Source organism: Cryobacterium sp. TMB3-10, from assembly GCF_004402305.1.
Lineage (GTDB): Bacteria > Actinomycetota > Actinomycetes > Actinomycetales > Microbacteriaceae > Cryobacterium > Cryobacterium zongtaii.
Genome location: NZ_SOGH01000007.1, coordinates 111,552 through 169,222 on the forward strand (window position 1 = coordinate 111,552; position 57,671 = coordinate 169,222).

Below are 57,671 nucleotides of genomic sequence, written 5' to 3' on the forward strand. Positions count from 1 at the left end.
CGCGGTCGCCATCGCCTTCTGGCCGGTGCTTGTTCTCGGCTTGGGGCTCCAGGCGATCGGCGACGCCAACGGCTGGTGGCCGGGCGATCCCAATTCGAACGATGGTGAAGAGGTCTTCGCCACTATCGTCGGAGCGGTCGGTCTGCTGATCGTGCTGGTGGCGGCGGCGGTTCCAGTGGCACTTCTCGCGCGGCGGCAGCGGCAACCGGTGTTCCGCTCAACCGCGCGCAACACGCTCTACCTTCTGGGCGTCTGCCTCGTGGTCGGCATCCTGCTCGTCATTTTCTGACGGGGGCCGCTGAGACCGAGGGACGAACGATTAAGAGGAGATAGGTCGCAAATTAGGATGCTGCGCCCGATTCCGTCTTAATAAAGTCACTGTTTCCTCTTTTCGAGGTGCCGGCCGGCTCAGGATGCGTTGACGTTGATCAGCACCTCGTTGCGCCGCAGGAACGCGGGCTTGAACGGTGGATCGTAGCGGGCGAATCGCGGCGGCCCGACCGGGGTGAGCCCGGCGGCCGAGATGGCCTGCCGCAGTTCGTCGAGGTGCCGCGTGTAGCTGTCCTGCGTCCAGCGCCCGCGGTAACGGATGACGGCCACGAGTGCCTCAGGCACGGCACGCAGGTGCACCTCGCTGTTGGTCGGGCGCGGGGCGCTGTCGATGGTGAGGCTCGCCGGCAGAACGAACGCCACCCGGTAGCCGCCGTCCGCGGCATCCCCGGCATCGACAGGCTCCTGCACCACCGGGGCGGTCATAGCAATCCGCGATCCGGCGGCATCCTGCACCACCGGCGCCGTCATCGCCACCTTGGTGCGGGAGACGTTCTCTCCGCTGATGTAGGCGAACAGAGAACGGAAGGCCCGGTTGCCGGCCTCGTCGAACGGCCCACCGACCACGATTTCGGCCAGCACATGGCCGGGATAGCGGCGCACCTCGAAGTCGTCGTACCTCTGCACACTGTCGTACGGCTGCTTTTCGGTCACACCCCCACGCTACAACGCACCCCGCCCGCGACCATGATCGGTCGGGGCGGGGTACGAACGAAAGCAGTGCCGAGAACTAGACGGCGGCCGGAGCAGCTTCCGGCTTCGTGTAATTGTGGTGGGCCTGCGCCACGGCTTCGTCGAACTCCGCCTCAATCTCCATCGACGGCTTGTAGGTGGCCAGCGAGACCACCACGGTCACCAGCAGGCTCGCGAGGAAGCCCGGCACGATCTCATACATCGTGGCACTCAGCTCGGAGTTGCCCCAGACGAACACAACCACGGCACCGGTGACCATGCCCGCCAGGGCACCCCAGGTGGAGAGCTTCTTCCAGTACAGCGAGAGCAGCACCACAGGGCCGAACGCCGCACCGAAACCGGCCCAGGCAAAGCCGACCAGTTCCAGGATGGTCGAATCCCGGTTCAGTGCGATCAGCCCGGCGACGAGGGCCACCAGCAGCACACCCAGACGGCCGAGCATGACCAGCTGCTTGGGCGTCGCATCCTTCTTGCCCACGATCTTGTACAGGTCCTCGACCAGGGCCGACGAGCAGACGATCAGCTGCGACGAGATGGTGCTCATGATCGCGGCCAGCACCGCCGCCAGCACCAGACCGGCGACGAACGGGTGGAACAGGATCTGCGAGAGGAGCAGGAACACGGTTTCCGGGTTGTCCAGGGTGACGTCGGGGTTCTGCTGGAAGTAGGCGATGCCGATCAGCGCCGTGGCCAGGGCGCCGAGGGCGGTGAGGATCATCCAGCCGATGCCAATCCGGCGGCCGGCTTTGGCGTCCTGCGGGCTTCGCAGCGCCATGAACCGCACGAGGATGTGCGGCTGGCCGACGTAGCCCAGGCCCCACGCGGCGGCGGAGATGACGCCGAGCACGGATCCGCCGGCGGTGAGCGAGAGCAGGTCGGGGTTGACCTCGCGGATGGAGTCGATGGTGGCGCCGATGCCGCCGGTGGCGGAGAGGGCCACCACGGGCACCACGATCAGGGCGGCGAGCATCAGCAGGCCCTGCGCGACGTCGGTGAGGGTGGCGCCGAGGAAGCCGCCGAAGAGGGTGTAGAGCAGGGTGACGCCGGCGACGATGAGCATCCCGGCCAGGAAGGTGGAGCCGAACGAGTTCTCGAAGAACACCCCGCCGGCGACCATGCCGGAGGACACGTAGAACGTGAAGAACACCAGGATGATCACACCGGAGACCACGCGCAGCAGACGCGAGGTGTCCTTGAGCCGATTCTCGAAGAAGCTCGGGATGGTGATGGAGTTGTTGGACACGTGGGTGTACGAGCGCAGCCGCGGGGCCACGAACTTCCAGTTCAGCCAGGCGCCGATGGTGAGGCCGATCGCGATCCACGCCTCCACCAGACCGGACACGTAGATGGCGCCGGGCAGGCCGAGCAGCAGCCAACCGGACATGTCGGATGCGCCGGCGCTGAGCGCCGCGGTGCCGGGCTTCAGGCCGCGGCCGGCGAGCATGTAGTCGTCCAGATCCTTCGTTTGCCGAAAGGCAAACCAGCCGATCGCGAGCATCCCGGCGAAGTACAGCACAATCGCCGCCAACTGAAAAGTTTGATCCGTCATTGGAGTTCCTTTTGTTCGGATGCCCGGCCTGCGGGCACTCGGATGCCGCAAGCGGGCACGAGAAGTCGTCAAGTTTCACACACAAACGAGTTTCTGTGAAGTCGCACAGCCCGAACGGCGTCGCCACGGGGTCGTTCACCGGCTCGGTTACGGCGTGGACGGATTGGTCCGTCCGGTCGCCGGGATCAGGGTCTCGAGCTCGTCGAGCAGGGCAGTGCCGGCGGCGTCGTGTCGGATCGCCTGGCCCAGCGCTTCGGCGGCCTGTCGGTAGTCGTCGGTGCCCAGCACCGTGCTCACGCCCCGGGCGATTCGCGGTGCTGGTGCGCGCCGCGACACCGCCACGCCGGCGCCGCGGGCCGTGACCCGGGCGGCGTTGTCGGCCTGGTCGCGGCCGTGGTGCAGGATCACCAGGGGCAGTCCCGCCGCGAGCGCCTTGATGACGGTGCCGTGGCCACCGTGGGTGACGACGAGGCTGGCCTGGCGCATCACCTCGCGGTGCGGCGCCGAATCCACCACCGTGACATTCGCCGGTGCCCGGAGCGCGTCGGCGGGAACCGTGGGCCCCGTGGTCACCAGGCCCCGCACGGGCAGGCTGCCGAGCGCGTCGACGACCCGTTGCAGGCAGTCCACCTGGTTCTGGAATGTGGAGGACATCGCGACCAGGACCAGCGGGTTGTCACCGGCCGGCGCGGCCCATTTCTCCTCGGCCGCCCAGGCCGGATCGTCCAGGATCGGCCCCACATAGCGGGCGTTGTGCGGCAGCGTCGCCGGAAAGTCGAACGCCCGGGAGGTGAGCACGAGCTGACGTCGGGCGTGATGGATCTGGTCCCACATGTGCGCGACCGGGCCGAGACCGTAGTCGGACCGCACCGCGTTGATCTTCTCCAGCGCGTACCGGTCGATCATCCGGGCGCCCAGGGCGGTCATGGTCTCATCCCGCAGTCGCCCGAGCGGTCCGTGCACGGGTGACAGCCCGGACCCGAACGGCGGCATGCCCGCGGCCGGCAACGGGTAGGAGTTGGGGAGCAGCACGTCGAACGGGCATCCGTGGGCCTCGGCGGCGATCATGGCGCCGAGCGCAAAGGAGGAGGTGACCAGCAGATCCGGCCGCACGGCGTCCAAAGCGACCGTCGTGTCCCTGGCCTGGGCCGGCGCCGGACCGGTGAACATGTAGTCGGCGATCACCCGCGCGAGGCTCGTCGGGGTGCGCAGCTCATAGTCGCGGAACGCCTCGGCCGGGCTCCACCGGCAGGGCACGAACATCGCGCCGGTGCTGCGCACCTGGTCCGCCAGCGACTTGTCCGCGAGCACGGTGACTCGGTGCCCCCGGTCGACCAGCCGGCGGGCGACACCGAGCTCCGGAGGAACGGTGCCACCGCCGTCGGTGAGGACGAACAGGTAGGTGCGCGGTGTGACGGTGCTCTCGGAGGTCGACGCGTCGCCGGTCATGCCGGTGATAGTACGCCGATTGCCGGTTCCGGCGACGACCGCGCCGGTTTCTAGACGACCGCCAGCTCGGCGCCGAGCACGGCGTGGGTGATGAGGCGGTCCAGCGCTCGCACGTCGACGGCCTTGCCCACCTTGATCTTGATGTGACCGGCGCGCGTCCACAACTCGATTTCCCCGTTCATGTCGAGCGAGCCGGCGTTCTCCGACGACCACATGTTCACGCTGGAGTACGGCAGCGAGTACATCTCGACCTTCTTGCCGGTGATCCCCTGAGCATCCCGCACGATAAGACGCTTGGTCGTGAACACCGCGCTGTCCCGGAACGTCTTGTACGCCGCGACCGCCTTCTCCCCCGGAACAAGCATGGGTTCAACGTCGGCCGGGATCGGAACCTCGGAGACGAATGTCCAGGCGGTGATTGCAGCGGTATCCATGGGAGTCCTTTGGGTCAGGTTCACCGCGTCTGAACGGATGCGGCACGGCCAATCTATTGCTCGTCGGCCACGCGCTCGGGCAGCGGCAGACCCCCATAGCGGGGCTTCCGATGCGCCCTACCGCGGTCGCCGCAACCGGATCGGCCCCTTCGCGGTCGACGGATCCACCACGGAACCACCCTGCGTGATCTGCAGTTCTCCGCGGGCGACCATCCGCCGGGCGGCTCGTCGGGCCGGCTCCATGAGGTCGCGCCACTCCTCGCCGCCGATTGCCCGCGCCGCGTCGGACGGACAGATCGTGGCTTCCTGCGCCCGCGCATTCAGCAGGGTCACGATGGTCTCCTCCAGCCGGAGGTCGGTCGAGTTGACGCCGTGTGAGCGGCACGCGGCGGAGCAGTATTTCACCGCATCCCAGTTGTCAGCCCACTTGGCGCGCCACTCGATGCGCCGTCCACACGAGGCGCAGGTCTTGTCTGCCCGATCATCGGGAGAGGCGGGGGTGCGTTGACGGTGGGCCATGCCTTCTATCCTGCGGGATTCCTGCCCTGAGCGCTCGCCTACTGGCCGGCCGCCACGTCGATCAGCACCTTCCCCACCACGTCGCTCTCCACCAGCGCGTGAGCATCCGCCGTGTGCGCGAGATCGGTGCGGTGCAGCGGGAGCCCGGCCTCCTCCCCCACGGCGAGCGCGCCGTCGACGAGGGCGGCGGTGATGTCCTCGGCCGCGGCCCGAATCGCGTCCATCCCCACCGTGTAGAGCAGCACGAACTGGTAGCGCACGTTGAGGCTGAAGTGCTGGCGCACGTCGAGGGTCATCTGGTCGCCGCCGTTGTTGGCGTAGACCGCGATCGACCCACGATTGCGGATGACCGCCAGGTCGAGCCGCGCATTCTGGGCGGGTGCGACCTCCACGATCAGGTCCACCCCCTCCGGTGCGATCGCTCGGATCTGGGCGACGATGTCCGGGTCGGTGTAGGTGAGCACGTGCTGAGCGCCGGCGGCGGTGGCCAGTGCCGCCTTCTCCGGTGAGCTCACGGTGGTGATGACGGATGCTCCGGCCCACCGGGCCAACTGGATTGCGGCATGCCCGACCGCCCCGGCGCCGCCCGCCACGAGCACCACCTCGCCGGCCAGCGCCCCCGGCTGCAGCCGGCGCGGACCGTCTTCGGCCACCGTCAACGCGCGATGCGCCGTGATCGCCGGCACCCCGAGGCTGGCGCCCTGGTCGAAGCTCGCGTTCGCCGGCAGCCCGAAGACGCGTTCCGCGGGGAGCACGGCGTATTCCTGGGCCGAGCCGCTGTTCGCCCGCTGGTACGCGGCGAGCGCCAGCCAGACCCGGTCGCCCACCGCGACATGCTGCACGCCGGCGCCGACCGCGTCCACGATGCCGGCACCGTCCTGGCCGGGCACGACATCGTCGAATGCCAGCTTCTCGCCTGCTGCCGAGCCGCGACGCGATTTCCAGTCGGTGGGGTTCACCCCGCTGACCACCATTCGCACCCGCACCTCGCCCGCGCCGGGTTCGGTCACCGGCCGATCCACAAGCTGAAGCACGGACGGGTCACCGGTCTGGCTGTACACAATGGCTTTCATATCAGGGGCAACGCTGTCGGGAGCGGAAAGGTTCCCTCGCGCCGGGTCGAGGTCGCCGCCGGAACGTCTGTCTCGCCCTCGCGGCCACCAGTCGTCGATAGAAGGGGACTACCGGTCGCGAGGGTCAAGCCGGCTCCAGTGCATCCGCGCGTACCGTACCCGGCCGATGTTCACCGCGTTGGGCTGCACGTCTAGCCAAAGCGCGGCGAGCAGGCGCGCCTCCGGGCGCACGTCTTGCCGATGGGGCATCTGCCCGAGAATGCCGAGTTCCTCAATGAGAAACAACCACCATGTTCCATCAAAGGTTGTCGTGACGGTGAAGTTGCGCATGCGGCCTGGTTTCGGGACTTCGGTCCTGCCGAAGAGATCGACCCTACCCTGTGCGCGCGCTGCACGGTATCGACCGGCTCGCCTGGCCCCAGCCTGAGGCGGCCATCACGGATGCAACGCCAGAGGGCGACCCCGCACCGCGGAGCCGCCCTCTGGCGATACTACAAACTCAAGCAGCTAAACGGCCTCGGCCGCCGCCTCCTTCTCCGCCTTGCGACGAGCCTTCTCGGCGTCGAGCACGGCCTTCTCGGCCGCCTTCTCCTCCGCAATCCAGACGTCACGCTTGGCCCCGGGCACCCAGCCCTTGTCCACAACGCGGATCTGGTAGACGATCGCGACGCTGACCAGCACCACGGCGATGAGGATCGCGAGAATCACTGCGAGGCCGCCGCCCACGCCGACGCTGACGCCCACGAGGGTGCCGAACCAGCCGAAGTCGGCGTCACCGAAGGTGCTGTTGGCGAAGCCGAAGTCGCCGAGCACCAGCAGCAGAATGGCGGGCAGGATGGTGATGATCACGCCGTTGACGAAACCACCGATCATCGCGCCGAGGCGTCCACCGGTCGCGTTGCCGTAGACACCGGCTCCACCACCGGTGAAGAAGTGCGGCACCATGCCGGGCAGGATCAGCGCGAGGCCGAAGACCGGGTTCAGCCAGACCGCCAGCACGCCGAGTGCGAGGAGGCCACCGGCGAAGGAGCTCAGGAAGCCGATCAGCACGGCGTTGGCGCCGAACGGGAACACGATCGGGATGTCGAGCGCCGGACGTGCGCCGGGGACGACCTTCTCAGCGATGCCCTGGAACGCGGGAACCAGTTCACCCAAGACGGTGCGCACACCATAGAGGATGATCGCGACGCCGACACCGAACTGCAGGGCCTGCGCGAAGGCGGCCATGATGAACGCACCCGCGTCAGCGGAGCCGAAGATGTCCAGGGCTTCCTGCAGCGGCAGGGCGATGAGGCCCCAGATGGCGAAGACCATGTAGATGAGCACCATCGACAGCGAGGTGGCGACCATCGAGTCGCGCAGGAACTTGAGGCCCTGCGGGAACTTGATGTCTTCGGTGGACTTGCTGCGGCGGCCCACGGCCTGACCGGCGGCACCGGCGGCGATGTAGCCGAGGGTGCCGAAGTGGCCGATGGCGATGGTGTCGTTGCCGGTGATCTTCTTGGTCCACGGGTGCACGAACGCGGGCATGACCACCATGATCACGCCGAGCAGCAGCGCACCGATGAGAACGACGAGCCAGCTGGCCCCGTTGCCGAAGCCGACGGAGAGCACCACGGTGAGCATGGTGGCCATGAAGACCATGTGGTGCCCGGTGAGGAACACGTACTTAAGAGGAGTGAACCGGGCCAGGACCAGCATCACCAGGAACCCGAGGGTGAGCACGTAGGCGCTCTGCGCACCGAACTCGTCCTGCGCGATCGCGGTGATGACCTCGTTGGTGGGGATGACGCCCTGGGCGCCGGTCACCGCGAGGATCAGTGTGCCCAGCGGGTCGAGGGAGCCCACCACGACGTTGGCGCCGGCACCGAGGATCAGGAAGCCGAGGGCCGCCTTGAGTGCGCCGCCGATCACCTGCCCGGAGTTGCGCTTGAGCGCCATGAGCCCGATGGCGGTGATGATGCCGATCAGGTACGCAGGCACGTTGAGGATCTGCTGTCCGATGAAGTTCAGTACGACGACGAGCCACTCCATTGTGGGAGCTCCATATTCTGTGAGAAGGGAAGGTGAAAGGGACTACTCGACGGCGGCGGTGAGCTTCTCGGTGATCTCCTCGAGATCGAAGAAGTTCTTGATGATGATGACCTCGGCGGGCACATCGCCGAGCTCCTCGGCCAGCTCCTCCGAGGTGAGCACGATCTCGGCCGTCTGCGCGGCGCCGCGAGCCACACCCATGTCGGCGGCCTCAACATCCGCATCGATACCGAGCTTGGCGAGAACCTTCTCGGCATTCATTTTCAGGAGCACTGACGTTCCAATGCCCATTCCACAGACGGCGACGATCTTCATGGGGTGCCTTTCGATTGGGTGAGACGAGAGAGTGAAAAGGGGATGCGTGGGGGCCGCGTTACGCAGCAGCGGCGGCGAGTTCGCCGAGCACGGCGCGCACCTCGTCGGAGGAGGTGGCGGTGCGCAGTCGTTCCATGGCCAGGCCGTCGGAGAGCACCCCAGCCAGGGCCCGCATCACCTGGAGGTGAGCGTCGTGGTCCACGGCGGCCAGGCCGATCACGACGGTGACCGGGTCGTTGGCCTTGTTGCCGAATTCCACCGGGGTGGCCAGGCTCACCCAGCTGAGTCCGCCGGTGAGCACCGCGGGCGACGGACGGGAGTGCGCCAGGGCGATGCCCGGGGCGATCACGATGTAGGGGCCGTGCTTCTCGACGGCGTCGATCATTTCGTCGGTGTAGGCAGCCGTGGTGGCACCGCCGGAGACCAGGCCCGCGCCCGCCAGCCGAATCGCGTCGCGCCAGTCGGAGGCATCCGCCTGGGTCTGAATCGACGACAGCGCTTCGGCGAGGTTGAATGCCACGGGTGAACTCCTTTGTTGGGTGCCAGCCGTCTCAACCTGCGAGAGCGACTGGGATGACTGTATAAGCCTAGGCGACCTTTTGTCTACAAGTGCACCAAAGTTTTTTGAGAGGCGTCATCGGCCGTCGGGAGTTGGAACCTATGCGCGGAGCGACACGCCGCTGCCTCCGGCGCGGGTGAGCCGGCTGATGCGGTCGGCTTCGAACAGGGCGTCCTGCGCGATGAGGGAGGCCCCGGTGACCCCGGCGATGTGGCCGAGCCGGGTTTTCTCCACCACCAGGCCCTGCAGCGCGAAGTCCCTGGCGCCGGCGAAGATCGCCTCCCGGATGGGCCCGAGGAACGGCTCACCGGCCTGGGCCAGGTTGCCGCCGATCACCACGGCCTGCGGGTTGAGCAGCCCCACCACGTGGGCCAGGCTCCGCCCGATTGCGGTGCCGGTCTCGCCGAGCAGCCGCAGCACCTCGGCGTCGCCGGCCAGCGCGAGGCCCACGATGTCATTGCTGGTGCGCACGCTCCGGCCCCGGGCCAGCAGCTCCTGGCGCATCACCGCGCCGCTGGCGATCGTCTCGAGGCGCTGCATCCGCGCGCCGCCGGCGCCCACCGCGCTCAGATCGCCGGCACCCCCGCGCGAGCCGTGGTAAATCGAGCCGTCGAGCACAAACGCGAGCCCCACGCCGATGCCGGCCTTGAGCACCGCCACGTCGCGGTAGGAGCTCCACGCACGCCGCACCTCGGCGAGCGCCATGATGTTCACGTCGCGGTCCACCGCGAACACGGCGTGTTCGTACCGGCCGGCGAAGTAGTCCTTCACCAGCACGCCCTCCCACTGGGCGTAGACCTGCGGGGTGGCGAGCTTGCCGGTGACGAAGTCGACAGGGCCGGGCACGCCCACGCCGATGCCCACCACGTCGGCGCGGGTCTTGCCGAGCCTGTCGAGCATGTGGTCGAAGACCTGGCCGGCCCACTCGAAGATCTCCGCCGGGCCCTCGCTCAGCCCAATGTCGGCTTCGTCCTCGCTGAGGATGGTGGAGACCAGGTCGGTGATAGCCAGGCGGGTGTGCGAGCCGCCGATGTCCACGGCCAGCAGCAGCCCGGCGTTCGGGTTCACCGCGAACTCCTCCGGCGGGCGGCCGCCGCGGGAATCGAGCTGCCCCACGCTCACCACGATCTCGGCGAGCAACAACTCGTCGAGCCGCCGGGCCAGGGTGATGCGCGACCAGCCGAGCTGATCGATCAGGTCGCTGCGGGTGGTGGCCCGGCCGGAGCGAATCAAGCCCAGCACCACACCCGAACCGGTGGAGAGAGTGTGCGCCATCGAATTCCCGTTCCTTCCGAAGAACCGGACTGCGCGCTGACACGGCAGCCAAACCCCTTATTGACTTAAGTACATTTGTATACCAAAGTGTCTCGCATGGCTACCGAAACGAAGAAATCCCCGTCAACGACGACGCACACCGAGCTCGACGCCCGAGCCGTGGCGAGCGCCCAAGCCCTGGCCGCCCACGTGGTGCAGGCCAAAGGTCACGGACACGGCGGCACCGCCATGGCATTGGCACCAGTGTCCCACGTGTTGTTCTCCCGGGTCCTGCGCCACTCCCCCGCCCAGCCCGACTGGCCCGCCCGAGACCGGTTCGTTCTTTCCGCCGGTCACGCCAGTCTTTTGCTCTACACCCAGCTGTTCCTCACCGGCTACGGCCTCACCCTCGACGACCTCGCCAAGAGCCGCACGCTGGGCTCGAGAACCCCCGGCCACCCCGAGGTGCACCACACCGTAGGCGTGGAGATGAGCACCGGACCGCTCGGCCAGGGCGTCGCCTCCGCCGTGGGCATGGCCATGGCTGCCCGGCACGAGAGCGCCGTTTTCACCCCCGGCTCCGCCCTGCTCGACCACACCACCTGGGTGCTCGCCGGCGACGGCTGCCTGCAGGAGGGCGTCTCCGGTGAGGCCTCCAGCCTGGCCGGCACCCTCGGCCTCGACAACCTGGTGCTGATCTGGGACGACAACGGCATCACCATCGACTCCGGCACCGACGCGACCTTCACCGAAGACGTGCGCGCCCGGTACCGGGCCTACGGATGGCGGGTGCTCGAGATCGACACCCCCAACGACCTCGACGCCCTCGAGGCCACCCTGCGCGAGGCCGCCGAGCGAACCGGCAAGCCAACCCTGGTGGCCCTCCGCACCGTGATCGGCGCTCCGTCGGCCAAGTTCGGCGGAACCTCCGCCGCGCACTCCGGCGGCTTCGGCGCCGACGAGCTCGCCCTAGTGAAGACCACGCTGGGCTTCGCCCCCGACGCGCCCCTCGGCGACCTCGTGGCCCCCGAGACCCTCGCGCACACCCGCGGCGCCGTCGCCCGCGGCGAGCGGATGCACACCGCCTGGGAGGCCGACCTCGCCGCCTGGGCCACCCGCGAGCCCGAGGCCGCAGCCCGCTGGCGCGCCTTCCGCGGCGGCGAATTCTCCACCGCCGCCCTCGACACCGTGACGCTCGGCGAGCCCGGCGACAAGATCGCCACCCGCAAGACCAACGGCGCCGTGCTCCGCGCCCTGCAGGGCCAGGCCCCACTCTGGGGCGGCTCGGCCGATCTCGCCGGCTCCACCACCGTGGAGGTCGACGGCGACAGGTTCTCCGCCGCCAACCCGGCCGGCGAGTTCATCAGGTTCGGCATCCGCGAGCACGCCATGGCCGCCATCCTCAGCGGCATCGCCCTGCAGGGTCCGTGGCGCCCGTTCGCCTCCACCTACCTGGTGTTCAGCGACTACATGCGCCCGAGCATCCGCCTGGCCGCCCTGATGGGCCTCGGCGCGGTCTACGTGTACACCCACGACTCCGTCGCCGTCGGCGAAGACGGCCCCACCCACCAGCCAGTCGAACAGATCGCGTCACTCCGCACCGTGCCGGGCCTGGACGTCGTGCGCCCCGCCGACTCCGTGGAGGTCGTCGCCGCCTGGCGCCGCATCCTCGCCTCCCCCGACCGCCCGGTCGCGCTCATCCTCAGCCGGCAAGACCTGCCCGTGCTGGCGAGCACCGACACGACGGTGGCCGGGGTGACCGCCGGCGGTTACGTGCGCTGGCAGCACGGCGACGGCCACGACCTGGCGATTATTGCCACCGGCAGCGAGGTGCACCTCGCCATCGACGCCGCCACCCAACTCGCCTCGGTCGGCGTCAACGCCCGGGTGGTCTCGATGCCCTGCGTCGAGTGGCTCGCCGAGCAGAGCGCCGACTACCGCGAGTCGGTGCTGCCAACAGCGCTCCGCGCCCGGGTGGCCGTGGAGGCCGGCCGCGGCGACGCCTGGTACCGCTGGGTGGGTCTGGACGGCCAGGTGGTCTCGGTCGAGGAGTTCGGCGAATCCGGCAGCGGTCCCGAAGTGCTCCGCCTCCGCGGGATCCATCTCGATAACGTCATCTCCGCCGCCTACGAGGCCCTTGGTTCAAGCGTGCTCTACACAGAGTGAGCTTCCACGACCAACATCCCACCAACCGCCAACCGCCAACGCCGCGATCATTTCCGTTGTCATCCAACCCGCGGAATCTCAGAGAAGGCTGAACCGCGATGTAACGCGAGCAAGGGGTGCAGTCCCGAACGAGGCGCCTGAAAGGAGGGAGAGCGCAGACCAAAACGCCATGACCCGAGAGCGAGGACGGCATGTGTCCGTGCTCGCCTCCTCGCACGACACCACGAACATGGGAGCCTCCGATCGGGACATCTTACCGATGGAGTCCGTATTTACGTTTGAGGCATTTCAACAACCGCCACAAGCGAACATGGCCAGCTTCCCGGTACCGCCTTCCTCGACACGCAGACGGAGAACATCAACGCGGGCGGCACCTAGCCGATCGCAATCGCTTACAGACTCGAAGATACGACTACGCACGTCGGGCTCGTAGGCAAAAGCATTGTTGGTGACGAAATCGGTCGAACGTCTGCAGCCCAAAACTGAGGGTCGATCGAGTAACTTCTTCTTGGCTCGCCATGATTCGACCTCGACATTAGACGCATCGAGGCTTCGTCCTGGCGGATATAAAACCTTGATGAAGCGATGTTTCGGAGCGAGAACGACCAGCGTCTAGTCTGATAGACAAGCGCCTCGAAGGCGAACCCGACGACGCACACGAGGCCCAATATGAATACAGCTCCTGTCGACAGCGCTTTTATCGACCGACTCGGTGACCAGAGCTTCGAGTACCTGTGCGTCATGCTTTCACCTGTGATCGCGCAGTTCGCTTTGAATATCACCGGTGCGAGGCTAATCAAGGCGATGGCGCGGTCACACGATGGTGGCGTTGAGGCTAAGGCTGGAGTGCCAGCCGGGCGTGTAGCGGGGATCCAGGCCAAGGCCTACAACAGCAGCGTTTCGTCGGAGCAAACCAGCGTCGAACAATCCCTCAAACGAGTTCTTTCATCCACGGAACACTCGGACATTACGGACTTCGTCTGGTGTTCGCGCCGACCGGGCCGATCTGCCGATACAAAGGTCTCTGCTTTGCACGACGCTTTTATGCTTACGCTGCAATCGATAGTCCCCCCCTCGCGGAATCTCACAGTCCATTTTCTATCTAGCGCCGACCTCGCAGCCTTGCTCGCCAATAACCCGCCGCTGCTCTCATTCCTATCAGCAGGTGTCGTACTCGACAGCGACGACATTAACCGGTGGTCGACGAAGTACATCAGCGCCGCCCTGCAACGCGTCGGAGGCCCCGATGCACCGACGATCGAGTTCGAATCGCCCCTCACGGGAGTTCTCGAGGAGTTCAGCGGCCTGCGCGCCTTCGGGCATCGCCAGGAACAGATCTCCCGGATGGCCACGCGACTCAGGAACCGCGCGGCCGGGATCAACAACGCGACTGACGCATTGGAGTTTCGACAGCTAACAACTAGCGTGAGCGCGATTGTCGATGCCTGGGTATCCGGTTCCCCCCTAGACAATGCAACCCGCGACTTCGACGCGGTCTCCGAGCTGATCGATTTCGCCCGTAAGGTGGTCAACTCCCCTGAATTCGGCCCCGCCAGACCCGAGTCGATTGGGCACCAGTGCTTGGCACTCGCGAGAGAGTTGCTGGAGGCCGGCCCGCTGGACGAAGCGATCCGTAGCAGATTCCTGATACTCAGCGGCGCATGGGGCACAGGGAAGACCTACCATCTCGCAAAGCTCGGCGAAAAGATAATCCGTGAGGGAGGAACCGTGCTATTCGTCCGCGCACGGGATCTCCCGAAGGTCGCTTCAACGGTGTTCTCCGGTCCAGTCGCTACGATTGCGGGACCTCAGATGGAAGAAAAGCAACTTCTGTTGACTTTGGATGCAGCTGGGCGCACCACCACGGACACATTGGTCATCGTCGACGGCGTGAACGAGTGGCAGGCGGATCTCGCAGGACAGCACACATCAGAGCTTCGCCTCCTTGCGAAGGATTACCCGCATATGCGATTCGTTGTGTCGATTCGTAACGACCATGACTCCTCGCAATCGCGAGATGTGACCTACTTCCACCGTTCCCCCGACGTCGCGTCAATGAGCAAAGCCTTCGAGTCGGCGACGGGGGCATTCCCTGGCACCGCGTGGCGCGCCGCTTTGATGAACCCACTACTCGCGAGGGTCGCCGCGCTTGTGGCCGTGATGAACCCCACAGCTCAGCGTTCGGGAGCCCAACGCTTCGGCATCCTAAGCTTGCTTGAACGTTGGACTGATGTCGTAGCTGACGAGACCAGCGCGCGGTGGCCGGAGATCAGTGCGTTCTCCGTTCGCGGCATTGTGGCGTGGGTGGGACAAGCGGAGGGCAACACTCCGCTATTGCGGGCGGAGGCTCGAGCGCAATTCGGCGGCGCTCCGACGGATCGCATCCTCGACGCCCTGGTCGACTCTGGGCTACTTCTCGACAGGGACGATGAAGTGATCCAGTTCCGTTTCCAAGGCTTCGCGCAGGCAGCACAGGTGCGGGCGTCACTGACTCGAGGATCAAATGACGTAAAAGAACTGCTCAAGTTCGCGCGGCCAGAAGACTATGATTTCCTACTCGATGTTCTCGGAGAGGCGCTCATAACCAGCGATGTCGAGATCTGTGATTATCCCGGGGTTCGCGAAATGCCAGCGGGCGAGGTCCTCGCCGCATTCGCGCGGGCGCTTGCTCATCGGCATAAGTCGACTGTCACCACCAAAACGATTGAGCACATGGATACGGCCCTGCGCTCACGTGACACGGCGTGGATGGTGTTATTGGCGGCCCTCGTGTCCGCTGGAGAGGGTTTCGACGGTGTCGTGAGCCCACAATGGTTCGTCTCGCGGCTCAATGGAATCGGCGTTGGGCGGCGATCACGGGTCTGGCCGCTGGCAATCACCGATCTGCTCTCCAAAGACGACAATATTGATGTGGTGAGGCAGCTACTAGCTAGCGTCCTGGGGCGGATCACAAGCACCTCGCCCTTGAGGGAACCGCTCGCTTTCGCGCTCTTCCTGACGTGGCTGGGTTGCGACCAGGGTACAGACGGGATGCGCGATACTGCTGCGCAGCTACTCACCGAGCTCCTGCATCGCCACGCGCACATCACGCCATCGCTCTTGCAAGGTGTCTCGGCGACGCCAGGCGAGGATCACCGTCTGGAGATGGTGTTGGCCGCATGCCTGGGCGTACGAGCGAGATGGCCGCAGCCCGAGTCCACGACACAAATCGTTCGCGATGTCCGTGAATCCGCCAAATCGCTACGCCCTCGTTCTTGGACAGTCCTTATACAGCTCTACTTACTAGGTTCTGACTCAGATACCTATGGCGGAATCGACCTTCAAACTTACCTCGTGTCACAAGGGGCGGCCATCCGACGCCGCAACTGGCGAGCAGCTTTAATGGGCCATGTAAGTCCGTGGGCTATTAGCCCGTACGCTGCGGACACATTCGTGGACGGCCGTTCCCGTCGCGAAACTGCGGGAGTGGAAGACAGGATAGCTCGGGAGCTCGGATTAACGTACGCTCAACGACGACAATTACGCCGTCAACATCGCGCCGAGGAAACCGGTCGTTCTCTACGCCCGTCTGACGAGCGACAAGAACTCGACCTGGATCACGCGTCGTCGCTGGTCGAACGGCGTTGGTTGGCTGAGCAGTATGCCCGGTTCCCTCGTGGGGACCTTTTCGTAGCCAACATGGGAGTGATGAAATCGGGTGGTATTCGCAATCCAGGGGCGATGATTACGTCCGTCCGGCGAGATCCCTCTGGATTCATAGACACCTCCATCCCCGCGGCGCTTGGAATGAAGCGATCCGATACGGTTCGCCAAAAGAACCTCGCACCGAGACTTTCTAATGATCCGTCTCTAGATGACTTCCGCATTTATCTCGACGGCGAATCGTGGATTGTCTTGGGTGGCCGGTTCCGCTACCTGAACCCCGCACCTGAGCCGAGCGATCCGATGTTCGCCGTAGGAAGAAAGATCACCAGAAGCGCCCTTCGCCACGTGGATGGGCTGCCAACAGCTGGCGAGCAGCTTCATCAAGTTCTGTCAGTGGAAAGCATCTTCTACGGTTCTCCTTCCCCGAAGATCCGCACCGAGCCCATGTTGATGTGGGCTGAGCGGATACGAAGCACGCAATTCGGACCGGCTATCGACGTCCCTCACGACGCGCCGCCGACACCAACGGGCGCAATGCTGCGTCTACTTAACGCAACTTGGACCGGCGAAGGCGTCGACTGCGTTGCAGACGAGGGGAAACTCGTCATCACCGATCCTGACCAGTCGGGACCGCCGTGCGTAGCCGTCCACGAAATGACGCTGCTCGACGCTCTACGCGAGGGTGGCAGAAGCATCGTATTGCGAGTGCGACTCGTGAATCTCCGTCAACACTGGGATTCTCCCCTGGAGGTGGAGTTGGAGTTCCCGGAGCGCAGCTGAACGCATGTACTCGTCCGAGCACCGGAACGTGCCGACACTTGCGCGCAGACCTAAACCGGACAAAGCATTCGTCGAACATGCGTCTTTCGAAAACGCTCCACCCGGTCTGCTGGGAATTGAACCTGCTGTCTCGAAGGTTCGGGTGTTTTGAGACGGCGACCCACCTCGTAGGACCCGCGATCGATAGAAGATTGACTTGCCGTAGCGAGGAAATCCTGGCCAGCATCGCCGCGGCCGCGTCTCGTCTGGTGCCTCGCTTTGAAAAGTCGCCCCAGCAGACAGCGCCAGCTCCGCCACGCCCAACGAACTCGTTCGCACGATCCGCAGATCCTGCGACTTTGACCCACGGCTCGTGCTGGTCAGCACCGACCTCACCCCCGCCGGGGTCACGGCCGGCGGCTACGTGCGCTGGCAACACGGCGGCGGAAACGACCTGGCGTTCCTCGGCACCGGCAGCGAGGTGCACCTTGCGATCGAGACTGCCACCCGGCTCGCCGACGAGGGCATCAAGGCCCGCGTGATCTCGATGCCCTGCGTCGAGTGGTTCTCCGAGCAGACCGCCGACTACCGCGAGTCCGTTCTGCCGGCCGCCCTACGCGCCCGGGTGGCCGTCGAGGCCGGCCGCGGCGACGCCTGATACCGCTGGGTGGACCTGGACGGCCAAGTCGTCTCGGTCGAGGAATTCGGCGAGTCCGGCAGCGGCCCCGAAGTGCTGCGTCTCCGCGGGACCCACCTCGACGCGGTCGTCGCCGCCTCACACGCCACCCTCGCCGCCGCGGCCGGCGAGACCGCCGCGACGCACGGCACCCCCGAACTCGTCACCAACTAAGGACGCACCTCATGACTTCTCTCTCCCCCCTCCACCGGCTTCCATCCCGCCGGCGGCGCGACCGTGCACGCCGTGCGCCTGATGAAGCAGACCGTGGGCGACCGCGCCCAGGTGAAGGCCTCGGGCGGGGTGCGCGGCTTCGAGGATGCCGTTGCCATGATTGACGCGGGTGCGATCCGACTAGGCGTCTCGGGCAGCGCGGCACTACTCTCCGGCGCCACCTCGTAGGCGAGTCAAGCAGCTACTAGACAGACCACCCGCCGGCCGAACCGTGTCCTCGCTCGACTGACTTTAGGTGCGTTCGTTGCAGTCTCGCCGTGGTGCGAGCCAAATCCTTCAGCCTGCTTTTCGGTCGAGGGTTGCCTGTAACTGCTCCACCTGTCGAGCCAAGGATCGGATCTCGCCGCGGGTGGCGACTTGTGCGTCCTCTTCTTGCTTCGCGACTTGTTCGATGATCCACGAAGCAAGGGTCGCTGTCACCACACCCAGGAGCGCTACTCCCCCAAGCATCAGGCCTCCCGCGATCAGCCGCCCCAACGCGGTGACGGGAGCGAAGTCGCCGTACCCGACCGTGGTGATGGTGACAAAGGCCCACCACAGCGCATCCGCGAAGTTGGTAATCGTGCCTCCTTCAGCCGACCGCTCGGCGTCCAAGACCGCGAGCGAAGCCACAAACACGAGCAGCGCCGCTGCCCCGGCGACGTACATCACGACGCGCTCGCGAAATGCCGCTCCTGCGGTGCGCTGCAACACACTCAGCAGGGTGACTAGGCGAAGCAGTCGAAGCGGTCGAAGAAGTGGAAGGACAACAACAAGAAGGTCGAAGATGTGAGCGCGGAACCATTTCCAGCGCTGCGGTGCAAGGGCCAGGTTGACTGCGTAGTCCAGCACAAAGACCGCCCACGTCGCAGTGATCACGGCCTCCGCGACCGCGTCTTCCGGCCCGGACAAGTCACCGATGACTTGCCAGGCGTAAGCGATGAGGAAAAGGACAGCGGCGATTGTGAGTGGAATCCCGGTGATCTTCTGCCAGCGCTCTTGAGTCATACGTGCACTCTAGGGGTTCCATCTCGCCCACGGCATGACCGACTAATTCCTCGAACCAGGCTTGGGCGAACCGTCCGACCGGGGTGAAAACCGCCGGGGCAGATTGCCCAGGCGGCTCGCAGCCAATCAGGCTCTAGCGGAGGCGCCGAGACCTGGTGCCACCTCAGCAGCGCTACACGCGCTTCTTCGACTTGAAGAGCCCCGCGATGCTGCCGCCCACCGAGTCCGCCGCACCGGCAATGGCGCCGCCGACGCCCTTCACTGCAGTGAGCGCCTGCGCCTCGTCCGGAATCCCGTCCCCGTCGATGTCCACGCTTCGGAACACGCGTGTCGCCGTGCTTGCTGCGGCGGCTACGCCGGTACCCACCACGACGGCGCTCGTCGCGACGCCGCCTCCTACAGTGTTGGCAGCGTCGGCGATCCAGGTTCCCGTTGCCTTCGCCGCATCATCCAGTGCAGCGAGAGCCCGGTTGGGCTCGGCCTCGCCGACGTCGGCGTCAGGCGTCGCCGGAATACTCAGATGCGTAGGGAACTCGGCGGGGGCAGCGGCAAACGCAGACCGGGACGCTTCGACAACCTCACGCCCGAACAGGAAGCGCGTGACGCCGCCCGCCAAGGCTCCGACACCGTATTCGACGGTGGCCTGCTGCTTCCCGCTCAAGGTGTCTCGCACGGTGTCGAGCTGACCAGTTTGAATGGTCCGAACAAGACTTTGTGCCGCGCCCTCCGGGAGCGTGTCCGCGAGGGTGTTGGCCCAGTGCGACCAGTCCGTGCGGCCAGCTGCGATCTTGTGGCCGACACCGGCGACGCCCTCTGACGAAACGTCTGCAAGGTCCGCCGCCATCGTCGCGATCTGCTGCGGGCTGACCCGACCGTTCGACAAACCGTAGACCAGTGCATGAGCCTGGTCCTGGTCGAGGTCCATGCCGTGAATGTCCGCTACAGCTAGTGCGAAGATCGCGGTGATCTCAAACTGCAGCTGTTCATCGCCCGCCGGGAGGAGCGCTGCTGCTCGCTGAGCACCGGTCTTCGCCACGCCCAGCGCCATGCTCTTGGCGGCCATCTTCGCAGCCGACTTGGCCGCTACCTTTGTGACTTCTTTGGTGGCCTTCTTGGCGGCCTGTTGGCCCGCACTCTTGGCGCCGGCTGCTGCGGCCCCGACGACGGGGATCAGAGCAATGCCGACATCGGCAGCGATCGCTCCGGCGGCGATGACGGCACCCGCGGTGCTAATCGAGGTGCCATAGTGTCGCTCGAGCATCTGGATCACCTCGGCGGGCGTCGCCTCAGGATGCCGGCGCCGAAGCCGCATCACGTACTTGCGAGCGATTGAATGCCGGGCGCTCACCGCTTTCGCGATGTCACGCGCGGCATCTTCCTCAACGATCTCCGCCTCCAGTGTGAAGGGCACGATGTCGGTCATTCGGGGTTCCTCTCTAACAACCGGCTCGATCAACCCCACTTAGGCGAGGACCGGATCCCGACGTGCTCCAGTGCGCGAGGCAGGAGAGTCAATTGCCGCGTTGAACGCGATCTGCACGAACAACGCCCCGAGGGGTCCGAGCAGAAAGAGGATCCAGAACGCGGCGTGCCGGCTGAGTCCGCCGTTGGTGGCTTCTTCGACTCCGACTGCGTACTTCCATTCCCACCAGATGCTGACGATCGGCAGGATGATCAGCCAAGCGGTGGGGATTTTGCTGTGCGCCACGCGATTGATCTCGTTCTTGGTCTTCACGAACCAGACCAACGTATAAATGCCGAAGGTTATGAATGGGAGAAGCAGCGGCGCTGCCGGACTACGACGTTTCATGAACTTCCCCCGGATTTGGCGATCAATAGTCAGCGTGACATCCCGGTCACGTGAGCCATGGCCAATTCGCACCCCCAGTACGGGTTGCAACGCCCGCCACAGCTCCCCGAGCACGCTCCAGTGCCCGCGCCCGAATTTCAGTGCATTACCCAAGTTGCGCCGCCGTACCCCAACCGTGAGACTGACCAGCGGGGGCGCATGCGCGTCACCGGTACCGACTCACAAGGAGCACCGGATGGCCGAGCAGTCCGAGGATCGGGTCGGGGTCTACTTGGACTTCGACAACATCGTCATCTCTCGCTACAACCAGCTGCACGGCCCCAATCAGTTCGCCAAGGACAAAGCACGCCACCACACCAGCAGTCACGCGAAGGCCGATCCCGCCGTTACCGCCCGCATCCAACTCGCGATGATCGACATCGGTGCAGTGCTGGACTACGCGTCATCCTTCGGCTCCATCGTCATCAGCCGCGCCTACGCCGACTGGTCGGCCGCGGTCAACGCCCGGTACCAGCGTCAGCTCACCGACCGTGCCGTTGACCTCATCCAGCTGTTCCCGACGGTGGCGTCACTCAAAAACGGGGCGGACATCCGCCTGGCCATCGATGTCATGGAAGATTCGTTCCGTCTCGCCGATCTCTCCCACATCGTCATCGTCGCCGGCGACTCGGACTACATCCCGCTCGCCCAACGCTGCAAGCGACTCGGCCGGTATGTCATCGGCATCGGGGTGTCGGGCGCAACGAGCACCTCGCTCGCCGCGGCCTGCCACGAGTTCGCCGACTACGACTCCCTCCCGGGGATAGTGAGTGCGGCACAGCTCTCCGATCCGGCTATCGAGTCAGCGGATGCACCGGAAACCGCACCTGCGGTGTCAGACCTCGCGCCACCCGCAGCTGGAGCACCGGCCGATCCGGCAAAAATGATGTCGGAAAGCACGGCCAACAGCCCGGCCGCTCGCAAGGCTGCGACAGCCCTGCTCGTTCGGGCGATGGACCTGCTGGCGAACAACGATCAGGAGTGGCAACACGCCTCGGCCCTCAAGCTGCAGATGCGGCGCATGGATCCGTCGTTTCAGGAGCGGACCCTGGGATTCCGCCAGTTCTCGGATTTTCTAAAGTCCCGCCACACGGTAGTCGAGCTCGACAAGAAGAGCCCGACCGGTCCTGTTCTACTCCGCCTGCGGGCCTGATCACGGGTGCTGACGCGCGCCCGAGCGGTCGCCGCCACCCCGACGACCGCTCGACCGAACCCCGCTAGCGCGTCTTCTTGCCGTTCCCGCGGGCCGTCGGCGCTACCGGCGGCGTGGACGTACCTGTCTCGTGCTGCTCGCTCATCGCGCTGAGGCGCTCACCGTCGTCGAATCCGCGCTTCGACTTGCCGCGCACGTCTTTGACGTAGCGGCCCATCGACGCGCTCATGTTCGAGACCGCCTCGGAGCCCGCCGTGTAGGTCATCGAGCTGCCGGCGTCAAAACCGAGGCGTTCCCCGGAGAGCACGGCATCCTGGTTGGCACCGAGGAATATGAAGTCCCAGCTGTACTGCTCCTTCTGCTGCGTCACCAAAGCACGCACGGCGTTCAGGCTGAACTCCCGGCTGGAATTCTCCTCACCGTCGGTGACGACAACGACCTGCACGGTATCGGGGCGGGCGTGTTCGGGCAGGGCCGCGAGCACCCGGCCGAAGCCGGTGACGGACTGGCCAATTGCATCGAAGAGGGCGGTGGCGCCGCGCGGCTCGAGGCTGATAGTGATGTCCTTCGGTTCGGCCAGCGAGTACTGCGTTTCGATCTCGGTGTCGAACGTGACGATGTCGACGGTGAGCAGCCCCGGCTCGGCCGCCTGCTCGGCGAGCATCGTGGTGAGTCCGCCGACCATGTCGTCGCGGATGCCGGCCATTGAACCGCTGCGGTCGATGACGAGCAGCAGTGCCGTGTAGTTCGGATCAGTCATGGTGTTCCCCATTCATCCATTCGCTCCCCCGGCGGGAACAGGATCAGTGTCTCAGGAGCCACTGACATTGGGCCCGCCCCGCGTCAGCACTTGGCCAGCATCTTCACGTCCCACACACCGTCGTATTCTCTGGCACTCTGGCGGCAGCTTCGACGAGCTCCGTCAGTGCATACGCCCAGCCGATCCGCTCCTGCTCCAGCCGAACGTTCCCCTCCGAACGGATGCGCTCCAGCACCCGCTGCTCCCCCGCAGTTAGGGTCAGATAGGTACCGGCGGCCGGCTTCGGCTCCGGCACCCACAGGTCGCGGTAGGCGAGCAGGGTCTCCTCGTCCATGAGGACGCTGGTGACGTTGGTACAACCCGAGCGCAGCGCGTGCAGGATGGCGAATCCGTTGGAGTCCAGGTCCCCCCAGTACAGAACACGCCCGGACTGGATCCACGGAATGCTGCCGAGGCGCGGCGCCGCAAACCCGCTGCCGTGCACAACGACGGCGCCCGGCAGCTCCGGCATCGCGAACATCGTCTCGAGGTTCTCGAAGACGAACACCACGCTCGGCGCAACGTCGAGCGCGGCGAACTCCTCTAAGGGCGCGATCACATGGCACAGTCCCCCTGGGCGTAGCGCGGGATCGAGAAAGCGCACGCGCATCAGGGCGGGCGGGTCAAGCAGCCCGAGAGAAGACCGTCCGCTGACCGCGGCGTGCAGACTTTCCACAACCGCTCGGTGCCCCTCGAGCCATTTCGTGTCGATTCCCCGAATGGGCAGCTGCCGAATGCGCCGACCGGATGCCGGATGCTTGGCTAGCCACGCCACGACGTGCAGCAGAGTGGCGAAGTCAAGCTCCGCCAGCTGCTGGAGCGTGCGACCGTGTGTGCGGATCGCGGCGGCGAGTGCACCCGTGGAGGCCATGTCTGCCGCCCGCTCGGCGAACGCCTCGTGAACCAGTGCCGCACGGTCGCGCAGCACCCGCCAGTCACGCCCGGCTACGGAACCGGCGAACCCCGCGATCGCGTCCGCTCCCCGGAGAAGGCACCTCTCCGGCACAGTTTGGGCGCCAACCCGCGACCACTGGCGCACGCCCCAGCTCACCTCGACCGTGGGCTCGCGGGCGTCCGCTGCCTGCCAGGCCTGCACCCAGGCGACGGCAGCTCCCTGGTCCTCCAGCGCCGCCCGTTCGGTAGGCGGGTGCAGCACGATCTCGAGCCGGGCATCCTCACCACCGAAGGCTGCCCAGTCCCGCTGGTCGGACAGCACCTTCTTCAGGGCACGCGCCCGAGCATCGGCGACGCTCACCATCCCGCGCGGAGCAGCCATCAGACGTTCTCGACGTCGCGATAGACCACAGCGGCGGTTCGCGAATCCCGCCGGGAGGCGTTAGTGATCGACGTGATGCCGCCCACATAAGGTTCGATCGTCTGCAGCAGCTTCTCCGGTGTGGCCAGAATCATGTGGAAACCGAACTCCACGAACACGTCCATCGCCATCCGGGTGTAGCGGCTGTCGGCCTTGTCGAAGGCTTCGTCAAGAATAATCGTGGCGTACGAGGGCAGTTCGTCTTCATCGGCCGCGAGCTGGTAACGGAGCGCAGCGGCCAGGCAAAAGATCACCAGTTTCTGGCGCTGCCCGCCCGAGAGCCCGGCGCTCGAGTCGTGCACGTTCATGACCCGACCAGCCAGGTCTATTTCGCTCGCCATGAAGGTGACGTGCTGGCGGGTGTCGAGGCACCGGCGGGTCCAGGCCACGTCGGCGTTGTCGCCGGAGGCGAGCCGCTGCATCAGCCGGTTCAGCACGGCGAAGCGCTGTTCGGCGGCGGCGAGGGTGTCCTCGCCCCAGGCTCCGTCGACCACGGTCTTGAGGTCGGCCATGAACTGCAAAACCTCGGGGGTGCGCCGGGTCTTGACCTCGATGCGCAGGTACCGCTCCACGTCGAAGCGCGAACGCCCCAGTGAGAAGTTAACCGGCTCGATTCGGTCGGCGATCTGCTTCGGGGCGTCACGGATGTCCGAGGCAAGGTGACCGATCAGGTCGCGAGATTTGTCCCGCAGCAGTTTAAGGAAGTTGCCCTCGTGCTCGGGCAGACCACGTTCAACGATGCCGGCCAGCAGCACCTGGTAGCCGCCGCGGTCGTCGATGGAGATGGTCAGGTCGCCGGCTGCCGCCGGCCACGTGGCCTTGAAAACGCTGGCGCCCGCGACGAAGTCGGACTCCGCGCGCCGCAACAGCATCTGGGCGGCGCTGGACTCCCGGTGTAGGGACTCGCTGACCTTGCGGCCTACCTCGCCGATGTTGCCGCGATCGATCTTGCGCTGCACCGAACGGTACCGGGTCTCGAGCAGGGCCGCGTCGCCTTCGCCCACCTCACCAGGTTGATTCTGCACCAGTACCAGCAACTCGGCGATGAGCGCGTCGACGATTGCGAGCGTGGCAGAGACCTGGCTGACCCGCAGCGCGGTATCCCGCGCACGCACATCGGCCGTCCGATGGCTCTCGCGGGCCTGCTCCTCTGCGTCGAGGGCGTCCTGCAGTTTGGTGTTGCCCGTTGTCAACGCAGCGAGTTGCCGGCGGCGGGCGTGGACAAGTTCGTCGGCCGTCAGACGGTCTAGCTCGGACCATTCCTGGCTGAGTACCCGTTCGAGGACCGTGCGGCGACGAATGGCGGCCGTCTTCGCGGCGTCCGCCTGCGCAAGTCGCACACCTGCATCGTCCTTTCTCCGCTCGGCATCGCGACGCCGTGCCAGCAGCAGCTCGATCTTCGCCTCGTTGTCGGCGCCGAGGATCCATTGAGTTCGGTCGTCGATGCGGTGGCGGTCGTTCTTCTCGTAGCGGCGGGCGGACTTCTTGACCTGCCCGCCGATGGTCACTCCCCGGTCGACGCTGTCGAGTTCGTCGGGGCTGTCAACGCAGGCAAAATCGAACTCGGCGGCAACTCGGGCCTGAAGCCAGTCGTGGAAGGGCCCGTCGCTGACCCGAATGCGGTGCAGCAGCGATCGTGTGGTGCGCGCAGCCCGGGGTTGGTCGGCGACAGCAGGCACCGCCTCGAAGACCAGTCGGGCACCAAGGTTGCGAGCCTCCACGCGCCGGCGTACCTCCGGCAGGTGGTTATCGCGCACGAGCAAGGCGCTCGCAAGCGGGAACACAACCCTTTCGATCGCGCCGCTCCAATTTGCGAACTCCGGCAGGACCTCGATCAGCTCGCCGGCGAATGGCAGTGCGGTCTCAGCGACGCCGAGCTCTTCCGCGAGTCTCTTGCGTGCGAGCAATAGCGCGGCCGGTAGATTGCTCTTCCGGTGGCGCATCTCCGTGAGCTCGCCGTCGATCGCGGTCAGTTCGCGCTTCGCCGCGGAGTACTGCTCGTAGTCGCCATGCTCGTGGGTGGCGGCGGCGGGCGGCGTTTCGTCGAGAGCCCGGCGGGAAGACTCCAGGAGCTCCGCGAACTCCGCGCCGTTCGTGGGGGCACCGTCAACGCCGACGCTCGCGAGTTCCTCGGCGAAACGGTTCCAGCGCCCGGCGGTGGACGCAGCGTCCTTTACCGCGTCGTTCACTCGCTCCTGCATCTGGGCCGCGTCGGATCCGCCGAGTTGCATGGCCCGGTGTTCCGCGGTGCGCAGCAACTCCGCGGCCTCGGCGAGGGTGGCATCCGCTGTGCGGGCTTCATCGGTGGCGCGCGCCTGCTGGGATCGGAGCAGACCACGTTCGTCGTCGGCAAGGCGCAAGGTGAGCTGGTTCTGGAACGGGTCGATTAGGGCGCTCAACCTCTCGGCCTCCGCACCCGTGGCCGCGGCGCTCTCATACGCGGTGATGGAATTCTGAAGCAGTGCGAGGTGGCCGGCCTGCTTTCGCAGCTCCACCACGTGTTGGTGCGCCTGGTTAAGTTCGCCGAACTGCTCCACAGCGTTCTTCGCCCGGGCGAAGGTCGCCGGTTCGTCGAGCATGAAGTCGCGGAACAGCTGGTCGAGGCTACCGAGGTTCTTCGCCGACTGTGTCTTGTGCAGCAGGTGCAGGGCATTCAGGCTACCGATGCCGAGCAGGCGTCGAAGCTTCGCGTAGAACGGGGCGTGTGATCCGGTGGTCGTGACCACCGCGTCCGGCCAAGCGCTCTTGATACGACGGGCTTCAATTCCTGATGCCACGTGCTCATGAAAATCCAGCAGGCTAACGTCGACCCGATCGATGAAGCAGGCGTCCTTCAGGTCTGCCTTGTCGATACTCGCCCCACGCAGATGAAATACTCGCGCGAGGGTGATTGGGGCATCATGTTCGTTCTCGAACCGCAGCAGGATGCCGCTCCAGGTGGCGGACTTGCGCAGGTAGGTACTCACCGCACGGTCGAGAGTATCGTCGGCTTCTTTGCTCCAGGCGCCGCGCACGTAGCTGACCAGGGTACGGTCGTCGTTGCGGCTCGTGGAGTCCTGCGCGGCGGCGTTGAAGCGCAGCCATTTGTCGGGGGTGAGCACGGTGCCGATCGCGTCCAGCAACGAGGACTTGCCCGAGCCGGAGGCCCCGGTGAAGAGGTGTCCCTTGCGGCCCACCGCAATGCTGTGGTGCCCGTCGAAGGTGCCCCAGTTGAGCAACTCGACCCGGGCCAGGCGCCACTGCCCCACATTAATTGGCCCGTTCGCCGCCGGCCGACCCGCGGTGCCCGGTTCGTCGTCGAGGCCCGTCATCTCAAGCATCGTCATGAGGTAATCCCCTCGCTCTGGTCGTCTACGAGGTCATCCGTGACGTCGCCGTCAGCATCGTCGACACCACCGACATTCGTGTGCGAACCGGCCCCGCCGCTCGCCGCGATCCTCTTGTACTCGCCGCTGATGGCCGCGATCTGCTCGGCGTCCACGATGAGGCGCAGCACCGGCGAGATCTCGGCCCGGTCCTCGGCGCCGGCCTGATGGATCACCCGCAGTGTGTTCTTCATCTTCAGCCAGGTGGAATTCAGTCGCTTGTTGAAGTCGCTCTCATCGCGGTCGACGGTGCGGTACACGCGCAACTGCTCGAAGACGTCCTCCTGCCCCACGATTACCCGGCCGCCGCCCTCGCCGGCGAGCAGCATCTGGCGCAGCACGAGCAGCATCGCGGTGTCGAGGAAGGTGAGCGCCGCGGTGCGCACGGTGCTCGGCACCTTGAGCTCGGTGGTGCTCACATTGCGCACGAACGCGAACTCACCGACCCGGTCGATAACCAGCTCGAGGAACAGTTCGTGCAGGCGCGACCGGATGCCGACCTCATCAGCCAGCAGCGCCGACCACAGCGCGGGGGCCTTCACGCCCGACAGATAGGGACCCTTGATCAGCTCGAGCAGCGCCCGCCGCGACTGCTCGCCGATCACACCGGTGTCTCCCGCCCAGAGGGCGGTGGCGGAGGCCGCATCCGTCTCGGTGTTGGTGCCGGTCTCGGTGCCGAAGTCGGTCAAAGCAGTCTCCCCGTGAAGCGGTAGATCGGAATGTCGGCGGCGCGAGCCGTATCGTCGGCGCCTTGCCAGCGCACTGTTTCGACGCCGTCGCCGGTGGTGCCCTGGGTGGCGGCGAGGGTGAGCAGCCCCACGACGCTCGCGACGCCCTGGCTGGCCGGATGCCGTTCGAGAACCTCCCGCACCGTGCACTGTGTCACCTCGGCGAGTACCGCGTTAACGTTGTCGGTGAGCTCACCAAAGTCGATCTCGGTGGCGCGGGCGAGGGCGCGCAGAGCCTCGAGGTCTGCGGTCCCGGCCACATGCTGCACGATCGGTGCGCTGGCGTCGAGGTCGGCCGGGTCGTGCAGCCGCACCGCGCCCACGCTGCCGAGCGCCAACGCAGACAGCTCAAGGTGCAGGGTCGTGGGCTGGTACGGCTTCGCGTGCGCGGATGCCACCACGCCGGCGGCCAGCGCCGTGCGCAGCAGGCCGCGGAGCACCCGGTCGCGCTGGTAGTCCTGGGACTGCACGTAGCGGCGCAGCCCGCGGGCGAATGCGGTGATGACCTCGTGGATCTCACCGCTGTGGTCTTTGAGGGTGCCGATGAAACGGCGCAGGTAACGGCGCTGCGCGCTGGTGAGCTCACCGGCGAAATCACGGTCCAACACTCGCTCGATGTCGTCGTCGAACGCGGCGCCCACGGCAGGGTCGAGCACGAGTGCGGAGAAGCCGGCGAAGCTGCGCCCCTCGTCGGAGTCGCCGATCAGGTCGACGCCGCGGAACACTTCGTCGAGCACAGCGCGCTGCGTGTCGTCGGATTCGACGATGCGGGCTCGCAGGTCGCGGTTGAGGGTCTCGAATTCGGCGCGCACCCGGGCGAAGTCGGAGGGGATCTCCTCGGCCTGGGCCAGGATGTCCCGCACCCGCTCGAGTGCCCGGGCCGGGTCGAGCGTGTCGAGGTCGCCGGCGTGGATGCGTTCAATCTGTGCGTCGATCCGGTCGCGCTGCGCGTGCAGCTGCTCGAGCCGACGGGTGGCGTCCGGGTCCGTTTCGATAGCCAGCTGGCCCAGCTGCACGCCGATGCTGGCCAGGCGCGACTCGGTGACCGTCTGCCGGGGAGCAGCCAGCTGCTCCAAAAAACGGATGGCGCCGAGCGCTCCCGCCGCCAACTCGAAGGTCTCGCCGCGCGCCTCCTCGGCGGGGCGACGGGTAAGGAAACCCGCCTTCCGCCATTCCGCGCAGTACCCCTGGGCACTCTGCGGCAGCTCGAACCCGTGCCCGCTTAGCGCCTCCAGATCGTGGTCGAGGCGCTCGTAGAGCTCGTCAGTGGGCAAGCGCCGGGTTTCCGCGCCGAGGTGCTCGCTGAGCAAGGCCGCGATCACAGGAGCGTTGTCGGCGCGCAGAAGCCGCAAGGTAGCATCCGTGTCGACGAGGTGTTTGAGCGCGTGGGTCTGACTCAGAGCGGACACGAGTCAGGCCTCCTTCGGCTCGGGCGGATTGGGCACGGGAAACGAAGCCCCCGGGATCATCATGCCGCATGATGCAGACACCGTCGATCGCGCAATGACACCCCGGGAAACTCGCGGCAGTGCGGAGTCCTAGAAGCGAGACTTTCCTGCGGCAGGACTCTACCGACAGCTGCCTTTGCTCTGCCGATAGCCGAAGTGCTGGCTTGCAGGCAAGAACAAGCCCGCAACTCAGCCCACGCGACGCCGGGATGTTGGTCCCGCTATCCCGCCGGCAGCCGCTCGATGTCCCACAGCGTCACCTTGGCATTCGCAGCGGAACCCCGCGGCTGACGTCTGCGCCGAACGGCTAAGAAAAGCTTGGCCTGCCCGTGTCCGAACTCGTCGCAGGAACGGTCCTAGTCTTCTTGGCCCATTTCGTGATAGCGGTGCGGCCCGCTGAACCAGAGGCCGGTTGTCCAGGACCGCCGGTAGACACCGAGGTATCCCACGTTTTGCACGTACACGTCGACGTGCCATGACTTCGTCTTGTCCTGAGGCAGTTGTTCACCGAGTTGCGTTAGCCGGGTGTGCCACCCCGCAAGGCTTGATATTTCGAAGACAGCGCGACGAGCTGCGGCCGACTTGACGGTCAGAGTGCCGTCGACCCGGGCGCGTTCGTCGACATTTCCCCAGTCGCTAATGTGGTCGCCCATCTCGAGGTGAAGACCTCCCGGGTGTGGTCCCTGGTTTTCATTGAGTCCCTCGCGCTCCAGTGCGCTCCGTCGAAATGCATCTGACTGACGTGCCCATACCGGCGACAGCTCATCGCGGCTCGGGGCGGTCCAACGTTCATGGCTGAGCGCTCCGCCGGCGGACAGCCCGTTCGGAAGGTGGCTCCACCAGACGTAGGCGTCGAGGTTTCCGTCAGCATCCCAAACCTCAGACAAGAGGCTGAGCGCGGCAGTGTCGGTTCGCAGATCAGTCTCGAGAGGCCCCTGGCAATGCTGGGCTCATCACGAGCCATGCCGTAGCTCTGCCGGTTCGTGTCGTGCGAGGAAAGCACAAGGGTTCACCGTTTGCCCCACCAGCGGGTTATGTCTATTCGGGGCTCTACCTTGTCATTCAATGGTGGATGGAACTGGGGCGGGACGGCTTCCAAGTCATTCGCTTCCGGCTCGAGAGGATCGATGAGCAGGTCCCTATTGAGCCGCAATCGTTGAACGTGCCCGACCCGGAATTCACCACGACGTTCGTGTCGCGTCGGATTCGGGATTCGCAGTTGGCGCGCGACGTGAAGAAGCTCTACGACTATCAGTGTCAGGTGTGTGAGCACGCAGTCCCGACCTCGAGCAATGTCTTTTATGCCGAGGGCGCTCACGTCAGGCCGTTGGGGCGGCCCCACTTTGGCCATGATGCTCTGAGCAACATTTTGTGCCTCTGCCCGAATCACCACACCCAGTTCGATCTGGGAGGACTGGTCTTGACTGACGAGATGGAGGCCATTGAAACACGGACCTTGACCCCGATTGCCAGCCTTTCCTTCCGCAAACTCCACATCGTTGCGCTCTCGAATGTCAGCTATCATCGCGCTCTCTGGCTGGGCGAACGTGGCCTGTCCAGCGATTTGCGCTTACTGCAGCCGTCAGCCTAGAGCGAGCGACAGCACGCGACGTCAACGACCTGTGAAACATGCTCGGCATCATGTCGCAAGTGACGCCACCTCGCTTAGGAATACTGCGGCGCCGTAATGAGCCGCATACGGGAGAGTAGAGCTAATCCTTGATGGGCGATATCTTCCAGACTGCATGGACAAGACCGGCAAGAAGGTGTTGCCGCTGATCGATTCCCACACTCGTCCAGTCTTCGAACGAGCGGAGCTTTTGGTTGATTGCAGTTACCGTCGTGTTCTTACCAACATCCGCGAGCTGATCGAGGCTACGGGTGAGATAGTTGGCGCTCTTCGAATAGTGAACGCGCTTCTGTGCGTAGAAGTCTCGCCCCGCCACGATATTGAGTGGTTTTTCGAGTAGAGCGAGATTCCCAAGCTTGATCTTGTAGTCGTTGTACTCTGCGTCCGGGTTCTTATCCGCCCAATCGGCCAGCAGTTCGCCGTCCGGGTTGTTAGGGAGAATATGCTCGATCTCGAGTTCGGCGAAACGCTCGAGGCTTCCACGCTTGAGCACCCCCGTGAACGCCATGTCAACATGCTGAGTGATTCTGGCTAGCAGGTAACGCGTGCGATATTGCTGCATGGTGCTCAGCGTGTACCGATGCAGCGCGTCGTCAAGTTCCGCTCGCTTCGACAGCATGTTGCTCTCGAACCGGACCGAAACAAAGAGTTCGAGTCGATCACGTTGATTCTTCTGGTCACGATCCTCGGCAATACCTCGAAGTTCGTCAGCCCATAGGGAGAAGTTGCGCTCAAGATCCTTCGTGGGCGTCTTGGTGAAGATGTAAAAAAACAGAAACATTTCAAGCTGTTCCACTAGATAGTCAAACAGCGCTTTTGGCAGGTTCGCCCCCGCGAGAAGCAGGACGTAGTGGAGGCTGAATCCCCCGCCGGTTAATCGCTTCAGGCTGTCCATTGCGATGTTGGATTCGCGGTCGTTACCTTGGCCCTTACTGAACGCCAAGTACAAGTCGACATTCCGGATGAGCTTGCTTACGAATGCGAACGGGGTGTTCGTGTACCCAACGACAGAAGCATTCGCCTTATCGACGAACCAATCGTAGATCTCGTCTTCCCGGACGACAGCGTCTCCCCTGGCGCTTGAATTCTCGTAATTAGCCATGAGGAAATAGCGCAGAAACCGCAGCGGCTTCTCTCGCGCAGCCTCCAAGGGCGTCGTAACTTTCTTCCACTCAACCTTCAGCCGTGCGAACTCCTCGTGCTTCACGTTCGTGAAGAGTAGGTTCTTCAGCAGATCCATAGGGTTGAGGCCGACGCCGCGCTCATTAATAGTTTCAAAGATCTTCAGCGCACTACTTACGTCAGTCGAGATTTGAATGAATACGACCTTGTTCGCGACGAAGGCCCAAAATTTTTTGAGTTGAGCCACGCCGTTATAGTTAGCTTCCAGGAACGCGTAGATGGTGTCGTAGGCATTCACCAGTCTCTCGATCGAGCCGGTCATTTGGACACCCGACGTGCGCAGACTGGATTTGATGTCACTCGGCGATGCGTCCGTTTCGACGATCCGCCTGACCAATGAACCGGCGTTCTCGTACTGCGGGTCCAGCTTCGGCCGCCTCACCGTATTCCCGTCGGAATCCGTATAACTCGACATGAGCAATTGGCTCAGCGTGGCGACTTGTTCTTCACCCGAAAATTGCTGCCTCAGGGCGCAAAGCAGGAGGTAGAGAGTAGTCAAGCGTTGTTGACCGTCGATGACGTCCACGTACCGACCTCCGGCGGTCGGTGACACGAGAATCATGCCGATGAAGTATTCCCGATCGGGCACATCAATCTGCTCGTTGATGTCTTCCAGGAGCTGGCGGACCTCTCGATCTGTCCAAACGTATTCGCGCTGGTAATCCGGGATCGAGTAGAAATTCTCTCGGAACGCCGATTCGATGCTGAAGCGTTGGTTCTCAATTTGAGACAAGTTCTTCACTCTCCGTGGTTTGAAACCGGGCCTGTCGTAAGCAGCACATTACGGGGTCGGCCTCATTCACTTGTGATCTCGAGCAGCACGGATGGCTTGCCAGCCCACGAGATAACAAGCTCATCCCGTGCACGGCTGGCCGCCACATAGAGCAACGACCGCTCGCGCAACATCGCGTCTTCAAGCTCCTCGGGAGCGACGCCCTTGAGCGCCCAGGCGTTCGGAATCGATCCCTCCGAGACATCGAACAACAGCACTCGAGAGAACTCCATGCCTTTGGCCTTGTGCATGGTCAGGACGAGTGGATGGCCGACAAGGCCGGCGCCAGGCTCCGTGAGGGCTACCGTGACTCCCCGTTCGGCAAGCTGCTCCTTGAGCTTGAGCCCTTGGTTTCGAGATCGAGCCAAGACTGCCACCGTTTCGGGCGTGATGTCTGCATCTGCAAGCCAGCCCTTGAGTACTTCGGCGACCTTGTCGTACTGCCCATCGGCCGTGGCTGATGAAATCACGCGAGGGGACGGACCGCTCCGCGACGAGCGGTAGCCGTGCTCGTTCTCGTCGTTCCCGTCGCTGTCAACAAATTCGCCTCCTTCCAGCACTCCAAGCGCGAAGCGCAGGTTCTGCTGGGTGGTGCGGTAGTTCAGCTTCAGCCGACGCGAGCGGCCCGTAATCTTGATGCCGTAGCGCGACAGCACCACCGGATGGCCGTAAATGCGTTGATGCGTGTCCTCCGCGATGAAGAGGTCATTCTTGCCTTCACCTGCCAATGCGCGCAGCAACTGCCAGTGCAGCGGCGTGAGGTCTTGGCCTTCATCAACGAGGACGTGGTCCGCGAGGCGTTCCGGGTTGGAGTGTTCCAGATAGGCGGCCGCAATTGCGGAGACCTCCGCAAAGCTCAGCGTGCCCATGTGTCGGGCGGATTGTCGGTACTGATCGACGACGGCCCACACCTCCGCACGTTTGCGACGATCGAGGGCGATGCCTCTCCCGGGCCGACGCACCTTAAAGTACTCTTCCTTGCTGGTCACTCGGTTCGGCAGAATCACCTGAAGGTACTCGCCCTCGAAAAATGACGGGTTCTGCAGCTGCTCCGGCAGGTCCGCCCCCGCGTCATCAATCGCTTCGCGCCAACCGGCTTCGGTGCCGACGAGCGCCCCACGGGGTTCGATCGGCACTCCGAAGACATGCTCGGCGGCCTCTCCGAACTGCGCACCGGCGGTGTCACGAACGGCAACGGCGAGCGCGTCGATGCCGCGCACAAGCACACCCGGCTTGCCCAGTCCCTTGGCCCACGGGGTCTTCGGGTCAAGCCGTTCGAGATCACTCTCCAGAGCAGACGAAAGGGCCTTCGTGAAGGTAGTGAGCACAACCCGGGAGGCGGGGTTCGTCTCAGCCAACCGGTGTGCGCGGTGCAACAGCACCACGGTCTTTCCCGTGCCTGCGCCGCCCGACAAACGGAACGCGCCATTGAAATCTTTGTCGACGTACGTGCGTTGTTCCGGGTGCAAGAAGATTCGCCAGGCACCGAAGTCTCCGCCTTCGATAACCTGCCTCAGTTCTTCGTCGTTCTCAATGAACGCGAACTGCATCCGTGCGGCCGGGTGCTGCAAGCCCTTCGCGATTCGCTCGTCTTCTGTCTCGTCAGCTGTTGGTGGAGTTGCCTCTTCGGGCTCCACGTGTTCAGTGGTGAACCCAAGGGCCACTCGAATCTTCTCAACAGTGTCGCCCACGGCTAGCCCAAGCACCGCATCAATCTGCCATTGGTTCGCGAGGCTCTCCGACATCTGCAACAGCTCGTCTTCACTCGTGGCAGCGAAGATTCTCCGCGCAGCAAGCTCATCGAAACCGAGCGCCATGGTCAGATCTGTCAGGAGGTATCCGTGCGTCGCGAGAAACGACTCGGCAGGCTTGTCCAGCTTCGGAACAGCCTGCGGAGGATTCGGGTACTGGTCGCCAGCCGCCGGCATCCCTCCTTCAATGATCTCCGTTATGCCGTTAATCGGGTTGAAGTGCAGCACTCGCGTTCGCGCGCGCTCGATCGCTTCGTCGTGCGGCCATGTGCCGTCATAGACGTAGATCGACTCGCCGTTCTTCTGATCGAGTTTGAACAACACGGCCCGCCAGAACTGATCGACTCGCCCAGTGCGTGCGCGTGCATCCGCGGCCTTCTGCATCGGCTCGATGTGTAAACCAGGTGAGGTGTCGTCTGTAGCCAGTTTCTGCAGGAAGGCGAAGGACTTCGATTGCACGATCTTGTCGAGCTTCTGTCCCTTGAGCTTGGACATCACAATCTGTGGCATAAGCGCGCTACTTTCCAGTTCCCAGTGCTGCTACGACAGCCTCAACATTCGGTTCGACAACGACCCAGCCGGCCTTTTCAAGCTCAGCGCGGTCCCCGTCTCCAAGCCCGAGAGACACCGCGATCTGTCCGATTTCCCAGGCGATCCCGACGGGGATGCCGTCAGCAACCTCGATACCGATTGCGGGCACAACCATGTCCGGCCAGACAGCAAGTTGCGACAACAGGTCTCGCTCGTCACCGTCAGCAAATTCAAGCGCCGCTGCCCACTCCGCTGAGAGAGCAGCGTTGACCACAATGTCGACCGCGCCAAGCTGCGGCGTGTAGTTGCGCACCTCGGAGATCGCCATGATCTCGCCAAGCCGTGTCACGTCGGCCGCACCGAGCAGGTTCGAGAGCCGCAGCCACAGTTGCCAGGCATCCGCGAAGTTCGTGTCCGCCACAGCACTCGGTCGGTCATCGAGCATCAGCACGACCTCGGTGGCATCTCCGCTGCCGGAATATCGCGAGACCATCACAACAGACTTGCGCGCGAGCTGCCACGCGTATGGCAGGTTGGATGCCGCGGGCACAGCCCCATGCAGCACGTCCGCTGCGCGCCCAATCAGAGCCTCCGCCGAAATCACAGCTTCGACGAACGAGCCCGGCAGGGTGAGCATCGGCAAGGCATGTGCAACCCGCCTCCACCGGTCCTGAGCCGCACCAGGATCTTGCAGCCAGTCCATAAGTTGCGTAATCGGATTGGCCGTCACGTGGTCAAGCGCGCTCGGCGACAAGCCGAACTGGTTAACCATGGATGCTGCAAGGTCGCGGTCGAACCAGGACGCTGCGGGCTCGACGGCGCCCGTGTCCGCACGCTTGATGTCGTCCCAGGTGATCGCCATCACGCCATAGCCTTGGGCTCGTAGGTACCGCCGCTTTGATGCATCATCAGCGATCCGGTTGTGCGCGGTCGTCGCGTGGTACGCCCGACCGTCGGTGTAGATCGCCAGAGGAGTGGCTCCGCCGCCGACGGCCTCCAACACGAAGTCGGGTCGAGTCTTTCCGATGAAGGGTTGCGGGGTTAGCGCCCATTGATGCTTGCTGCCAGGCAGCGTCAGTCGAATCGTGTTGCCCCAGGCGCCGGGGATCTCTTTGATCGTGGCGCCGAGGGCTCGAGCCCGGTCCATGAATACCTTGCGGAACCACTGCTCGAGGATCGACTCGGGGTCCTGTGATCCGGGATCGATTTGGGTAACGATCCATGGAGTTACGTCGCCGTGCTCATCGATGCCCAGGATCGTGCGCAGGTGCCGTTCAGCGCTGGCGCGTGAAACGCGAGCGAGATCTCCGCCCGGAGCGAAGGGAAGCAGGCACCGATGGCAGGCGTTTCTGCCCTCGTGTTGACAGGGGCATTCGGCCACGATTCGCCAAGCCCGCTCAAGAATGTCGTGGACGTTGCCCTGGTCGGCGAGGTCCGCGAGGTACCCGGTACCGCCTGGTACGGCATCGTGAATGAGCAGGGCAATATTGTTGACCTCGTCGCCCAGCACGGGCTCCACGATGGTGACGAGTCTCAGGTGGTCGGGGTCGCCGCCAATGACCTCCCGCAGTCCCAACTGCACCGCCGCCGAGACGCTTGGAAGGCCGAGGCCGTCACCAACCGTCACTGAGCTGGGCAGCCGCAGCACAACGCCTTGTGTCGTCAGTGTGCGACTGAGGGCGAGCTGCCGCGCGTGCTCCTGCTTGGACTTGCGGTAGCGACACCATGGGCGATGCTCCCGGGCGGTGTTGACGTCACCCTTCTGATCGAGCTTGCCGCAGGCCCCACAAACGCGGAACAGCGGCGGGGAGTGTTCCTCCCCCGCGACCATCCGCGGTACCCCTGCACCGGTTACCTTGCCCAAGTTGACCCAACGGATGGTGAGTTCACGCAGGTACTTCACCCCGAAGGTGGTTCCTTCAACGAACCACTGGCGCGCAACGTTGGCCGGGTCTATGTCGGCCGCGATCTGCACGGTGAATCGCTCGCGCTGCCGCTCGTCACGCCGGTCGCTGATGGTTGACTCGTCCCTGCGCACCTCTGCCGAGACCTGTTCCAGCTCGGCGACGTCGAACTTCTGGTTGGCGTCTGCGATGCCTTTGCTTCCGCAGCGCGGGCAGCTCGCCGGCCCCTTGGCCGCGTCGCCATCCGTGGGCACCATGACGTCGCGGGCGTAGCCACAGTCAGGGCAGAATACCCAGGTCTGCACTCGGGAGCCTTCGCTGCCGAGGTCCACGGCGTCGATGAAGATCTCGACACCCTGGGCGTAGAACGTTGCCCCCGGCGCGAGTTCGTTGATCGCGATTCCGGCGCCGCGCTCGTAGGTGATGGCGTCGTGCTGGAACTCCTGGCTATCGGGGTCGATCCAGCTCAGGGCGACGTCGAGCCTCACACTGTCGTCGAGCAGGGTGTAGTTGGGCAGCACGCCAAAGCGTTCGAGCGCGCCGACCCAATGCTCGTCGTACAGATCGCTCGATTGACGGATGACCATTCCCAGCGATGCCTTGGCCGCTCTGAATGCGACCTTGTCGTCTTCGCTCGCGGCCGGGTGCCCGGCAGCCGCCTCCAACTCGGGCAGCGATTCCACGATTGCCTTCTTGCGCAGCCGCAGGTTCTCGATCTCACCGTTCCAGCGAGCGCTGGACGCGATCAGCGTGCTTGCGATTCCGCTCATACGAGGCTCGACGCCGGGCATCGACCAACTGCGCAGTGTCTCGACTGCCCATTCGCTGAGGTGGTCGAAGGTTGCGAGAAAGGCCTCGAGGCGATCAATCGCGTTGGCTTCGGCATCGTCAATGACGGTCGCCAGGAACGCGGTTCCTTCGGTCTTGGCGAGCACGTCACGGGCGTGAGCGACGCCAGGGATCAGCCCCTCCGCGGCCAGGCGGTCAACGATGGATGCCGTGTACTGGCGTCGCAGAATCTCTTCTGCGTTCAGGTAGGTGGCCGGCGGGCGCACCTCTCCATTGATCACGGAGAGCGGATCGCCGAGCTTGGGCAGCTGCTCGCCACGGCCGACGACGAAAGCCATCGTGAGCGCGTTCCCAGTCAGACGCCCCGCCCGCCCCACACGCTGCAGGTAAGAGGCGACCGATCTCGGTAGCCCCGCTAGGAAGACCGTCGAGAGGTCCCCGATGTCTATACCCATTTCTAGTGTGGGCGTAGCCACGAGCACGTTGGGCGCATCCGGCCTCTCAATCGCGGCCTTGAACCCGTCCTCGTATTCGAGGCGCACCTCGTCTTTGAGCATGCTGGTGTGCTCACGGGCGACCACCCGGCGAATTTCGCCGTCGTTGTACTGCCCGCGGTAGTAGTTCGCCTTACCGGCAACGGGCCGAAGGGTGCCGCGGCAACGCGCCACCATGCACGGCCCGCCGCCAAGCTGGTCAACGACGGTGGCCGTTCCCGGCACCGGGGTCTGACACGTGTCGCACTCGAGCAAGTTGCGCGCGGCTTCCAGCTCAACGAGAGCAATGGGTGCAACGAGGATCCGGCTGGGGCTCAGCTGATAGGCGATCGCACCGCTGGCGCCGATCGGGGCGCTTAGAATGATCCCGCTCTTCTCTAATTCAACGAAGAGCAGCTTCGTGAGCTTGGCACCGTCAGAGGCCGTGACGCCGAGCACCTTGCGTGCCCAGATGGCGTACCAGCCCTGCGACGAGGTCGCCTGGTCGAGATTGGAGTCGCGGGCACCCTTCATGGCAGCCGTGGAGCCGACCCGCGGGTAGGCAGGCGCTTCGCGATCTTTGGGGAAGGCGGGCATGCCTTCCCCACGGGGCCGACCGCCCCAAACATGCCAACGCTCGCCGTTGTTCTCGATGTACTTGCGGAACCACTCGTGCTCGATCGAACCGCGCTCGCGCATGCGCTCGAGCACGCCACGAACCCAGCGCACGACGTCTACCGTTGCGACCTCGCCGTCACTGTCGTCGTCTACGAAGCCCGCGGTCTCGAAGTCACGCACCGTTGCGCGACCGATGGCCTCGAGTCGCGTCTCCGGGCCCGCATCGACCTCGGCAGCCACAGAGCCGGTCAGCTCGAGAGTGCGACCGACCCGGGATTGCAGCCCGAATTCCATGGCCAGGTCGAACTTGAGGCGCTTTCGCACCAGTCTCATCGTTCTTGCAGGCACGTTGCGAGCGCTATCCTCGCTCCAGAATGACGAGAAGGAATCTCGGTCAACGACGTCAGGCGCCAGCAGGCGGTAGCGCAGGAACATGTCGTCACCTGCGCGACGCAGGAGCTCCTCGGCAACGTCGTCGAGGGTCGAGACCCCGTCGCCGATGGCGTCCCGGATGGCATTTCGCAAGCTGAAAACGTGCGATCGGCTCTGCACGAATCCGGCGCGATGGGCGGCATCCTGCACGCTGTCGGTGAAGACAAGCGCCTTCTTCTCGATGGCGTCCAAATGCCGATCGCCGAAGATGGTGTTGATGCTCACCGAGAGCAGCGTCGAGATCGCGCTACCGAGGAAGCGAATGCCGTCGGCCTTCTGGCAGTTCGGGCAGACGTCGTTGTGCGAGGCCTCGTCGGCGTCGTCACCCATCAGCGTGAGAACGGGGAGAACGTCAGTTACGGCCTGCACGGCCTCCTCGTCGTGGGGCGGCTCGAGGCTGAGGTGGCGTTGCTGCACATCGAACCAGAACAGGCCTTCCGTCTTAGACTCATCAGCAGCCGCCTGCTCATGCTGGTCAGCTTCTCGCGGCGCATAAATGAGCGCCCGAAATCGCGCTGAGCTGTTGGCATGATTACGACGGATGTCGATGTCGCTGTGATCGAGGTCGAACCCAACAGGGCCGAGCTGCACGCCCCAGCCGCTGCGCCCACAGTGCCGGCAGTAGATGGCGGGGAATTTCGCGCGTCCTTCCACGCTGAACGGGTCGTCGTTCTCGCGCTCTTCGATGCCGCCGTCGTCAGACCAGTCGTATCCGACCGTGGGGCCGGCGTATCGGTCGAGCCGGGTGAGCGCGCGAACCCACAGGTGCAGATCCACCGAGGCCGCCGAGCGGCCAGCCACAGCTCGTACGCGGCTCAGCGCAGCGATCACTGCGACCAGGAAACTTTCGCGGGCAGCATCTCGTTGCTCGATGCTCTCGGTTGTTCTGAGTCCGGCGGGAAACAACGCCACGGCCAGCGTGTCGATCGACACCGCATCGCTCGCGGCCTCGCAGAGGTCAAGGATGAACGGATGCCCCTGGGCAGCCGCGAGCATCAGCTCGTGGGTGGCGTCGGCGAACGCCTCCGCCGCATTCGGTTTACTTCCTTCTGAGTACAGGGTGGCAAAGACCGTCCCAGTGAGGGTCTCGGCGTCGCGGTGTTGTTCGCCCAGCGCGGCGACTGCATCGATCAGTTCGGTGACGAGGGCAGCGTCCACAGGTCGATATTGGAGGCCACGGTCGGCGAGGCTTACTTGAGCCCCCGCTGACCAGTCTTCGAGGCTCAGGCGGGTTTCGGTGATGATGCTCTCGTCATCGAAGTCGTCGCCGAAGACGGTGTTGGCGAAGTCGACCATGAGCGTGGGGTCGCCTTTGTCGCCGAGGGTGGCGGACGTGGCGATGGGGGTGATGAGCCCGAGCGGACGAGCCCTAGCCGCGTCATCGATGTCTGGATGAGCTTCGGGCCAGTTGCGCTTGAGGGCGAGGCCCAGCCGGCGCAGCAACATGGCGACGTCGGTGCCCTGAGCTCCATCGTAGGTATGGAACTCGTCGAGCACGATATAGCGCAGGCTGGTTGCGCTCTGCTTCCAGAGGGCCTGGTCGGCGGGGCGCAGCAGCAGCTGGTCGAGCATCTTGTAGTTGGTGAGCAAGATGTCGGGGGCCTCGGCGTGCATCGCCGTGCGGTCGGTGATGAGCCCGTCGGCGGTGACGGTACTGCGAGTGGGTCCGCTCTGCCCGGTATAGAGGGCAGCGCGCACCCCTCCCAGCGCCGGGCTGGTGGTGATGAGCTCGGTAAGGCGACGGGCCTGGTCATTGGCGAGGGCGTTCATCGGGTAAAGGATGAGCGCCTTGATACCCTCGACGCCCTCGCGCTTAGCGCGCAGCACATGGTCAAGAATCGGGTGCAGGAAGGCCTCAGTTTTACCTGATCCGGTGCCTGTCGTGACGAGCGTCGGAAGCGGGCGCGGCTTTTCCTTGCTCAGGTTCGCGCTGCTGAGCCGAGCGAAGGCCGCGGCCTGGTGACCGTAGGGCGGGAAGCCCTCATACCAGTCGAGCGTCGAACGCCATCTGTCCTCGGCGGGCTTGAACGGCAGGCGCAGTCGCACGTAGGGGCCTTTGAAGATTCCCCGCTCTGGATGCCGTAGGAATCGGTCGAGCGCCACGCGGGCGTCTTCGTCAGCAAGGGCAAACGTAGTCGAGAGGTAGTCGACGAGACCATCCCGCACATCCTCCGCTTGGAGGGTGGGGAGCAATTCGCTCACGAGCGCTCCTCGAGGATCTTCTCGAAGTGCGCGTATGCCTGCCGCATGTCCGCCTCGCGGTTGAGCGTCACAAACGGAAGCTCGTAGGTATACCGGATACCGGACGAGTTTTCTTCTGTTCGCTCATCGTGAGTTATTCGCCCTCCCCTTGAGCGCCATATGGTGAGTACCGAGTTGGGCACAAGGCGTCCATTCGCGTCGTAGAAATAGCTGCCCTGGTCGTACCCGAATAGGACAGGGAACTGCGTGCGGTAGATCGTGCAGAGCTCATCAATGCTGACCCCCAATGCCAGAGCAACGAGGGAGTCGATTTCTAACTCCGCCTGGCGGCGCAGAATCGCCCTTCTTAGCGGAACGCCCTGAGTCCACGTCCCATTCGATGACGCAAGAGGATACTCCTTCATTGCGCCCGAGTCTTCGGACCATCGATCACGGCTAAAGGCTTCTTGATAGCTGTCACGCCAAAGCGGCGCGTAGGCATCGACAAGGCAGTTGAGCCGAAGCGTTCGGTGGACAAGTTCAGGTTCGAGGGCGAATCCAAAGACTCCAGGAATCCTGTTCACTGTAGATGGGACGATATTGGACTTCAAACTCACCCGTATGAGAAAGTCCGCCAGCAATGACGACATCACTGAGGCGACAAGCGCGAGGTCCGAGGCATTGAGGCCCGGACCGCCGAGCACACTGATCGAATCGACATGATCAGGGCCGGGCGGAACAATCGCCGAGACTAAGGTTCGCCTCCCCGTGTTTGCTGCCATTTTCCGCCACGCAACGCGGAAGTAGCTGCTTGAAGGGGCGCGGTCATCTCCCCACCGCGCGGCGACTCCGCGTTCGCCTGCAATCCCGCGGACCGGGCGGTACGCCGCGACGGGAACGTTAGTCGCCCCGATCGACTCAAGGTCGACGAATGACCAGTCCGTCTGATGGAGCATTGTAGGATTCGGAGCTCTGAAGAGGGGATTCCCGACGTAGATGTGGGTCCCTTGGAGCACGAGATCAGTCCATGAGTCCGGCTCTCCCCAACCCACTTGAATCAGGCCGAGTTCAACGGCCTTCCGCTCGGGCCAGCCAGTCGCGACTTCAAACGGGAGCTCGCCTAGGCGACGCGCTTTCGAAACCTGCTGCATCACTCGCGAAGCGGTAGAGTTCACGGCCGAAACCATGCGCGTTTGAATCACCGGGACTTCACTAAGTTCGAGCGAGTCATGCCACGATCGAAGCTCAGACCAATCCACGTTGATTATTCGACGCTGGTGGGGGCGGAGATCCCAGCCGCCGCTTGGATCCTTCAAACCAGGCTCCACCCCAGATCCATCATGCGTAAGCGAGCGCAGCACCGTATCCGGATGATACAGAGAGACAGCAGACAGAAACGCCGGTTCATCCCTCTCAGCGCCGTACACGTTTACGCCGAAGTGTTTTTGGTGCTGAATCTCGAATAGGCGCAGTTCGTTGATGAACTCCCAATGTCGGCGAAGGCGCTTGTAGGTGGCTGCGCGAAGGCGCCCACCGTTTTCGTCGGTGAAATGCGTCTCGAGATGAATGAGAGCTGTCACACCTTGTCTTGAAGCGTTTCTCCAAGCCAGTTCCATGAAACAGCGATAAAGGTCTGGCTGCAATCCAGCGAGCAGTGGGTAATTGACCGGCGATCCGACGAAATGTGCAATAGCAACTACTTCAGACACGCCGTCTGCAACCAGGCCTCGAATGCCCGTAAGTGAAAGCGTCGCCGTCTTCTTTTCTGCAAGCTGCGCTTGCGTGGGGTTGACGGCAAGTTGCCACCACGGATCGCCCTCAGCAAGAAGGGAGTCGATATCCGAGCGCGGGCGCACCCATGGAGGGTTCCCAACTTGTAAATCGAAACCGCCACGGGCGAATACCGTCGCAAAGTCCAGTTCCCAGTGGAAGAAGCCCTGCTCGGCAGCAACGCTCTCCGCGACAGCAAGCCACGGGTACGTCCTCAGGGCCTCGTCAACAGGCGAAACCATTGCGAACGCGAGCTCGGTGTCCTCTGCGGTGCCAAGAGCCGTCCATTGGGAAGAAATCTGAAGGGTGTTCTGTCCCTGCGCGGCCAGCTTGGCCTTCACCTCGAAGTGGGTGCCGAGCAATGCGGTGAGGCCTGCGATCCACTCGTCAAGGCTCGGCGGCTGCACTCCTTCTGTCAGGGTGTCGGTAAGCGGCCAGAACCACAGGGCGTTCCAGGCATCCATGACACGACGGAGACGTTGATACGCGCCGTCGGAGTCTCCGAGTTTGGCTTCGATGTCCTCGCGGGATACCAAGGGTGTGGTCTCGACAGGCTGGGCCGGCGGTGATCCCCATAGCGGGATTTGTCGCCGGACCTCTCGCTCCGCGATCTCGAGTCGGCGAAGGGCGAATTGCCAGAGCGTCTCAACGCGATACGAGAGGTTGACGAGCTGGTCGAGCTGCTTCTTTGTCGGCTTGCTCGAAAACTGCCGACGCCAAGCTCTAAGGTCGGCTAGCGCAACCGGGGCAAGCTCCTTGGCCTCTTTGGCCTCGGTGGCGCTCCCCCACCCCTCCGCCGGCAAAAGGAAGTGATGGATGGAACCCGACAGACCGGAAGCGAGCCTGTTGTTACGGAGGTCCTCGAATAGGTCCACCACAGGTACATCCCGAGGAACGGAGGTGAGCCACGTCCTTGAGTTCACCTGGTCACGACTATAAACAGCGCGGCGAGCCCCGATCAGCGAGTTGCCTCGCCGGAGGTGCAGACCGAACCAGGGCGCTTGGAGCTCCTCAGACATAGTGTCGAGCCAGAGCGAAATCTCGGCGAGCTCCACTGCCGTGGAGTTGAGATCGACGCCGTAGACCTGGTGCAGGGCAATCGAGGCTTTCGCCTTCTGCAGCTCCCGCGGGTAGGCATCTGGATCGATTCTCTCGCCCAGTTCATTTTGCCGACGGCGCAAGTACTGATCAGCTAGTTGACGGACCGCCTCGAGCGCGAACGCACCGGAACCGAGCGCCGGCTCACAAACGGTCAGTCGCAGGACCTCGGCGGCCGTCGTGGTCGTGCCGTCTTGGTCGAGTAGCTCCTCGAGCGCCTGGGAAACAGTGAATCGCGTGAGCACCTCAGGCGTGTAGTAGGAGGCCGACTGCTGGCGCTCCCGGCCCGCAAGCCTGAACACGAAGCTGCCCTCAGCGTGAATCCGCGCTCGCGTCTCACCCGTGATGGGGTGCGTTTCCTGCACGAAGTCGTTGGGCTCGATGCTCTGTGAGCGTTCGACGGGCACGACCCAGGAGCCCTTGTCAGCGTTGCCGTCTTTGGCCACCTCATAGAGCTCGGTCTCGGCGAAGAAGCCCGTGTACGACATGAGGCCTTCGTATACCGCGCCGAGCTGGTTGATGCCCAGGTCGGCGTAGCTGATAAAGCCTCGGTCGCGCCCCTTCTGTTCCTTGCTCAGCAGCAGGTGCGCGAGAACCTCCTGGAGCTTGGTGTCGCTAAGCTGCACTTCGTCGATGTGGGCGGTCGCCTTGGGCAAGAAAAGGTCGGCGCGCAGGCTGTTGAAGACCAGGCCATCGCGGAGGTCGGAGGCTTCGGAGGGGGTCTCGACAGGCTCCACCACCGGCGCTGGCGATGGATCTGCGACGCCATGTCCCCTGTCGACCAGGCGGAAGAGCACCGCGAGCGACTCATAGAGGTGGGTGCCGTTCTCGCCCTGTTCGGTGGCGAGCTTGACGAGCGTCAGCTCGCGGAGGCGGTCGAGGCTGTAGCCCTCCTCGTATTCGCTCGCCCCGACGGGGAGAACGTTGAGTTCTGGCGAGGCCTCGGCGTAGAGCAGAAACAAGATTCGGTATAGGAATCGCAGCGACTGTTTCGCCAGGGTCTGAGCCTCGCTACCGGGCAGAGGTTCCAGGCCCTTCCGGCGGCGCCGCGCAACCACATCGTTGGCGATGATCTCGATGGACAGCCGCACACCCTCGCGCAGATCTTGCGAGACACCCACCGTGTGCTTGATCGACTCTTCGAGCACCTGGGACCACCAGATGTCGCCCTCGGCATTCGGGGCGAGAGATTCGGCCGATACGCAGGTGAGCGCTCGATCAATCTCGCCACCCTTTTTTGCATCGTTGCGGGCGACCGCGAGTTGCAGGTCAACAGCGAGGTAGCGTCCCTCTGCCCACCGTTCCCGCTCTGCGACGAGGAGCCACTTTCCAGCGAGGACGAGCGCGAAGATCGGCCCGTCGTCCTCGACAAAGATGGTGGAGAGCAGCCGCGCGACCGAGGAGATCGCGTGCTTGTCATTGTCGTCAATCTCGAACGGAACCAGCAAGGTGTCGGAATCGCGAGCGAGCAGGTCTTCGAGGGTGTCGACGGGGCTGGCCTCGATGATCACGAACGGTGAACCGTCGACGAGGCCGGGCTGGGTTACGCGCAGCAGCGGTCCGTTCTGGTCGAGGTGATAGCCACCGCCGGTGAATCCGAGCACCGTGCGCAGGGGACCGTAGATCTCGTCACGAATGGCAAGGTCCTCATCGCCCGGCACAAGTGCCGCCAGGCGTGTTTCGAGCTGGGCGCGCATCGCGGTGAACCGAGCCCGCGTCGACGGGGTGCCCTCCGCATCCTGCTCATCCCATTCCTTGCGACGCGCCAGCGCACGAGCTTGGAACGACTGGGACTTCGCATCCGTCGTAAAGAAGTGGTCGCTGAGCCAGCCCTCACCGATGATGATCGCTTCATCTGACATGCGTTACTCCCCCGTGCCGTTCTCATTCGCAAAATCTTGTGGAACGACGACGAGCAGCGGGCGCACCAACTGCTGGTGTGGCTTCATCGACTCGGCCATCAACCGCTCCTGCTCCACGGTTACGCGGCGCAACTTCAAGTCCTTGACCTGTATGAGTGCGTTGGCGTCTTCTTCCCACCGGTCGACGCGGCTCGACCAGCGCTCGATGCGTTGTTCAATGGAGGCAGCCGAGGCATCCGAGAATTGATCCGCGAGGGCACGGGCGGCGCGAACGGCCGGCCCAATGAGCCCTTGCAGGAGATCGACCGTGACCGGGCCATGATTGATGGCCTTTGCACCGCTAAACCCGATCATTTCAAGGGCCTCGTGGGAGGTACCGTGTGCAGTCGGCAGCACGAACTCCGGGTTTGACGGGTCGAGAATCTGCGCTGTGATGTACGAACTGGCGACCACCTGACCACGACGGTTTGTCAGCGTGGCGAACAGCAGCACGGTGGGCGCGTCAACGTCACCGCGCACGGCGAACACCTGGTTGCGGCCGAGGTTGGACAGGGCACGGTCACTGGCCCATTCCAACACCGGATGCAATGGGCCGAGGTAGTGCGCCTCGGGCCACAGCGACGTGCTGGCCTTGTTGTCCCGAGCATCCTGCAGCAGCGCCTTGCCTCGCTGAGGGGAGACGACCAGCTTGAGCTCGTCGATGACATTGCGATCACGTAGGTAGCTCTGCGGCAGCACCTCGAGGCGCTGGGCGAGGTCACGGGTTGGCGAGAGCGAGACCAAGCCGTGGTTCGGGTATTCGTGCCAGTTCGCACCGTTGTCGGCGACGGATGCTGCGGGAGTGGCGAAGGTCGCCTGAAGCGCTTCGCGGAGGAAAGCCGTGTCGTCGGCGAAGAGGCCGCTGCCGGCATCCGTCGCACCCGCTGTGGATGTGGTCGCCTGGGTCGGACCCTGGCCGGCGGCGAGTCGCGCCATGAGGGCGCCGATGCTGTCGCCGTTGTCGATCACGTGATCGGGAGTTGGCACCGCTTCATCGAGGTTCTTCTTGCCTGCGAGCACCTTGCGAATCTCGTCTTCTTCGACCTTGGCGTCGTACTTGCCCATGAGCGATGCGGCGTCGCCGAGGGCGTTGTGAGCTTCATGTTCGCGCTCGAGCACGCGCTGCAGCACGCGGATGTCGCCGGAGAAGTTGTCGTTTGAGGGGTCGAGCAGCAGGGTCGTGATTTGCGGGCGGTGCTTCTGGCCGTAGCGATCGATGCGGCCGTTGCGCTGCTCGATGCGGATGAGGCTCCACGGAATGTCGAAGTGAATCAGCTCGTGGCACTGGGAGTGCAGGTTGACACCCTCGGAGGCGACGTCGCCAGTGATGAGCACGCGGATCGGGGATGAGGACTGTTTGAAGCTCTCCACGATTTCCTGCTGCTCGACGTCGGTCAAGCCGCCGTGCAGGACCCTAATCTGGTCCTCCTTGAGCTTGAGGTCGGTGAGTAGCTGGGCGCGGAGCCAATGCAGAGTGACGACCCGTTCCGAGAAGATGACGGCGCGCTCAGTGCCCGTGCGGCTGACGCCTATCGACTTGAGGTATTCGACAAGCCTGGTGTACTTGGCCGAGGGCGCCGAGAGTGCGGCATCCGACAGCTCGCCGAGGTACTCGAGAGCTTCGCGCTCTCGGTCCTGTCTCCCGTTGGCAGAAGGGGTGACCTTCTTCAGCCGTTCCTTGACCGATTCCTTAAGCGCGGCGGGCGATGAGAGGAATGCCTTCGCGAGCGTCCAAGGGAAGAGGCCGCCGTTGTCACCGAAGTATGGGGAAGAACCGTTCTCGGGGTGCAGCCAGACGTTCGCGAGTTCGTCGGCTGCCGCGTTCTCGGCGGGCGAGGCGTCGACGAGGAAGTGCTGGGGCGGCATCCGCTCTGCCCAGTCGGCGCCCACCTCGCGGGCGACCTCTTCACTGTGGCGATGACGGCGGATTATTAAGCGCTTCACCTCAGACTCGATGATTTCGCCGTTAGGGGTCACAGCGGTTGGTTCGAGCAGGCGGATGAGTTCGGCGAAGGATTCCTTGTTGCCGTTGTGCGGAGTGGCACTCGCAAGGATCAAAGCCTCGGTATTCGGGGCGAGGACGCGGGCGAGACGGTTGTTGAGGGTCTTGCCGGTGATGTTGTGTGACTCGTCGATCACCACGGCATCCCACTTGTACTTCGCGAGGTGGGAGCGGTACTTCTCCTGCTTGAGCGTGTCGATCGAGATGATGGCGCGCTTGTAGAGACTGAATGGGTTGCGGGTGGCGGGGAGTTTTTGGCGCACGCGCTGGATACCGACGGAGTCGAGACGCACGAAGGGAAGCGCGAACCGAGTCCACATTTCGTGCTGCATCTGCTCGAGCACGTGGCGCGGGGTGACGATCAGGATGCGTTCGCCGCGACCTCGACGGACGAGCTCGGAGAGGATCATGCCAATTTCGAGTGTCTTGCCCAGGCCGACCGCGTCAGCAATGAGGATTCTCGGGCGCAGGTTTTCGGGGTCCAGGGCCTTACGCACGGCTGCCTGCTGGTAGGCGAGCGGGTCGGCGAGCATGCGTGTCGAGACGGTGAGCTCGGGAGCGTTGAGCGGCACCGGTGATTTTCGCAGGGTCGCTTCGAGCCAGAGCTTTGCGGTGCGGTAGCCCGCGGAGTCGTCGCCGACAACGACGGCCTGCTCGGGGTTGAGCGGAACGATTGTGTCGATGCCGCTGTAGAAGGCCGCGGTGGAGTCGCGGACGAGTTCGGAGAGGCCTTGGCAACGGATGAGGGTGCCGGAGGTCGTCTCCTCCGTGCTCGTGACCAACCATTCGGCGTCACGGACGATGACGATGGAGCCGGGAGCGACGGCGAGACCTGAGTGGTCCTTCGCGGATTCCTCGAGCGCGCCCGTAATACCCAACGTTGCTTGTGCCATCGCTGGCACCTCCGTTCCGACGCCCCCGTCGCTCAAGCGCAGATCAGAACCCGTGGTTCGGTGCGTTGTTATTCACTGTATCTGAGGCCTGTGGTGCGGGAGTCGACAGTGGTGCCACGTTCGGGGGTGATTGTCGTCGCCGGGCAGTTGAATCAGGTCTGCGCCACCACTCACCGCCAGTCCTCAAGCCCCGAGAGCGGGTGTCATACGCTGCAAACTTCGCAGCCGACGATCAGTAAGCTGACTTTCGGTACCAGGGCATATCCGTTCGGAGCATGCGGGTATCAGCGGGCTTCAATGTTGGGCCCGCGTTGTGCCAACGGGGGTGTGTTTCTGTGCTTGAGTCCGGTAGCTCTGATCCGATTCTGGTGAAGAAAGCAATCCAACTGTTCAGCTTTCTTGGCGGCGCACAGAGGCTGAAAGAGCGGCCGGTCTATCGGACCGAAAACTTCGAGAGCTGCTCCTGGTTCGATTCTTTCCCGTCCCACCCCGCAGTCAGCCTGCACGCACCCGACGAAGACTCTCCGAGCAACGGGATCATCGCATCGTTCATGCGCGTGCCACGTCTCGTCGCTCCTGAGCCAGGTGACGAGCTGGTGGAGTGGATAGAGGGCGCTAGCACGGACCCCGCCAGCCGTCCAGTGGTTCGCGAAACGATCTTCTCCAATTCATTCCCGAAGACCGACGACGAAACCCAGCCGGGTGCGCATGGCTCGAAGCCCGAGGACGACGTCGAATCAGAACCTGCAGAGTCATCGAACCGCAGCAGGACCCGCGAGATCAGTCTCAAAGACCATCCAGAGGTGGAGGCCCTTCTTGACGCCTGGGCTGCCGACTGGGACCTCTGGGCTGCGCAGGAATTGCGAAACCGCCCCGCCCGCGAGCTTTACGGCTCGATGTTCTCGACGATGGAAAAGGTCGGGAATCACGGAGACGAGTTCGAAGTCGTGCTCGGGATGGCCTGCCTGGCTTGGGCCCCTGAGGAACACGAGCCCGTCAACCGGCACCTACTCACCGCCCCCGTCAGGTTCGAGTGCGACGACGAGACCGGTGAAATCGTCGTTGTCCATGACGATTCGCGCGACCCCCTCGCCGTCGAGGTTGACATGCTCGACGCACGACTCATCACCAATCCCGAATCCATCGACGAAGTGAAGTCGCTCGCGCGAGCCTTCGACGGGCATCCGCTAGATCGCAGCGCGGTCGCCGCGATCGCTCGACGGCTCGTCCACCGCCTTGACGCAGAGGCGGAATATGACGAGGAGGCGTTCGCTCGACCCCGGAGCGAGACGCCTAAGGCGGCATTCGCCCCGGCAATCGTTCTACGCAAGCGTTCTCAGCGCGGCATTGTCGATATCTACGAACGGATCGTCGCCCACCTCGCCGAATCAGGGCAGGTTCCCGATGGCGTCCTTCCCTTGATTGACCCGAATCATCGGCCGGCGGCCTCTCCCGATGTCTCCGAGGGTGCCGTCGTTTCGCTGGGCACCGACATCTACTTGCCGTTGCCGGTCAATGAGAAGCAACGCCAGGTCATTGAGCACGTCGATCGATTCGCTCAAACATTGGTTCAGGGCCCGCCCGGCACGGGAAAGACCCACACAGCCGCCGCACTGGTGTCGCATCTCCTTGCCCAGGGCAAGAGGGTCCTGATCACTGCTCAAACAGATCAGGCTCTCAAGGAGGTGCGAGACAAACTCCCCCACGACATCCGGCCGCTCGCGGTTTCTGTTATCGGTCAGTCTCGATCTGACATGTCCGATCTGAAGGTGGCCGTCGAGCGCATTTCGACGAATGCGTCTGAACATGACCCGCATGCTTCCACGAAACGAATTGAGGCCCTGGCCCGCGACATCGACGTCCTCTATCGAAAGCGCGCCAGCGCATACTCAGAAATGGTCAAGGCCCGCGTAGCGGAGGTGACTCCGCACGAGCATGCCAGTTATGAAGGAACCCTGGCTGCAATGGCTCGGCAGCACCAAGCCGCTGAGCCAGTGCATGGCTGGATTAGGGCGTATGAGCTTCTTGACGCCGAGACATCCGCGCCGCTCTCGAATGAATCGGCATTGACATGGCTCCGCCTTCTTAACGATGACGAGCTAATGGGCGATGAGGAAGAATCTCAGCTCCAACTCATCAGCATCTCGGATATCCCCGATGCCGAGACCTTCGGTGCGCAAACGCAGCTCGAACGAGACGCGGCGAGTCGTGCACAGTTACATGAGCACCTGGTTGCACACGTCGCGTTTCAGGCCGTGAGCGAACTCCCAGGAGGTACTCGAACCGAGCTTCAGGACCGAATGCGTCAGATCTCAAGCGTCGCTCAGTCCCTAGAAAGCCGTCGCGAGAGCTGGATGATCGAGGCTCTGACCGACGTTCGAACGGGACGGGCCTCCATCTGGGATGCTCGCGCACGCGAAGTCGAGCAGCTCCTGGCCAAGATGATGCCGCTACTCACCGAACTTGGAGCGACGTCGCAGATCCAAGTCAGCAGCGGCGAGCACGCGATCTTTAAGGGACAGGCATTGAGTCTGCTCGCGTATCTGGTAGACGGAGGCAAGATCAAGACCCAGCCCGATGGAACTCCTAAGATCGGCGCTTTCACGGGCAAGGCGATCAAGAACGCCGAAGCATTCTTCTCTGCAGTGCGGGTGGACGGGCTCCCTGCAACAACCCCCGCGACAATTCAGCTATTTCTGACGTGGGTTGAGGCCGACAGGACGATCGATGCGCTCGATCGAGCCTGGCCAGCCAATATCGTCATTCCACCTGAAGACACGCTGCGGGAACGAGCGCAATGGCATCAGACCGAGCTTGAGCAGTTGCGAAAGGTCCTGGCCCTTGGCCGGCGGCTCGAGATAGACGCTCGTTGGCTCGATGAACTTGAAATACCGGTGCCCAACTGGACAGACCTCGGAGAGATCAAGACCTACGCTGTCATGGTTGAGGCCGCTGCCGCGGGCGAAGACTGGGTCGGTGCCACACTGCCGATTAGGGAGCTTGAGTCCCGGATCGAAGCAGTCACTCGGCTGGGAACTTCAGCGCCTGCAGTCCAGACCCTGCTTGAAGCCGTGCGCACCCGCAACGTAAGCCTGTATTCGGCGACTCACAACCGCTTGGATCGGCTGCACCTCGCCCATCACCTCGTGCAAACACGGGATGACCTAGGGCAGCAAGTTCGGGAAGCCGCCCCGGAGCTCTTCCATGCTGTGACTGCGAGCCGGGCAGCTCCCGAATGGCGCACGCAGTTCGGCTCTTTTTCCGAAGCTTGGGACTGGATGACGACGGGGACCTGGATTATCAACCAGGACTCCACAGATGTCAACGTGCTTCAAACCCAGATGAATCTGCTCGATGGCCGCATCAGTCGCAAAGTCGAAGCCCTCGCAGGCGAGCGAGCCTGGAACCACGCAGTCTCCAGTGACCGGATTGACGGTAGCTCCAGGGCAGCGCTCACGCAGTATGCGCAGCTCGTGCAGCGCTTGGGCAAGGGGACGGGCAAGTACGCCGACGCGCGTCGCAAGGAGATCCGCGACGCCATGGATCGCTGCCGGTCCTCTGTGCCGGTATGGATCATGCCTACCTATCGCATAGCAGAACAGCTGCGCGTGGAGCCGAACATGTTCGACGTCGTCATTGTGGACGAGGCCTCGCAGGCCGGGCTGGATGCCACCTTCCTTCAGTTTCTCGCGCCTCGAATGGTCGTCATCGGTGATGACAAGCAGGTTTCACCAACGGCGGTCGGTGTTGATCAGCAGAAACTGCGCGATCTCGCCCACCAGTACATCGCCGGTGACCCGTACATCGCCTCCTGGCAGGACCCTCAACGGAGCCTGTTCGATGAGGCGAAGATGCGTTTCGGGGGGCTCATCACCCTCGTAGAGCACCGCCGATGCGTCCCCGAAATCATTGGGTTCTCCAACCGCATCGCCTACGAACCGGATGGCATCCGTCTAATCCCTGTGCGACAGTACGGAGCAGACCGCCTCGAACCGATCAAACCAGTTCACGTGACCGACGGCTACGAGCAGGGCAAGATCAATCCCGCTGAAGCAGAGGCCATCGTCGAGCAGATCGTCGCGTGCATCGCTGATAACCGCTATGACGGCAAGTCCTTCGGGGTTATCTCTCTGCTGGGCAAGGACCAGTCGAACTACATCAGCAACCTCCTGCTGGATCGAATCGGGCCGGACGAATGGTTCAGCCGCGATCTTCGTTGCGGCGACGCCCCCGATTTCCAGGGGTCTGAGCGGGACGTGATGTTCCTGTCGATGGTCAAGGCGCCGATGGCCGATAAGCGAATAGGTGCGCTCACCCAAGACATGTTCGTGCAGCGATTCAACGTCGCGGCCTCCCGCGCGAAGGATCAGCTGTGGGTGTTCCACTCGATGAGTCTTAGTGACCTTGGGAACCCCGAAGACATGCGATTCGCGCTACTCGACTACTGCTACGGAGTCGTTGGCCGAAGCAACTATTCGGATGAGCTGGCACGGAGCGAGGTGGTTCCTGAGGATCTCATCGTCGAGCCCTTTGACTCGCTATTCGAACAACGGGTGTTCAACCGTCTGATCGACCGCGGCCTCACGGTGATCCCGCAGTTCGACTCGAACGGATACCGCATCGACCTTGTCGTGGTCGGGGGTAAGAGCCGCCTTGCCATCGAATGTGACGGAGACCATTGGCATGGCCCCGAACAGTACGAGAAAGACCTGGCGCGTCAGCGCGACCTGGAAAGATGCGGCTGGACATTCTTCCGCATCAGGGAGTCCAGTTTTTACGTCGACACAAACGCAGTTCTCACCAAGCTTTGGGCCAAGCTTGAGGAGATGGGCATCAGACCCTCATCGTGGGTTGAAGAAATCAAACGCACCTCCGTCGAGATCGACTCAAACCCCCACGTACTTACCATTGGTGGAGTCTCGGCAAGCGAGGTGACCGACGACTCTGACGCACCTGAATCCGGCGCAATTGAACGAGTCGCATCCAGCGAGCTGACCATCGCCGAGATATTGGCAGTCGCCGCAGCCTGGCCCGAGGACGAGGCGGACGAGCTACCGTCGACAAGCGCTCGAACGCGAAGAAGAGATCAGCGGCGCGCTCCATCATCCGCCATCCCGGCTGCCGAACTTGAACCAGTCCCCTTTGAAACAGATGACGGAGGAATGGTGATCGCCGAGGTCGTTGATGGAGACACCGATCTGCCCACAACGGCACCCGAATCGGATGTACAGGTCGAGACCGAGGTATCTCACGCTGGCGACGAGCCCACCGCAGTGAGTGATCCGGCCTCTACTCAGACCGGTCATTTCGATCTCGACGGCCAACTCCCCCCGTACGCCATCTTCACCGGCAAACTCACACCCGCATCAACAGCGACATCCAGTGAGCTCCTAGCCGGGATTCTCGAGATCGTTGCGCTGGAAGGTCCGATTGTGGGCCATCGGCTCCACGAAGTCTATGTAAAGGCATCGGGTGGCCAGCGTGTGGGGCGGGAGACATCGCGCATTCTGAACAGCGCGATCTCACGGGCCGTGGCCACGAAACAGCTAGTTGCAGACAATCCTCTGGCGGACTCTGGCATGAAGCCGAAGACCTTCCGACTGCCTCACCAACCCGAAGTCCGGCTCCGCCACGTAGGACCGCGCTCCCTCGAGCATATTCCGCCGACCGAGCTCGCGACCCTGATGGAGGCCCTCCGAAAGCGACACGACCACGGCCAGGAAGCACTTATGCGGGCGACGCTGGACGCAGTTGGTCTGAAGTACATGACCTCCGGAGTCCGGGAAAAGCTCCTGGGGGTCCAGAACCTGTTGAGCTCAGCGCACTAGTCATCAGCCCGGTCGTAACCGAACAGGCATCGTGGTGGTACGTTATCCGAGGCCCAGGCAGGGCCACGACAATCTTCGATCGAAGGCGGGTGAGTAGCCATGGCTGGTGATAGTCCGCGCTCCACTCCCTTCCGCGGTTGTCGTTTTCGCCCTGACCTTCTAGGCAGGGTGTCGCGCCGGGGGTGGCGCGCTACTGAACCTCCTTTGCGAGGTGGCCTTTGGTGTGCCGTCGATTCCTGACGCGCCCTCGGCTGCCTCAGGCTTGCTCACGCGCTCTCGTCGACCGAACGACGGAGTAGGACCATGGCACTCATCGACAACGGCATCTACGTGACCGGGCAGCGCACCTCCAGCCCACAGAGCCTCGACGAGACGTACCAGCAGTTACGCGAAAGCGAGGGCATGGCGTGGATCGGCCTGTACCGGCCCGATGCAGTTGAGATCCGCGGCGTTGCCGATGAGTTTTCGCTGCATCCGCTGGCCGTGGAAGACGCGCTCAAGGGCCACCAGCGGGCCAAGCTGGAGCGGTTCGGCGATACCCTCTTCGTGGTGCTGCGGCCGGCCTGGTACCTCGACGCCGAGGAGCGGGTGCAGTTTGGCGAGGTGAACGTGTTCATCGGGCCGGGCTTCGTGGTCACCGTGCGGCACGCCGAGAACCCCGACCTGGCCAACGTGCGCCGGCGGATGGAATCGAATCCGGCGCTGCTCGCCCTCGGTCCTGAAGCGGTGCTGCACGCCGTGCTGGACGAGGTCGTGGACGCGTACGCACCGGTGGTGGCCGGGCTGGAGAACGACATCGATGAGATCGAGAACCAGCTCTTTGGCGGCGACCCGTCGGTGTCGCGGCGCATCTACGAGCTGCTCAGCGAAGTGATCGACTTCCAGCGCGCCACCGGGCCGCTGCGCGGCATGCTCGAGGGACTGCTGCGCGGCTCGGAAAAGTACCAGGTGGCTGGTGAACTGCAGAGCTCGTTCCGGGACGTGCTCGACCACGTGCTGCGGGTCACCGAACACGCCGCCTCATTCCGGGCGCTGCTGGAAAACGCACTCACCGTGCACGCCACCCTGGTGACCCAGCAGCAGAACGACGAGATGCGCCGCCTCTCCGAGGCCGGCCTGGCGCAGAACGAGGAGACCCGGCGACTGTCGGAGGTGGGCCTGGCGCAGAACGAAGAGGTGAAGAAGATCTCCTCCTGGGCCGCGATCCTGTTCGCGCCGACACTGGTGGGCACGATCTACGGGATGAACTTCGACACCATGCCGGAGCTGCACTGGCAGTTCGGGTACCCGGTGGCGGTCGCGGCGATGGGGCTGATGGGGTTGGGGCTGTGGGGAATTTTCAAGCGGCGGAAGTGGCTGTAGCGCGGCAACGACCCGTCGTGGTTCTCACTGCACTCGAGTCTCGCTGACGGACGGGCACCCCGACCTGAGTCAGGGCGCCCGTGCGACCGCCATCGCCGGCGCGGCCGACACGAGGGCAGCGACCATGGCGACGGCCAGGGTGGAAGCAGTTGCCCATCGTCGGAAACGGCGGGGTGGTCGTGGAGCGCTGGCTAACGACGTTGTCATCATGTGGTCCTTCTCTGGAGGGATGCAGGCACGCCCGCCTGATTTACATCGATGTAAATCAGCAAGGCCGAACATAGAACACCGCCGCGGCCGGTGTCAAGGATTCCGTTCCGACACGTAAGTACAGTTGCTCCCGCATGAGCAAGCCCCGGTGAGGTACCGTCGAGGTGATATTCAGAACACAGCGCGTGGGGAATGGGGCAGCGGTGAGAGGCAACGGTTCGCCCGCGACGATGCAGGATGTCGCCCGCCTCGCCGGGGTCTCCGTCAAGACCGTCTCCAATGTGCTGTCAGGCTACGAGCACGTCAGCACCCGCATGCACGACAGGGTCATGAGCGCCGTGACCGAGCTGGACTACGAGATCAACATCTCGGCCCGCAACTTGCGGTCGGGGCGCACCAAGGTGATCGGGCTCGCCGTTCCCGAGCTCAGCCAGGCCTACTTCGCCGAACTCGCGGATGCCGTCATCCGCGCCGCCAAGGCCCACGACTACACCGTGCTCATCGAGCAGACCAGCACAGACAATGACGAGATCGCCACGGTCGCCGCAATGCGCCGCCATGCCATCGACGGCCTCATCTTCAGCCCCATCGCGCTGGGCCCCGGCGACGTCAGCGGCCTGTCCGTGGACTTCCCGGTGGTCGTCTTGGGCGACTGGGTCGAGGGCAGCCCTGCCGACCACATCACCCTCCCGAACACCGCCGCGATCCGCACCGCCACCGAGCACCTGCTCGACCTGGGGCGCCACCGCATCGCCGTCGTCGGCGCGCATCCGGAAGGGCCGGTCGGCACCAGCGCCCTCCGGTTCAAGGGTTATGCGGAGGCGCTCACTGCCCGGGGACTCGAGATCTTGCCCGAGCTGGTCGCCGATGTGCCGCTTTGGCACCGCGCCGATGGCGCTGCTGCCGTTACGCAGTTGCTGGCCGCCGGCACGGATTTCGACGGGGTCGTCTGTTTCAACGACGCGCTCGCCCTTGGCGCCATGAGCGCCTTGCAGCTTGCCGGCCTGCACG

35 protein-coding genes and 2 pseudogenes (2 of these 37 cut by a window edge) are annotated in these 57,671 nt (G+C 64.1%); 12 read left to right on the forward strand and 25 right to left on the reverse strand.

Annotation, left to right across the window (positions count from 1 at the left end; all coding sequences use genetic code 11):
• On the forward strand, positions 1–289 hold the 3' portion of the coding sequence (locus E3T22_RS03235; protein ID WP_134480307.1) for a hypothetical protein. It extends 71 nt beyond the left edge of the window; only the last 289 of its 360 coding nucleotides appear in the window; its start codon lies off the left edge, out of view; the stop codon is at positions 287–289.
• Positions 290–408: 119 nt separating this feature from the next.
• Here E3T22_RS03235 and E3T22_RS03240 read toward each other — a convergent pair whose 3' ends face one another.
• From E3T22_RS03240 to E3T22_RS03290, 11 genes are all read right to left on the reverse strand, one after another.
• On the reverse strand, positions 409–984 hold the full coding sequence (locus tag E3T22_RS03240) for a heme-binding protein (RefSeq protein ID WP_134480309.1): 576 nt from the start codon (positions 982–984) through the stop codon (positions 409–411).
• Between the two features lie 76 nt (positions 985–1,060).
• On the reverse strand, positions 1,061–2,572 hold the full coding sequence (putP, locus tag E3T22_RS03245; RefSeq protein ID WP_103430089.1) for a sodium/proline symporter PutP: 1,512 nt from the start codon (positions 2,570–2,572) through the stop codon (positions 1,061–1,063).
• 147 nt (positions 2,573–2,719) lie between these two features.
• A complete protein-coding gene (locus tag E3T22_RS03250; protein WP_134480311.1) occupies positions 2,720–4,021 on the reverse strand; it encodes a glycosyltransferase in 1,302 nt (433 codons plus the stop codon).
• A gap of 50 nt (positions 4,022–4,071) precedes the next feature.
• Positions 4,072–4,455, reverse strand: coding sequence for a PH domain-containing protein (locus E3T22_RS03255; protein WP_088456872.1), 384 nt, complete (start codon positions 4,453–4,455; stop codon positions 4,072–4,074).
• A gap of 117 nt (positions 4,456–4,572) precedes the next feature.
• Complete coding sequence (locus E3T22_RS03260; protein ID WP_088456873.1) at positions 4,573–4,974, reverse strand: DUF2256 and DUF3253 domain-containing protein; 402 nt, start codon at positions 4,972–4,974, stop codon at positions 4,573–4,575.
• A gap of 38 nt (positions 4,975–5,012) precedes the next feature.
• Positions 5,013–6,047 (reverse strand): NADPH:quinone reductase, encoded by a 1,035-nt coding sequence (locus E3T22_RS03265; RefSeq protein WP_134480312.1) that lies wholly within the window; start codon positions 6,045–6,047, stop codon positions 5,013–5,015.
• Between the two features lie 108 nt (positions 6,048–6,155).
• Positions 6,156–6,377, reverse strand: a complete 222-nt coding sequence (locus tag E3T22_RS03270; RefSeq protein ID WP_088456875.1) for a hypothetical protein — start codon at positions 6,375–6,377, stop codon at positions 6,156–6,158.
• Between the two features lie 177 nt (positions 6,378–6,554).
• On the reverse strand, positions 6,555–8,081 hold the full coding sequence (locus E3T22_RS03275) for a PTS ascorbate transporter subunit IIC (RefSeq protein ID WP_103461720.1): 1,527 nt from the start codon (positions 8,079–8,081) through the stop codon (positions 6,555–6,557).
• A 42-nt stretch (positions 8,082–8,123) separates the two neighbouring features.
• On the reverse strand, positions 8,124–8,396 hold the full coding sequence (locus E3T22_RS03280) for a PTS sugar transporter subunit IIB (protein WP_088456877.1): 273 nt from the start codon (positions 8,394–8,396) through the stop codon (positions 8,124–8,126).
• Positions 8,397–8,454: 58 nt separating this feature from the next.
• A complete protein-coding gene (locus E3T22_RS03285; protein WP_134480314.1) occupies positions 8,455–8,916 on the reverse strand; it encodes a PTS sugar transporter subunit IIA in 462 nt (153 codons plus the stop codon).
• Positions 8,917–9,054: 138 nt separating this feature from the next.
• The gene (locus E3T22_RS03290) at positions 9,055–10,230 is read right to left on the reverse strand and encodes an ROK family protein (protein ID WP_134480316.1); all 1,176 of its coding nucleotides are present in this window, start codon (positions 10,228–10,230) and stop codon (positions 9,055–9,057) included.
• Positions 10,231–10,326: 96 nt separating this feature from the next.
• On the opposite strand from E3T22_RS03290, the gene tkt reads away from it, so the two are divergent.
• The 5 genes and pseudogenes from tkt to E3T22_RS03315 form a co-directional block, all read left to right on the forward strand.
• Positions 10,327–12,375 (forward strand): transketolase, encoded by a 2,049-nt coding sequence (tkt, locus tag E3T22_RS03295; protein WP_134480318.1) that lies wholly within the window; start codon positions 10,327–10,329, stop codon positions 12,373–12,375.
• Positions 12,376–13,044: 669 nt separating this feature from the next.
• Positions 13,045–16,800 carry a hypothetical protein gene (locus E3T22_RS03300; RefSeq protein WP_134480320.1) on the forward strand — a complete coding sequence of 1,252 codons (3,756 nt, stop codon included), beginning with the start codon at positions 13,045–13,047 and terminating at the stop codon, positions 16,798–16,800.
• Between the two features lie 352 nt (positions 16,801–17,152).
• Positions 17,153–17,437, forward strand: a complete 285-nt coding sequence (locus E3T22_RS03305; protein WP_166789253.1) for a transketolase C-terminal domain-containing protein — start codon at positions 17,153–17,155, stop codon at positions 17,435–17,437.
• A 9-nt stretch (positions 17,438–17,446) separates the two neighbouring features.
• Positions 17,447–17,629, forward strand: coding sequence for a hypothetical protein (locus E3T22_RS03310; protein WP_134480323.1), 183 nt, complete (start codon positions 17,447–17,449; stop codon positions 17,627–17,629).
• 30 nt (positions 17,630–17,659) lie between these two features.
• Positions 17,660–17,857 (forward strand): annotated as a pseudogene (locus E3T22_RS03315) (2-deoxyribose-5-phosphate aldolase); the annotation flags it as partial.
• A gap of 108 nt (positions 17,858–17,965) precedes the next feature.
• Here E3T22_RS03315 and E3T22_RS03320 read toward each other — a convergent pair.
• The 3 genes from E3T22_RS03320 to E3T22_RS03330 form a co-directional block, all read right to left on the reverse strand.
• Complete coding sequence (locus E3T22_RS03320) at positions 17,966–18,676, reverse strand: potassium channel family protein (protein ID WP_134480324.1); 711 nt, start codon at positions 18,674–18,676, stop codon at positions 17,966–17,968.
• Positions 18,677–18,848: 172 nt separating this feature from the next.
• Positions 18,849–20,099, reverse strand: a complete 1,251-nt coding sequence (locus E3T22_RS03325; protein WP_134480325.1) for a hypothetical protein — start codon at positions 20,097–20,099, stop codon at positions 18,849–18,851.
• 39 nt (positions 20,100–20,138) lie between these two features.
• The gene (locus tag E3T22_RS03330; protein WP_134480326.1) at positions 20,139–20,639 is read right to left on the reverse strand and encodes a DUF4234 domain-containing protein; all 501 of its coding nucleotides are present in this window, start codon (positions 20,637–20,639) and stop codon (positions 20,139–20,141) included.
• 82 nt (positions 20,640–20,721) lie between these two features.
• Between E3T22_RS03330 and E3T22_RS03335 the strand changes: the two genes are divergently transcribed.
• Positions 20,722–21,678, forward strand: a complete 957-nt coding sequence (locus E3T22_RS03335) for an NYN domain-containing protein (RefSeq protein WP_134480327.1) — start codon at positions 20,722–20,724, stop codon at positions 21,676–21,678.
• A gap of 64 nt (positions 21,679–21,742) precedes the next feature.
• On the opposite strand, the gene E3T22_RS03340 is transcribed toward E3T22_RS03335, so the two are convergent.
• From E3T22_RS03340 to E3T22_RS03365, 6 genes are all read right to left on the reverse strand, one after another.
• Positions 21,743–22,438: a vWA domain-containing protein gene (locus E3T22_RS03340; RefSeq protein ID WP_134480328.1), complete on the reverse strand. Its 696-nt coding sequence runs from the start codon at positions 22,436–22,438 to the stop codon at positions 21,743–21,745.
• A 103-nt stretch (positions 22,439–22,541) separates the two neighbouring features.
• Positions 22,542–23,753, reverse strand: coding sequence for a Wadjet anti-phage system protein JetD domain-containing protein (locus E3T22_RS03345; protein ID WP_134480329.1), 1,212 nt, complete (start codon positions 23,751–23,753; stop codon positions 22,542–22,544).
• Positions 23,753–27,118, reverse strand: coding sequence for an ATP-binding protein (locus E3T22_RS03350; RefSeq protein WP_134480330.1), 3,366 nt, complete (start codon positions 27,116–27,118; stop codon positions 23,753–23,755). The genes E3T22_RS03345 and E3T22_RS03350 overlap by 1 nt, the downstream gene beginning before the upstream one ends.
• Positions 27,115–27,846 carry a DUF4194 domain-containing protein gene (locus tag E3T22_RS03355; protein WP_134480331.1) on the reverse strand — a complete coding sequence of 244 codons (732 nt, stop codon included), beginning with the start codon at positions 27,844–27,846 and terminating at the stop codon, positions 27,115–27,117. Before E3T22_RS03355 ends, E3T22_RS03350 begins: the two co-directional genes overlap by 4 nt.
• Entirely contained in the window at positions 27,843–29,294 is a 1,452-nt protein-coding gene (locus E3T22_RS03360) for a DUF3375 domain-containing protein (RefSeq protein WP_134480332.1), read from the reverse strand. The genes E3T22_RS03355 and E3T22_RS03360 overlap by 4 nt, the downstream gene beginning before the upstream one ends.
• Before the next feature lie 395 nt (positions 29,295–29,689).
• On the reverse strand, positions 29,690–29,986 hold the full coding sequence (locus E3T22_RS03365; protein WP_134480333.1) for a hypothetical protein: 297 nt from the start codon (positions 29,984–29,986) through the stop codon (positions 29,690–29,692).
• Positions 29,987–30,258: 272 nt separating this feature from the next.
• On the opposite strand from E3T22_RS03365, the pseudogene E3T22_RS19445 reads away from it, so the two are divergent.
• Positions 30,259–30,456: pseudogene (locus E3T22_RS19445) on the forward strand (YDG/SRA domain-containing protein); the annotation flags it as partial.
• Between the two features lie 138 nt (positions 30,457–30,594).
• Entirely contained in the window at positions 30,595–30,924 is a 330-nt protein-coding gene (locus E3T22_RS19450; RefSeq protein WP_255454551.1) for an HNH endonuclease, read from the forward strand.
• 121 nt (positions 30,925–31,045) lie between these two features.
• Here the strand turns inward: E3T22_RS19450 and E3T22_RS03375 are convergent, their stop codons facing one another.
• The 5 genes from E3T22_RS03375 to E3T22_RS03395 are packed head-to-tail and all read right to left on the reverse strand — an operon-like array spanning position 31,046 to position 49,260.
• The gene (locus E3T22_RS03375; RefSeq protein WP_198415082.1) at positions 31,046–32,887 is read right to left on the reverse strand and encodes a DUF262 domain-containing protein; all 1,842 of its coding nucleotides are present in this window, start codon (positions 32,885–32,887) and stop codon (positions 31,046–31,048) included.
• Between the two features lie 53 nt (positions 32,888–32,940).
• Positions 32,941–35,178, reverse strand: coding sequence for a 3'-5' exonuclease (locus E3T22_RS03380; RefSeq protein ID WP_134480335.1), 2,238 nt, complete (start codon positions 35,176–35,178; stop codon positions 32,941–32,943).
• Between the two features lie 7 nt (positions 35,179–35,185).
• Entirely contained in the window at positions 35,186–41,617 is a 6,432-nt protein-coding gene (locus E3T22_RS03385; protein ID WP_134480336.1) for a DEAD/DEAH box helicase, read from the reverse strand.
• On the reverse strand, positions 41,614–46,326 hold the full coding sequence (locus E3T22_RS03390) for a DNA methyltransferase (protein WP_134480337.1): 4,713 nt from the start codon (positions 46,324–46,326) through the stop codon (positions 41,614–41,616). The genes E3T22_RS03385 and E3T22_RS03390 overlap by 4 nt, the downstream gene beginning before the upstream one ends.
• A gap of 3 nt (positions 46,327–46,329) precedes the next feature.
• Positions 46,330–49,260, reverse strand: coding sequence for a helicase-related protein (locus tag E3T22_RS03395; RefSeq protein WP_134480338.1), 2,931 nt, complete (start codon positions 49,258–49,260; stop codon positions 46,330–46,332).
• A gap of 335 nt (positions 49,261–49,595) precedes the next feature.
• Here E3T22_RS03395 and E3T22_RS03400 point away from each other — a divergent pair, with 335 nt between their 5' ends.
• The 3 genes from E3T22_RS03400 to E3T22_RS03410 all read left to right on the forward strand — a co-directional run.
• The gene (locus E3T22_RS03400; protein ID WP_166789254.1) at positions 49,596–55,088 is read left to right on the forward strand and encodes an AAA domain-containing protein; all 5,493 of its coding nucleotides are present in this window, start codon (positions 49,596–49,598) and stop codon (positions 55,086–55,088) included.
• Between the two features lie 303 nt (positions 55,089–55,391).
• Positions 55,392–56,450, forward strand: a complete 1,059-nt coding sequence (locus E3T22_RS03405; protein ID WP_134480340.1) for a magnesium and cobalt transport protein CorA — start codon at positions 55,392–55,394, stop codon at positions 56,448–56,450.
• 413 nt (positions 56,451–56,863) lie between these two features.
• Positions 56,864–57,671: the 5' portion of a LacI family DNA-binding transcriptional regulator gene (locus tag E3T22_RS03410; protein WP_241983579.1), read on the forward strand. The gene runs 263 nt beyond the window's last position; only the first 808 of its 1,071 coding nucleotides appear in the window; the start codon lies at positions 56,864–56,866; the stop codon falls past the right edge of the window.

Bases quoted from the DNA above. Each gene is read 5' to 3' on its own strand.
- E3T22_RS03365 (WP_134480333.1), bottom strand. From the start codon at position 29,986: ATGGGCGACCACATTAGCGACTGGGGAAATGTCGACGAACGCGCCCGG.
- E3T22_RS03265 (WP_134480312.1), bottom strand. From the start codon at position 6,047: ATGAAAGCCATTGTGTACAGCCAGACCGGTGACCCGTCCGTGCTTCAG.
- E3T22_RS03270 (WP_088456875.1), bottom strand. From the start codon at position 6,377: ATGCGCAACTTCACCGTCACGACAACCTTTGATGGAACATGGTGGTTG.
- E3T22_RS03260 (WP_088456873.1), bottom strand. From the start codon at position 4,974: ATGGCCCACCGTCAACGCACCCCCGCCTCTCCCGATGATCGGGCAGAC.
- E3T22_RS03325 (WP_134480325.1), bottom strand. From the start codon at position 20,099: ATGACCGACATCGTGCCCTTCACACTGGAGGCGGAGATCGTTGAGGAA.
- E3T22_RS03380 (WP_134480335.1), bottom strand. From the start codon at position 35,178: ATGCCACAGATTGTGATGTCCAAGCTCAAGGGACAGAAGCTCGACAAG.
- E3T22_RS03300 (WP_134480320.1), top strand. From the start codon at position 13,045: ATGAATACAGCTCCTGTCGACAGCGCTTTTATCGACCGACTCGGTGAC.
- E3T22_RS03255 (WP_088456872.1), bottom strand. From the start codon at position 4,455: ATGGATACCGCTGCAATCACCGCCTGGACATTCGTCTCCGAGGTTCCG.
- E3T22_RS03350 (WP_134480330.1), bottom strand. From the start codon at position 27,118: ATGACGATGCTTGAGATGACGGGCCTCGACGACGAACCGGGCACCGCG.
- tkt (WP_134480318.1), top strand. From the start codon at position 10,327: ATGGCTACCGAAACGAAGAAATCCCCGTCAACGACGACGCACACCGAG.
- E3T22_RS03405 (WP_134480340.1), top strand. From the start codon at position 55,392: ATGGCACTCATCGACAACGGCATCTACGTGACCGGGCAGCGCACCTCC.
- E3T22_RS03340 (WP_134480328.1), bottom strand. From the start codon at position 22,438: ATGACTGATCCGAACTACACGGCACTGCTGCTCGTCATCGACCGCAGC.
- E3T22_RS03335 (WP_134480327.1), top strand. From the start codon at position 20,722: ATGGCCGAGCAGTCCGAGGATCGGGTCGGGGTCTACTTGGACTTCGAC.
- E3T22_RS03290 (WP_134480316.1), bottom strand. From the start codon at position 10,230: ATGGCGCACACTCTCTCCACCGGTTCGGGTGTGGTGCTGGGCTTGATT.
- E3T22_RS03275 (WP_103461720.1), bottom strand. From the start codon at position 8,081: ATGGAGTGGCTCGTCGTCGTACTGAACTTCATCGGACAGCAGATCCTC.
- E3T22_RS03395 (WP_134480338.1), bottom strand. From the start codon at position 49,260: ATGGCACAAGCAACGTTGGGTATTACGGGCGCGCTCGAGGAATCCGCG.
- E3T22_RS03280 (WP_088456877.1), bottom strand. From the start codon at position 8,396: ATGAAGATCGTCGCCGTCTGTGGAATGGGCATTGGAACGTCAGTGCTC.
- E3T22_RS03250 (WP_134480311.1), bottom strand. From the start codon at position 4,021: ATGACCGGCGACGCGTCGACCTCCGAGAGCACCGTCACACCGCGCACC.
- E3T22_RS03345 (WP_134480329.1), bottom strand. From the start codon at position 23,753: ATGGCTGCTCCGCGCGGGATGGTGAGCGTCGCCGATGCTCGGGCGCGT.
- putP (WP_103430089.1), bottom strand. From the start codon at position 2,572: ATGACGGATCAAACTTTTCAGTTGGCGGCGATTGTGCTGTACTTCGCC.
- E3T22_RS03390 (WP_134480337.1), bottom strand. From the start codon at position 46,326: ATGTCAGATGAAGCGATCATCATCGGTGAGGGCTGGCTCAGCGACCAC.
- E3T22_RS03320 (WP_134480324.1), bottom strand. From the start codon at position 18,676: ATGACTCAAGAGCGCTGGCAGAAGATCACCGGGATTCCACTCACAATC.